42 protein-coding genes and 1 riboswitch are annotated in these 51,434 nt (G+C 36.9%); of the genes, 24 read left to right on the top strand and 18 right to left on the bottom strand.

Annotation, left to right across the window (positions count from 1 at the left end):
• The 7 genes from ACXAGJ_RS23680 to ACXAGJ_RS23650 all read right to left on the bottom strand — a co-directional run.
• On the bottom strand, nucleotides 1-493 hold a 493-nt coding region (locus ACXAGJ_RS23680; RefSeq protein ID WP_474843521.1), incomplete at its 3' end, for a PorP/SprF family type IX secretion system membrane protein.
• A 43-nt stretch (nucleotides 494-536) separates the two neighbouring features.
• The gene (locus tag ACXAGJ_RS23675) at nucleotides 537-5,081 is read right to left on the bottom strand and encodes a T9SS type B sorting domain-containing protein (RefSeq protein WP_474843519.1); all 4,545 of its coding nucleotides are present in this window, start codon (nucleotides 5,079-5,081) and stop codon (nucleotides 537-539) included.
• A gap of 737 nt (nucleotides 5,082-5,818) precedes the next feature.
• Nucleotides 5,819-6,490 (bottom strand): response regulator, encoded by a 672-nt coding sequence (locus tag ACXAGJ_RS23670; protein WP_073315289.1) that lies wholly within the window; start codon nucleotides 6,488-6,490, stop codon nucleotides 5,819-5,821.
• 106 nt (nucleotides 6,491-6,596) lie between these two features.
• A complete protein-coding gene (locus ACXAGJ_RS23665) occupies nucleotides 6,597-8,606 on the bottom strand; it encodes a tetratricopeptide repeat-containing sensor histidine kinase (RefSeq protein ID WP_474843517.1) in 2,010 nt (669 codons plus the stop codon).
• Nucleotides 8,607-8,753: 147 nt separating this feature from the next.
• On the bottom strand, nucleotides 8,754-8,912 hold the full coding sequence (locus tag ACXAGJ_RS23660; RefSeq protein ID WP_474843516.1) for a hypothetical protein: 159 nt from the start codon (nucleotides 8,910-8,912) through the stop codon (nucleotides 8,754-8,756).
• A gap of 50 nt (nucleotides 8,913-8,962) precedes the next feature.
• On the bottom strand, nucleotides 8,963-9,121 hold the full coding sequence (locus ACXAGJ_RS23655) for a hypothetical protein (protein ID WP_474843515.1): 159 nt from the start codon (nucleotides 9,119-9,121) through the stop codon (nucleotides 8,963-8,965).
• Nucleotides 9,122-9,534: 413 nt separating this feature from the next.
• The gene (locus ACXAGJ_RS23650; protein WP_474843513.1) at nucleotides 9,535-10,272 is read right to left on the bottom strand and encodes a LytR/AlgR family response regulator transcription factor; all 738 of its coding nucleotides are present in this window, start codon (nucleotides 10,270-10,272) and stop codon (nucleotides 9,535-9,537) included.
• Between the two features lie 471 nt (nucleotides 10,273-10,743).
• Here ACXAGJ_RS23650 and ACXAGJ_RS23645 point away from each other — a divergent pair, with 471 nt between their 5' ends.
• Complete coding sequence (locus ACXAGJ_RS23645; RefSeq protein ID WP_474843512.1) at nucleotides 10,744-11,427, top strand: SIR2 family NAD-dependent protein deacylase; 684 nt, start codon at nucleotides 10,744-10,746, stop codon at nucleotides 11,425-11,427.
• 101 nt (nucleotides 11,428-11,528) lie between these two features.
• On the opposite strand, the gene ACXAGJ_RS23640 is transcribed toward ACXAGJ_RS23645, so the two are convergent.
• Nucleotides 11,529-12,050 (bottom strand): heme-binding domain-containing protein, encoded by a 522-nt coding sequence (locus tag ACXAGJ_RS23640; RefSeq protein WP_474843510.1) that lies wholly within the window; start codon nucleotides 12,048-12,050, stop codon nucleotides 11,529-11,531.
• 168 nt (nucleotides 12,051-12,218) lie between these two features.
• Between ACXAGJ_RS23640 and ACXAGJ_RS23635 the strand changes: the two genes are divergently transcribed.
• Both ACXAGJ_RS23635 and purB read left to right on the top strand, forming a co-directional pair.
• Entirely contained in the window at nucleotides 12,219-12,773 is a 555-nt protein-coding gene (locus tag ACXAGJ_RS23635; protein ID WP_474843509.1) for an adenylosuccinate lyase, read from the top strand.
• A 93-nt stretch (nucleotides 12,774-12,866) separates the two neighbouring features.
• A complete protein-coding gene (gene purB, locus ACXAGJ_RS23630) occupies nucleotides 12,867-14,210 on the top strand; it encodes an adenylosuccinate lyase (protein WP_474843507.1) in 1,344 nt (447 codons plus the stop codon).
• A gap of 305 nt (nucleotides 14,211-14,515) precedes the next feature.
• Here the strand turns inward: purB and ACXAGJ_RS23625 are convergent, their stop codons facing one another.
• The 4 genes from ACXAGJ_RS23625 to ACXAGJ_RS23610 form a co-directional block, all read right to left on the bottom strand.
• On the bottom strand, nucleotides 14,516-15,052 hold the full coding sequence (locus tag ACXAGJ_RS23625) for a DUF4252 domain-containing protein (protein ID WP_474843505.1): 537 nt from the start codon (nucleotides 15,050-15,052) through the stop codon (nucleotides 14,516-14,518).
• Between the two features lie 134 nt (nucleotides 15,053-15,186).
• The gene (locus ACXAGJ_RS23620; RefSeq protein ID WP_073315296.1) at nucleotides 15,187-15,723 is read right to left on the bottom strand and encodes a DUF4252 domain-containing protein; all 537 of its coding nucleotides are present in this window, start codon (nucleotides 15,721-15,723) and stop codon (nucleotides 15,187-15,189) included.
• Nucleotides 15,724-15,783: 60 nt separating this feature from the next.
• Nucleotides 15,784-16,257 carry a hypothetical protein gene (locus ACXAGJ_RS23615; protein WP_073315297.1) on the bottom strand — a complete coding sequence of 158 codons (474 nt, stop codon included), beginning with the start codon at nucleotides 16,255-16,257 and terminating at the stop codon, nucleotides 15,784-15,786.
• The gene (locus ACXAGJ_RS23610; protein WP_073315298.1) at nucleotides 16,244-16,753 is read right to left on the bottom strand and encodes an RNA polymerase sigma factor; all 510 of its coding nucleotides are present in this window, start codon (nucleotides 16,751-16,753) and stop codon (nucleotides 16,244-16,246) included. Before ACXAGJ_RS23610 ends, ACXAGJ_RS23615 begins: the two co-directional genes overlap by 14 nt.
• A 148-nt stretch (nucleotides 16,754-16,901) precedes the next feature.
• Between ACXAGJ_RS23610 and ACXAGJ_RS23605 the strand changes: the two genes are divergently transcribed.
• Together ACXAGJ_RS23605 and ACXAGJ_RS23600 are read left to right on the top strand one after the other, a co-directional pair.
• Nucleotides 16,902-18,290, top strand: coding sequence for a S41 family peptidase (locus ACXAGJ_RS23605; RefSeq protein ID WP_474843502.1), 1,389 nt, complete (start codon nucleotides 16,902-16,904; stop codon nucleotides 18,288-18,290).
• A 93-nt stretch (nucleotides 18,291-18,383) separates the two neighbouring features.
• Nucleotides 18,384-19,910 (top strand): S41 family peptidase, encoded by a 1,527-nt coding sequence (locus ACXAGJ_RS23600; RefSeq protein WP_474843500.1) that lies wholly within the window; start codon nucleotides 18,384-18,386, stop codon nucleotides 19,908-19,910.
• Between the two features lie 82 nt (nucleotides 19,911-19,992).
• On the opposite strand, the gene ACXAGJ_RS23595 is transcribed toward ACXAGJ_RS23600, so the two are convergent.
• Nucleotides 19,993-21,960, bottom strand: coding sequence for a TonB-dependent receptor plug domain-containing protein (locus ACXAGJ_RS23595; RefSeq protein ID WP_474843498.1), 1,968 nt, complete (start codon nucleotides 21,958-21,960; stop codon nucleotides 19,993-19,995).
• Between the two features lie 80 nt (nucleotides 21,961-22,040).
• Nucleotides 22,041-22,300: riboswitch (cobalamin riboswitch) on the bottom strand.
• Between the two features lie 81 nt (nucleotides 22,301-22,381).
• On the opposite strand from ACXAGJ_RS23595, the gene ACXAGJ_RS23590 reads away from it, so the two are divergent.
• Genes ACXAGJ_RS23590 through cobC form a run of 4 tightly spaced genes read left to right on the top strand, consistent with a single transcriptional unit; the run spans nucleotide 22,382 to nucleotide 25,206 of the window.
• Nucleotides 22,382-22,894 (top strand): bifunctional adenosylcobinamide kinase/adenosylcobinamide-phosphate guanylyltransferase, encoded by a 513-nt coding sequence (locus ACXAGJ_RS23590; protein ID WP_474843496.1) that lies wholly within the window; start codon nucleotides 22,382-22,384, stop codon nucleotides 22,892-22,894.
• A gap of 9 nt (nucleotides 22,895-22,903) precedes the next feature.
• On the top strand, nucleotides 22,904-23,938 hold the full coding sequence (gene cobT / locus ACXAGJ_RS23585) for a nicotinate-nucleotide--dimethylbenzimidazole phosphoribosyltransferase (protein WP_474843494.1): 1,035 nt from the start codon (nucleotides 22,904-22,906) through the stop codon (nucleotides 23,936-23,938).
• A gap of 3 nt (nucleotides 23,939-23,941) precedes the next feature.
• Entirely contained in the window at nucleotides 23,942-24,706 is a 765-nt protein-coding gene (locus ACXAGJ_RS23580; RefSeq protein WP_474843492.1) for an adenosylcobinamide-GDP ribazoletransferase, read from the top strand.
• On the top strand, nucleotides 24,688-25,206 hold the full coding sequence (gene cobC, locus ACXAGJ_RS23575; protein WP_473280613.1) for an alpha-ribazole phosphatase: 519 nt from the start codon (nucleotides 24,688-24,690) through the stop codon (nucleotides 25,204-25,206). The genes ACXAGJ_RS23580 and cobC overlap by 19 nt, the downstream gene beginning before the upstream one ends.
• Here the strand turns inward: cobC and ACXAGJ_RS23570 are convergent.
• On the bottom strand, nucleotides 25,203-25,946 hold the full coding sequence (locus ACXAGJ_RS23570; RefSeq protein ID WP_474843490.1) for a Dph6-related ATP pyrophosphatase: 744 nt from the start codon (nucleotides 25,944-25,946) through the stop codon (nucleotides 25,203-25,205). The two genes, cobC and ACXAGJ_RS23570, sit on opposite strands and share 4 nt — an antisense overlap.
• Here ACXAGJ_RS23570 and ACXAGJ_RS23565 point away from each other — a divergent pair.
• The 11 genes from ACXAGJ_RS23565 to ACXAGJ_RS23515 all read left to right on the top strand — a co-directional run bounded on the left by ACXAGJ_RS23565 (nucleotide 25,945) and on the right by ACXAGJ_RS23515 (nucleotide 37,223).
• The gene (locus tag ACXAGJ_RS23565) at nucleotides 25,945-27,084 is read left to right on the top strand and encodes an ABC transporter substrate-binding protein (RefSeq protein ID WP_474843488.1); all 1,140 of its coding nucleotides are present in this window, start codon (nucleotides 25,945-25,947) and stop codon (nucleotides 27,082-27,084) included. The genes ACXAGJ_RS23570 and ACXAGJ_RS23565 overlap by 2 nt on opposite strands.
• The gene (locus tag ACXAGJ_RS23560) at nucleotides 27,085-28,116 is read left to right on the top strand and encodes a FecCD family ABC transporter permease (RefSeq protein WP_474843486.1); all 1,032 of its coding nucleotides are present in this window, start codon (nucleotides 27,085-27,087) and stop codon (nucleotides 28,114-28,116) included.
• A 66-nt stretch (nucleotides 28,117-28,182) separates the two neighbouring features.
• On the top strand, nucleotides 28,183-28,758 hold the full coding sequence (locus ACXAGJ_RS23555; RefSeq protein ID WP_474843484.1) for a DUF1572 family protein: 576 nt from the start codon (nucleotides 28,183-28,185) through the stop codon (nucleotides 28,756-28,758).
• Nucleotides 28,759-28,888: 130 nt separating this feature from the next.
• Nucleotides 28,889-30,007, top strand: a complete 1,119-nt coding sequence (dnaN, locus tag ACXAGJ_RS23550) for a DNA polymerase III subunit beta (protein WP_073315309.1) — start codon at nucleotides 28,889-28,891, stop codon at nucleotides 30,005-30,007.
• Between the two features lie 127 nt (nucleotides 30,008-30,134).
• Entirely contained in the window at nucleotides 30,135-30,575 is a 441-nt protein-coding gene (locus ACXAGJ_RS23545; protein ID WP_474843482.1) for a VOC family protein, read from the top strand.
• A 25-nt stretch (nucleotides 30,576-30,600) separates the two neighbouring features.
• Nucleotides 30,601-30,999 (top strand): hypothetical protein, encoded by a 399-nt coding sequence (locus ACXAGJ_RS23540; protein ID WP_474843480.1) that lies wholly within the window; start codon nucleotides 30,601-30,603, stop codon nucleotides 30,997-30,999.
• Between the two features lie 106 nt (nucleotides 31,000-31,105).
• The gene (locus ACXAGJ_RS23535) at nucleotides 31,106-32,107 is read left to right on the top strand and encodes an NAD-dependent epimerase/dehydratase family protein (protein ID WP_474843478.1); all 1,002 of its coding nucleotides are present in this window, start codon (nucleotides 31,106-31,108) and stop codon (nucleotides 32,105-32,107) included.
• Nucleotides 32,108-32,119: 12 nt separating this feature from the next.
• Nucleotides 32,120-32,968 (top strand): alpha/beta hydrolase family protein, encoded by an 849-nt coding sequence (locus ACXAGJ_RS23530; protein WP_474843476.1) that lies wholly within the window; start codon nucleotides 32,120-32,122, stop codon nucleotides 32,966-32,968.
• A 30-nt stretch (nucleotides 32,969-32,998) separates the two neighbouring features.
• Nucleotides 32,999-33,934 carry a threonine ammonia-lyase gene (locus tag ACXAGJ_RS23525; protein WP_474843475.1) on the top strand — a complete coding sequence of 312 codons (936 nt, stop codon included), beginning with the start codon at nucleotides 32,999-33,001 and terminating at the stop codon, nucleotides 33,932-33,934.
• Between the two features lie 176 nt (nucleotides 33,935-34,110).
• Nucleotides 34,111-34,470 (top strand): BlaI/MecI/CopY family transcriptional regulator, encoded by a 360-nt coding sequence (locus ACXAGJ_RS23520; protein WP_073315315.1) that lies wholly within the window; start codon nucleotides 34,111-34,113, stop codon nucleotides 34,468-34,470.
• Nucleotides 34,470-37,223, top strand: a complete 2,754-nt coding sequence (locus ACXAGJ_RS23515) for a M56 family metallopeptidase (protein ID WP_474843474.1) — start codon at nucleotides 34,470-34,472, stop codon at nucleotides 37,221-37,223. The genes ACXAGJ_RS23520 and ACXAGJ_RS23515 overlap by 1 nt, the downstream gene beginning before the upstream one ends.
• 92 nt (nucleotides 37,224-37,315) lie before the next feature.
• On the opposite strand, the gene ACXAGJ_RS23510 is transcribed toward ACXAGJ_RS23515, so the two are convergent.
• Together ACXAGJ_RS23510 and gltB are read right to left on the bottom strand one after the other, a co-directional pair.
• The gene (locus tag ACXAGJ_RS23510) at nucleotides 37,316-38,779 is read right to left on the bottom strand and encodes a glutamate synthase subunit beta (RefSeq protein WP_474843473.1); all 1,464 of its coding nucleotides are present in this window, start codon (nucleotides 38,777-38,779) and stop codon (nucleotides 37,316-37,318) included.
• Between the two features lie 12 nt (nucleotides 38,780-38,791).
• Nucleotides 38,792-43,291: a glutamate synthase large subunit gene (gltB, locus tag ACXAGJ_RS23505; protein ID WP_474843472.1), complete on the bottom strand. Its 4,500-nt coding sequence runs from the start codon at nucleotides 43,289-43,291 to the stop codon at nucleotides 38,792-38,794.
• A gap of 448 nt (nucleotides 43,292-43,739) precedes the next feature.
• On the opposite strand from gltB, the gene ACXAGJ_RS23500 reads away from it, so the two are divergent.
• Nucleotides 43,740-44,078: a P-II family nitrogen regulator gene (locus ACXAGJ_RS23500; RefSeq protein ID WP_474843471.1), complete on the top strand. Its 339-nt coding sequence runs from the start codon at nucleotides 43,740-43,742 to the stop codon at nucleotides 44,076-44,078.
• Between the two features lie 47 nt (nucleotides 44,079-44,125).
• Entirely contained in the window at nucleotides 44,126-45,400 is a 1,275-nt protein-coding gene (locus ACXAGJ_RS23495) for an ammonium transporter (RefSeq protein WP_474843470.1), read from the top strand.
• A gap of 76 nt (nucleotides 45,401-45,476) precedes the next feature.
• Here ACXAGJ_RS23495 and ACXAGJ_RS23490 read toward each other — a convergent pair whose 3' ends face one another.
• Entirely contained in the window at nucleotides 45,477-45,815 is a 339-nt protein-coding gene (locus ACXAGJ_RS23490) for a DUF4870 domain-containing protein (RefSeq protein WP_073315322.1), read from the bottom strand.
• A 622-nt stretch (nucleotides 45,816-46,437) separates the two neighbouring features.
• Nucleotides 46,438-48,879, bottom strand: a complete 2,442-nt coding sequence (locus tag ACXAGJ_RS23485; RefSeq protein WP_474843469.1) for a trypsin-like peptidase domain-containing protein — start codon at nucleotides 48,877-48,879, stop codon at nucleotides 46,438-46,440.
• 288 nt (nucleotides 48,880-49,167) lie between these two features.
• Between ACXAGJ_RS23485 and mnmE the strand changes: the two genes are divergently transcribed.
• Both mnmE and ACXAGJ_RS23475 read left to right on the top strand, forming a co-directional pair.
• Entirely contained in the window at nucleotides 49,168-50,559 is a 1,392-nt protein-coding gene (gene mnmE, locus ACXAGJ_RS23480; RefSeq protein WP_474843468.1) for a tRNA uridine-5-carboxymethylaminomethyl(34) synthesis GTPase MnmE, read from the top strand.
• Nucleotides 50,560-50,822: 263 nt separating this feature from the next.
• A complete protein-coding gene (locus ACXAGJ_RS23475) occupies nucleotides 50,823-51,323 on the top strand; it encodes a hypothetical protein (protein WP_474843466.1) in 501 nt (166 codons plus the stop codon).
• Nucleotides 51,324-51,434 lie beyond the last annotated feature (111 nt).

Here is a 51,434-nt window from a genome sequence, read left to right as displayed (position 1 = left end):
TGTGATAATACACTCCAATTCCTACCTGAGGACTAAATTTATTATCAATATTGTTCTCAAACAAGGCATCATTTTGATTGAACTGAGTCAATTCCTGAAAATCAACATTCAACAAATGAGCACCTCCTTTCAATCCAAAACTCAGCTTTCCATACTCAGAAGTAGGAATCGTATATGAAAAATCAACTCCTATAAAGGTCTCATCGGTAGGACCGATCTCATCGTTGACAATAGAGAGTCCCAATCCCAAACGCTCTGAATCTCCAATAGGAGTATTCAAGGTTAAAGTCTGAGTACGAGGAGCTCCATCCAATCCAACCCACTGGCTGCGGTGAAGACCCATAACACTCAAAACGCCTCGACTACCAGCATAGGCCGGATTTACACTAATCGTATTGTACATATACTGGGTATACTGTGCATCCTGCTGCCCTTGAACTTGTTCAACAAAAATTGTCAAAAGGAGTACAGCTAAAGTTAGTATTTTTTTCATACACATATTCTATTTTTCGATTATAGGGCTATGATTTTATTGCTTATCTATTAATATATAAATATCCTGCTCTGCTTTTTTGTTCTCCAGTTTCCAGAACATATTCTAACACATAAAAATAGGTTCCCACTGGTAACTGATCGTTTTCTTTAACCGTTATTCCTGAAGAAGCCATACCTCTAAAGAAATTATCATTTCTACCGTAATTATCCGATTCAAACACTTTTCCTCCCCAACGATTAAAGATTTCTACTCTGTTTTGTAAACCTTGAATCCCTTGGATAATAAATACGTCATTAAGTCCGTCCCCATTGGGCGACATTCCTGTAAATACCGTAATGCCATCCTCACCTTCAGGAACCGTATTATCATTTGGTTGTAAATAATCCGGAGTACCATTTCCATCAGTATCTACGGCATCTTCAGGGTCTCCATCTCCATTCAGATCTGGATCTTCATCTTGGGTTAACAAACCATCTCCATCGTCATCATTATCCAAATAATCAGGAGTATTATCACAATTGTTATCGATCTCACAATCGGTATCCATGAGCTCTCCCGTATTCGGATTTCCATCTCCATCTGCATTTACTCCTTCAAACTGTGTAAATACCCCATCTCCATCATCATCTACATCTATAAAATCGGGAACGCCATCTCCGTCTGTATCTTCATTTAGCGGATTATTATCATTATCGTAATCCTCAAAAACAGTATAGATTCCATCCCCATCATCATCGATATCCAAATAATCGTAAATACCATCCAAATCTGTATCCTGAGTTTCTCCGGTATCTGGATTACCATCTCCATCTGGATTAGGATTCTCATCAATAGTTGCCACGTTATCTCCATCATCATCGATATCTTGGAAATCATCAGTGGTATCATTATCTGTATCCTGAAGTGTATAATTTACCAATCCCGAATCCGGATCATCCTGCACCACATCTGGAACACCATCGTTTCCAAATGGCCCCTCTAACCTTCCGTCTCCATCCATATCAATTTGTCCATGACCAGCTTCAGCTACATCATTTACACCATCCCCATCAGCATCAATATCCACTCGGTCTACCAAACCATCATTATCCGTATCCAAAGCGGGATCTCCATTTTGCTCTTCAACATCCGTAATTCCGTCATTGTCGTCATCCATATCTACCGCATCAGGCACGTCATCCCCATCACTATCAATAATGATACGAAGTAGGTTTGTGATTTCTGTACAAACCACCCCATTAAGTGTACTGGTATCTATTCTTCTAAACCATGAATCTGCTGTTAATACAAGACTGTCGTATATTGCACTTGTTGCACCAGGAATATCAGTAAAAGGACCAGTAGCACTAACTGTACTTACTTGCCATTGATAAGTTAATACACCATCTGCAATCGTGGAGGTTGTCTCGGTAAATGCAGCAGGATCACCTCCAGCAATAACACTTTGATCTGCTGCTATTACACCTGCAACGATGGTATTAATTTGAACTTCTATGACATTGGTTTCTACACTACACGCCACAGTGTTAAGTGTGGATGTATCTACTCTTTGAAACCAGGTATCTTCAGTCAAGGCAGGGCTATCATAAGTAGCTCCAGTAGCTCCAGCAATATCTGTAAAAGACCCGGTTGGTCCTGTTGTACTACTTTGCCATTGATACGTAACACCCCCATCTGCTACAGCACCACCAGTCTCCGTAAATGCAAGCGGATCTCCACCTACGCAAAAGGTTTGATCAGCAGTTATAGTACCAGCTGTAATGTTATTGATCGTAACTGCAACTACATTGGTTTCTACTATACAAGGTATTCCATTTAAAGTATTAGTATCTACTCGTCTAAACCAAGTATCTTGTGTCAATGCAGGACTATCATAAGTATTGTTTGTTGCTCCTGCTATGTCAGTAAAACCAGTGGTGGCATTGGTTGTACTGCTCTGCCACTGAAAGGTTAAGGTTCCATCCGCTACGGTAACTGCAGTTTCGGTAAAAGCAACTGGATCATCTCCTTCGCATAGTGTTTGATCTCCTGCGATCGTCCCTATCGTAAAATTATTTACCGTAACAGCAATTACATTGGTAATAGCCGTACAACTTACTGTATTCAAAAGTGAGGTATCCACCCTTCGGAACCAGGTATCTTGAGTCAACACCGGACTATCATACACTGGATTGATGGCTCCGGCAATATTGGCAAATGGCCCTGTAGCACCTGTGGTACTGCTTTGCCAATGGTAGCTAATACCACCATCAGCTATAGTACCTGTAGTTTCTGTAAATGCTACTGGATCTTCACCTTCACAAAGAGTCTGATCGGCTGCAATAACACCAGCTGTAATATTATTCACAGTAACTGCTATTACATTGGTTTCTACAGCACAAGAAACACCATTTAACGTATTTGTATCTATTCGTTTGAACCAGGTATCCTGAGTTAAGACAGGACTATCGAATGTGTTACCATTGGCCCCTGCGATATTTGTAAAACCAGTGGTAGCATTTGTAGTACTACTCTGCCATTGGTAACTTATTGCTCCAAAATCAATGCTCGCCGCTGTAGTTTCAGTAAAAGCCACAGGATCATCTCCTTCGCAAATGGTCTGATCAGCCGCAATTACTCCTGCGTTAATCTGACAATTATCTCTAAAGGAAAGGTCACTTGTTAACACTACAGGTGTTGGTGCTGCATCATTATCAAAATCTCCATATACGGTTTGTAAATCTGCAATTGTTCCTATGGTCACAGCATCATTTACATCCCAAACGACACTATTATCTACCGTGTCGAAAAGATCATCAATCCCATCACCATCGGCATCAGCAAAGACAACAATACTATTGTCTGTATCTCCATTTTCAACAATATCCAGAACCGTATCATTATCACTATCAGTATCCCAATAATCTGGTGTGGTATCTGCGGGATCATCAGAGTTTACAGGAGTGAGTCCAGGCCCTGCCAAATACGCATTATTGATTCCATTATTGGTCACAAACTCTGCAGGTGTAGTTGCTACTGGCGCAATATAGCCTCCGGTACTTTGTGCTTCAACGTTATCCGGAATTCCATCATTATCAGAATCCAAATCAAAATGATTCGGTATTCCATCTCCGTCATTATCAAACGTAGGATCTAAGGTGTCACAAATGCCATTTAAATCAGCGTCTAAACAAACCGGTGGAGTTACTGTCCCATTATCATCAAAATCTTCATAGTTAGGAATTGTATCTGCATCAGCATCTGCAGATGGATCAACTCCCAAGCTATTTTCGGTTATATCCAAAATTCCATCATTATCATCATCTCTATCCACACTATCTCCTACTCCGTCACCATCTACATCGTTTAAAAACAGATCACAAGCATCCACTATTCCATCGCTATCACTATCCGGACCATCTTCCCTAAAATCTAAAGTCGTATTGGTATCACTATCTGCAGGAGCGGCATAAGGTAGTGCTGCCGTCACTACTCCACTGGCATTCACAATAGTAGTTGCACTAGCAGGATCTACTCCAAATACTCCGGTATCTCCCCCATCTGCTGTAGCACTATCATAAGCTTCATTAGCATCGCTACAACCATCATTATCGCTATCCAAATTCACAAAGTCATCACTACCATCGGCTAGTGTATCTATTGGGTTGTTAATCCCTGTACCAAAATTAGCGTCAGAAGGTATTCCGTTGGTGGCTGTATTATTTGCATTATCGTCATTGTCATCATGAGTTCCATTATTATCGGCATCTACTCCACCTGCTTCTACCACATCGTATATCCCATCATTGTCACTGTCCAAATCTAAACGATTCACAATATTATCACCATCAAAATCACATTCAGCAGAAAACGTAATTAAACTAATATCTGCAGTATTTGGATTGATAGGATTATCTACAAAAGACCATTCAATTTGTGTCATCCCAGTGGGACTTGTAGCAGTAATCCTAAGACTTCCACTACCACCAAATTCTGGCGGTACCGGATTATTTGTGTTATCTAAGGTTCTTGTACCCGCCACATAAGTCATTAATCCATTTGAAGATACCAATTCTTCGGTATGTTGTGCTCCAGTAAATTGGTAATTGGATCGTTCTACACTTCGAAATTGAAATATGATTTCGAAAATCGGGCGATCAAAGGTCAATACAAAATCTACATCGTTGCCTGCTGTATTTTGATTATCAGCCCGAATGGATATACTTTCTACTGTAGTATTGGGCATAGGTGTATGCTCTGCACCATTAAACACTCCAATCGGTGGAGATCCAATAGCCAAGTCGATAAGGTCTCCTCCATCTTCAGTAATAGTTAAGGTTGCAGAAGTATTCAAAGATGGTAAGTCTATACCTGTAATGGTTTCTACAGGTCCTGTCATCCCAGAGATTACCGAACTATCGTAAGTAGCATATTGAGCTGGACACTCGGCAGTATCCAAAATCCCATCGTTATCGTCATCTCGGTCTACAGTATCCAATACCGTATCCCCATCGGTATCTGTTGCCTGACCATAACTCATTGTAACCCCCCAAAGTATTGCGACTACCAATACTAGTCGATTTTTAGTCATGTAAATTTCCCCCATAAATTTAAATTCCTTTTGACAATGTGCTCTATTTAATTATTGTTTCCCTATTCAATAAAACTACTTTATCACTCCAAAGATCTTTGAACTTCGTAAAGCGGTCTTTTATCCTTTTGAGTAATGACCAAGAATAACAACAATACTGTTGTACTATCCAGTCCTTACTATGTTTGATATTTAATACTTACTCATTTTAATCACAGTGATTCCAGGAATACCAGGAAAACTCTGCTACGTATACAACATATCTTTGGGGAGCAATACATTGCACTTATTCTTCTTTACCTAAAAAATTTTATCGGAAACTTACATGAAACATAGAAAAGGACTACAACGACATAAACTGGGTATGCACTATCTGTAATGAGTGGGGGAGAAAATCAAGTTGTAGTTGCAAGCGTATTTTTTTCTATAAGCGTTTAATTGAGTTTGATAAAATGTGTGTTTTAGGTTTTAATTATGGAGGTAAAAGTATAGATAATTACGAAATTCGCAAAAAAAGTTCTACTTAAAATACGGTTTTAACGTAGCGAACCCAATAAATCCAGTTTTTTCTTACATACACAAGTACGAAATAAGCTATAAAATCAGGTTAATATCCATGAAAGGATTATAGGTTATTCTCATAACTATACCAATTACCTTCGGAATATAACCATTGAAAAACAACACACATTAGCAAATAAAAAAGGCTATCCATAAATGATAGCCTTTTTCTTATATTTTGAGAGATCAGATTATATAAATCCTCTTTTTCTTGCTTCTTCCAACAACTTTTGATCATCGGCCTTGGCAATAGAAAACATCTCTTTGATTTGATTTTTTCTTTTCTCTATAGCGCTTAAGGATAAGCTTACATAATTAGGTAAATTTTTGGTTTTTACCCCACGAGATAAGTGATATAATATTTTTAAGTTCTTTTCATCCAAAGAGAACTTGTTGGTCATCATTTTTCTGAAATGATCATTCACAGTGGCACTGTAATACGCTTTTCCTTTTACAATATTATTAAAGGCTAATAGTAACTCGCTAGAAGTAAGATCACTCTTAATTAAGAATCCCGCAGGATTAATATTCTTTAAGATATTATGAATCCTATGATCCTCTCGATGCATCGTTAATATGATAATCTTGGCTTTTGGTAATAACTCCTTGGCATGCTTAGCTAGATCTTCTCCAGAAGTGATACGTCCATCTTCTGAGGGGGGTAACTTAATATCCACAAAAAGCATATCATAAGCGGTACCCTCTGCAGACTTGACGATCCTATCGTAGGCATCATCGCAATTGGATGCGATGTCAATCTTGATTTGATACTCTTTTTGATTTTCTCCTAACAAGGTATTCTTATACCCTTCGATGATCATAGGGTGATCATCAATCATAAGAACTTTTAGCTTTTTTTTCATTTCAAAAATTTATGTTTATTAGTCTTCAAAACGAAGGTTATCCTAATTTAACTACAAAAGAAATTAAATAGTATAACGGTTCATAAAGAATTGTTGTTCGACATTTTTAAACTGGAACACTAACTGACACTGTTGTTCCTGCATTGGTATTGCTTAAAAACTGAACTACTCCACTCATTTGACTGACCCTTGAGGTGATATTCTTTAGACCAATTCCTTTTTTGACCTTGGCACTCTTGAATCCTATTCCATCATCCAAGATAGTAAGATTTATTTTATCTTCTATATAATCGAAATTAATTTTTATACTTTCTGCTTGTGCATGTTTAAAAATATTCTGCAAAGATTCCTGTAAAATCCTGAATAAGTTGACCTTTTTCTGATCATCGATATGCTCCCAATCGATGTTTTCGTCATTATTAAATTCGAAATTAATTTCATTCACATCGCAGAGATCGCTGATTAAACTCTCTACCGCATCGATATATGCTACATCTGATGGTAAAGACTCTGTACCCAAATCGTGAGAAATCAAACGGATTTCTTTTTCTATAGATTTGAGTTCTTCTATATATTTGTTTCTGGCCTCGGTAAAACCATCATTAGCACGTTGGTTGATCCCATCCAGACTAAGTCGTACTCCAAACAATCGCCCCAGTACCCCGTCATGCAATTCTTCGGACATACGTTGTTGTTCGAGCTGTCGACCCTCTTCTAGTTTGATCTGCTGATTGAGTAGCAATCGATAAATCTCCTGATTGGCTTCTTGTTGGGTTTGCGCAAAAAGTAATTCTTTATTGCTTTGTTGTTGTCTAAATATGATATATCCCAATAAGAATAAGGCGGTTAATCCTAAGATAGCAATGATTAGGATTTCGTTTTCCTTACTAATCTTCAAATTTTTAGCTTCAATTTGTTCTGTTTCAAATTGAATACGAGCAAATTTATCACGAAATAATCTTTCTTCTTTAATTAGACTATCATTAAGTTTAATATAATCATGAGCATAATTTAATCCTTCTTGACTTTCACTTACGTTAGAAAGAATTTCATAAGCTTTTAGCAATTCCTCATTTTTTTGAAGTTTAGAAGCTAACGTAACACATTTCTCTCCATAAACCCTTGATACACTATCCTTCCCAATTGATTTATAATATTCTGCCAAGTGTAACGTATTTGTAGATGTCCCATATTCATCATTTATACTATCCCTTATATTCAGTGCCTTAAAAAAAAGATTTGGAACCAAAGTTGTATCCTGTGACAGAAAATTTACATATGCTAAATTATCAATTAGTCTTGCATGTCGTTTAGGTCTTTTAGCTAAAAAGGCCTGGTGTTTCAAAGCTTTATTATAATATTCTTTTGCCTTATCGTAATTCTTTTGTGATTTATATACTGTCCCGATATTATTGTAGGCCGTTAACTTTTCCTGAACTTCCCTATCTGTTCCCTTTGCAAAATCTATAGTTTTATAATAATAATCTATTGCTTCATCATATTTTTCAAAGTATTTAGCAATTGTACCTAAATTCGTATAACACAGTGGTAAGTATTTTTCATTTTCAGATAATTCAAACTTTTTAATTGCGTCAATTGTAACAGATTCACTTTCTCCATAGTCTTTCACTCTTCTAAGTATTTGAGCAATATCAATTAAAACCTTTCCATGATCAAATGCTATTTCTTTTGAATTATATTTTACAGGATTTAGTAAAGAATAAATTTTGTCTGCTTCATAAAAATTCTTGAAAGCAATCTCTAAATCTGATATTCTATAATATAATCCTACAAGAAAATGGGATTTGGCCATATTCACCGAATCTCCAATCGAACTAGATATTTTTAAAGCTCTTTCATTAAGCCTTTTATATTCCTCAAGATCACTTAAACCGTAATAAACGAAAGAAATCTCATGAATTTTCTCTGCCTTAAATGGACTATTTTCGAGGGTAGAACAAAATGCATAAGCCTTATCTAAATTTTCTCGACGTTCCTTCAGTGAGTTATCTCTATTTTTGGCATTTTCTATATACGACACTATCAAATCAGACTTCAATCTTTGTTTATCATCTAAAGATTTATCAGACTCGTTACATCCAATTAAACAGATCATTAGGAATAGTAATATGACAAAAAAACTCTTAAACATTTTTAATTCATTTTTTTTTCAATTTATAAAAATCAAGTTCAAGAAAAAAGTAAAAATAGAAAAAGAGCCTAAATAAAATTAGGCTCTGGAATAAAATAATATTTATGTATTTTAATTAGCTGGTTGGGTTCTACCTTCCTCTTCTTCTGATCCATAAATATCCAACTCTGTTTCATCGAAACCAATCTCCTCATTAACGTTGTCTGTTTCACATGCTAAAAATAAAGTTGTCAGAAATAATATAGCGAATAATGTTTTTATAGTTTTCATAATATGTAGTATATAAGTTTGTTAAAATGTTTTCTTTATTGGTTATTAGATTATCCTTGTGGATCAGTAGCTCCTTCTTCCTCTTCATTCATACTAAATACATTTTCCATATCTTCAATCCCTACCTCTTCACTTGCTGAATCAGCCTCACATGCGATAAAAAATGTACTTAAAAATAATATTGCGAATAAAGTCTTTATAGTTTTCATAGTTGTTGTCTTTTTATAGTTTAATACTTGTATTTTAAAACGAAAGTTGTTTAAGCTTTCGGGGGGTGATTTTAAAAAAAATCATTTTTATTCTGGGGCTCACCGTGCACGTGAAAAATAGTTTATGATTAATAGTAATTAAATTGTAACTACTTGATAACCTTGATTGTACACTACAAATGTAGGCCAAAATCCCACGCGCGCCCAGAATAAATAGGTACGTTTAGTAGATGGACAGAAGTTAGAAGTGGATGGACCGATTATACGGGTAGATGAACAGATTTTAAAAAATTAGAAAATATATACGTATTTTCTTACAAATGTTAACAAGTTTCAGCAAAAGCTGTTTTAACAAAAAAAACCGATAGAAGTAGTTATCTATCGGTTAATGTTATAATAAAGCTATGTTAATATCAAACCTGCACCAAGCTATTCTTTGCCAAATTATCTTTGATCTCTTCTACCGTATTTTTGTAGGATTTTGAAAATGGAATCATATCATTTGTATTCTTTATCGCACATTTTGCTTTCCCAAAATGGATACGAGAAACATAACGTGTATTAATGATATAACTGTTGTGAATTCTTACAAAATGATCCGGTAATAATTCTTGAAAATGTTTTAGAGTTTTAAATGCTTCTACCTTGTTTCCATTACTCATAATAAAGTCGGTTGTATTGTTATCCGCCTTCAAATACAACACCTCTTCTACGTCTACAAATCGATAATCCCCATACGATTTGAAACATAAAGTGGTATCTGTGTGATGGTCGAAATCTTTTTCGAAACGCATCAAGGTTTTGGTAATCTGGCTTTTGCTTAATGGTTTTAAGATATAATCCAATATACGATTGCGTATTCCCTCTATGGCATAGTCAGACGTTTTGGTAACTACAATAAACTCTGGCATACTAGACATATACTTAGACAATTCTGTGGTTAAAGCATATTTTGTCTTCTCGCAGTTATCGCCAGGAACCTCTGGTTCTAGAAAGACTAAACGCGGTCTTCTTTCCAAAATTAGATCCAATGCTTCCTGTTCATTTTTTGCAATTCCGGTGCAAATATAATCCGGTTTTTCTTCTAGGGCGATCTGGATGGTGTCCACGACGTTTTGATCATTATCAATGATTACATAGGGATATTTCATAGGGTATGAGATTAGTAAATTGGCGTTGGTAAATAAGCACTGCATTATTCTACTTACAAGATAGGATTTTTCGAATTTTTTATGATACGGTTTTACCGTAATATTAATACGGAAACCATTTGAAATCAATTAGTTACAAATTGTATTTTGTCGGGTTATATTAGCTTTTTATCGATGAAAAATAACCGGTATTCAAACGGAAAAAATTGGGTTTAAGTATGTTATTTTCAAAAAAGACGCAAAAATAAGGGTTGAGGCACCAAAAATCATAGACGAAGGGTATGATTTTATAGTTTTTTAACACAAGTATTACCCTTCCCATCGTTTTTCTGATACAAAATGCAGCCCGTTTTTTACAATTTTAAGTACTCAAATAGCCCATTAAATTGTCTTAAAAAATGATCTTAGTTTTCCGGGGTTTCTAAAACATTTTAAATAGCTTTATCCTATCTATACAGATACCTATTATATATGAAGAAAAAAATAGTAGTACTTACAGGTGCAGGAATTAGTGCCGAAAGCGGTATTAGCACCTTTAGAGATGCCAATGGTCTTTGGGAAGGGCACGATATTATGGAAGTCGCCTCCCCTATCGGCTGGCGTAATAATCCCGAATTGGTACTCGACTTTTATAACAAAAGACGGCAGCAACTACTTACTGTAGCTCCCAATGCGGGCCATGAAGCTCTGGTTACTCTGGAAGAAACCCATGATGTTACCATCATTACTCAAAATGTAGACAATCTGCATGAGCAAGCCGGGAGTTCACAAGTCATCCATTTGCATGGGGAACTATTAAAAGTAAGAAGTCAGTTTGATGAAAACCTAGTATTGGATTGGAAAGAAGACCTAAACCTCGGTGATCTATGCGAACATCAATCCCAACTACGGCCACACATCGTGTGGTTTGGCGAAGATGTGCCGATGATGGATAAGGCCATTACTATCACCGAAAGAGCCGATGTATTGCTAATTATCGGGACCTCGATGCAGGTGTACCCTGCTGCTGGCTTATTGCAATATGCTCCCTACCAAGCTCCTGTGTATTTTATCGATCCTAATCCAGCGGTATCCCCTTCAGAGAAACTTACGGTAATTGCAGAAAAAGCCTCTACAGGAGTGCCTAAGATCGTTGATCAACTATTAAACCCATAGCAAAAACGTTATTGCTATAAAAAATAATGTCACTCGAAGCCTGCAAACATGCAGGCTAAGAATGACAGGCGCTTTCAAAATAAGCAAATTGTTGTATCTGTTTATTTAGTGGTTAGGGTGTTGGATGTTTCTACTTGTAATGAATCCATTTCCTTAACATTTGTAGTATCTTCTTCTGGGATTATTGGCTTTTCTCTACGTTGTTTCGCCCAACTGATTAACCGTTCGGCGTCAGTATTGGACAATTCACCATGAATCCAGGTATATGGCTTTAACGGCATTTCCTTTTTCTCAATCTCTTCGATAAACTCTTCCAGTTTATGATCTTGTTGGTTCTCGGTATAGGATTCCCATTCAGAGACATTGAAATGTTCTTTTCCTTCTTCGATTTGATATGCCATCCAATGCGAAACTGGGCTTACCTCCATATACCAGGGATAACGTGTCACATTGCTATGGCAATCATAACATTGACTTTCTAAAATCGTTTGAACTTCTGGGGTGACTGCTGCTTGTTCTTCAAAAGCCGTAATACTATCATAACTCGATTCATTTTTATCGGGTCTCAAAAACTGCGAAATCACAAGGGCTAGCAGTAGTAAGATAAAAAAGTTCTTGAGCATGATTGCTATATTTGATGGTCTTCGGTTACAGCAACAATAACGCTTTTAACAAGTAATTATTATTAGAGTGTATGTTTTTTGAAAGAACTATCTCCTATTCTTCTCCTTTTTCAATTCATTTTTTCCTATTTTTCTTGCTGCAATCCTTATCCTATAATATAGGTAATTATGATATCTCTAGAAGAACATATACAATCCATCAACCACTCTCGCGAACAACGAAACGATTTTGCGCATCTCATCCTGGACAATACAGAATTGTTACCAGAGTTGTTGCAAATCTGCGCCAGGGTAGATGAAGAGATTTCGTGCAGAGCCTCCTGGGGTTTGGAGTTTTTATGCAAAAAGAATTTGGCTGCCATTCTCCCCTATTTGGATCAACTGGTAGATTTGGTTCCAAAAGTCTACAAACATCCCGCTGTGCGACCTATGGCCAAAATATATGAGTACCTGATTCTAGCCTATTACAAAGCCAAAAAACCTGAGGTTAGACAGCATCTTACCCAAAAACATCGTGAAAAAATAACCGAAACTTGTTTTGATTGGATGATTACAGACCAAAAAGTGGCCCCACAAGCCTATTCTATGACCTCTCTTTATCTTTTGGGTACCGAGTTTGATTGGGTACACCCCGAACTAAAAATAACACTGGAAAACAATTATAATTCAGGAAGTGCTGCTTACAAAGCTCGATCGAGAATGATTCTAAAAAAACTCAGATAACTGACAAAGAAGTGTTTAAATTCTTTTTCTGTCATCAACCGTAAATCAAATCTTATATTTTATCTTTGCACCTTTCAAAAAAAACACAACATTATGTCTACATTTCCTTTGCAAGCTATCTCTCCTATCGATGGACGCTATGCATCAAAAACCAATGCCTTGAGTGCATTTTTTAGCGAAGAAGCATTAATCAAGTATCGCGTATTGGTAGAAATCGAATATTTCATTGCTTTATGCGAACTCCCATTACCTCAACTTAAAGATGTAGACACTACGCTGTTTGACAAATTACGAGAAATATACACCAACTTTTCTAGTGAAGATGCATTAGCCATAAAAGACATCGAAAAAGTAACCAATCACGATGTAAAAGCGGTAGAGTATTTTATCAAAGAGCAATTCGATGCCTTAGGCTTACAGGAGTATAAAGAATTTATTCATTTTGGATTAACCTCACAAGATGTGAACAACACGGCTATTCCTTTAAGTATTAAAGAAGCGATGAGCAATGTATATATTCCTCAATATTTTGAAGTGCTCGAAAAATTAAAATCTTTGGTGAATGAGTGGGCTGCCGTACCTATGTTGGCTCGTACTCACGGCCAACCTGCCTCTCCTACTCGTTTAGGGAAAGAGTTTCAGGTATACGTTACACGATTAGAAGCGCAGTTTGATCTCCTAAAAGATATCCCAAGTGCAGCAAAATTTGGTGGTGCTACAGGAAATTACAACGCGCATAAAGTTGCTTATCCCGATATCGACTGGAAAGCATTTGGAACCGACTTTGTGCAGGAGAAATTAGGATTACATCACTCTTTCCCTACCACACAAATTGAGCACTACGATCATATGGCCGCTTTATTTGACGGACTAAAACGAATCAATACTATCCTTTTGGATTTGGATCGCGATGTTTGGACTTATGTATCGATGGATTATTTTAAGCAAAAGATCAAAAAAGGAGAAGTAGGTTCTTCGGCTATGCCACACAAAGTTAATCCTATTGATTTTGAAAACAGTGAAGGAAATCTGGGTATTGCTAACGCCCTATTTGAGCACCTTGCTGCCAAACTACCGGTGAGTAGACTGCAACGTGATCTTACCGATAGTACGGTACTAAGAAACGTAGGGGTTCCTTTTGGACACACAATTATTGCTTTTCAGGCTACGCTAAAGGGATTGAATAAGCTACTGTTGAATGAAGAAAAGTTTGCTGAAGACCTGGAGAACAACTGGGCGGTTGTAGCTGAGGCTATCCAGACTATCTTACGTAGAGAAGGATATCCTAATCCATACGAAGCCTTAAAAGGACTAACCAGAACCAATGAAGCGATCAATCAAAACTCTATTGCTAGTTTTATTGATACTTTAGAGGTTTCTGACGCTATAAAATCTGAATTGAAACAGGTAACTCCTGCAAATTATACGGGGATATAGTCGCTTCGCTTCGGCTACGCTCAGCGACCCGACGCAATTATGATATTGTATTCGGGATTCACTAATTAAAAGTGCGTTTCGGCTGGAAACAATGTACACTTCGGCTACGCTCAGTGTACGTGCCAATGATTAATTATTATAATATGTAAGTACACTGAGCGGAGTCGAAGTGTACGATAGGATGAGTACCTATCATAAATAAATTAAGTACACTGAGCGGAGTCGAAGTGTACGAATAAAAAAAAGCTTTGTCGGTGATGACAAAGCTTTTCTTGTTTTTTGATGTGATGAATGGCAGTTGACCACTAATCGAAGTTCTCCGCTATCTTTTTGAATGCGCTTAGATCCATTTTATCCATGGACTTTGCTAATTTGGCAATATTTTCAGGCTTCATATTATCACCTAATACTCGCACAAGAGCCAATCCCTTTTCAGAATTGGTAGCAAATACGATCACTTCATCGATTTCTTCTTCATTACCCTGAAACTTAATGGTAGCTTTGGTCCCATTAGACCCCATACGCATTAAGGTTTCGTATTTTTCGCTGCTCAAGATCTTATTGATCTTCGCGCTTTCTTCTTCAAATCTTCCTTGTAACTCATCTGTAAGTTTTAATGCCAGGAAGTTTACCTTTTTGATACTTTCTAAAGTTTCTTTTTCATCTGCAGAAAGTTCTACCTCATCTTTATCTAATAGACTAGAAGGAATGTCTACCGCTATAAAATCCTGATCATTTTGATGATCCACAAAATATTGTTGTAATGATGTTTCGCTGCTACAGCTAGCAAATACCAAAAGTGTTGCGGCTGCAAGGCAAGCGATTCTGATTAATTGTATCATGATTTTCATTTTTTTGGTTCCGATTACTCGGAGTAGTTGATTGTTTTTGATTGATGATGATGTTGCCATAATGAGTGGTATCAAACCAATGATTCAACACCACTCAAAAGGACAACGGATATATAAAATAAGTCTTACTTATTCTTTTTTACGTTTTTAAGCTCTTCTCCACCAGGCACATTTAAGTGATCAGCTATTTTAGAAACTTGCTTCAAGTCAATATCTCCTGTGATGGTTAATACCACTGTATCAGGCCCGTCTCCACTCTCTTTTACTCCATCAAGGAACATAAATAATTCGCTTACATGATCTTCGTCTCGCCCTGGTTTAGAGTAGAATTTTACATTTTTACCATCAGAGTTTACTCGCATCAGTTCGTCTAGAGTAGATCCTTTAAGGTATTTAGAAACATCTGCTCTCATCTTTTTTCCGATTTCATCATTATCAGTAGCAAATACTTTGATATTCTTAATGTTTTCTACAAGGTTCATATATTCCTGTACCTCTGCATCGTTACTTTCTATATCAATTTTACTTAATAGCTTAAACATTTTACTGGTTACGATTACAGACGATACGTCTTTCATATTTTCGTATTTATCAAATGCCCCTTGCGCGTTTGTGATGTAGGGTGCTATGGCGAAAACTAAAACTATTACTAACTTTTTCATAATTACTAACATTTAATTCCGGTTGTGTGTTATTTGATCCGGAGTATGGATTTTTGTATTTTACTTTATTAATTTATTCGTGGTGTTTTCAAATTCATTGAGGTATACCAAATTTTGCTTGGCAGTCTCAAATTCGTTAAGGTACACCAGGTCCTTTTTACCCTCATTCATTAATTGCGAAACCATATTGAGGATCTTTTTGGTTTCTTGTAATGCTATTTCAGGATCTTCATAGGTTCCTAACTCCTCTGGTTGGGTTGGTGTCTTGGTAAAAAACAGCCCTGCAATAATTGCAACAGATGCTGCTACTCCCACCCACTTGTACCAATTGGTTTTCTGAACCGGAATATCAATATCCCTGGTAGCGGTTATATGGCTCTCTGCTGAAAAAAACTGAAACAAATCTTTGTATCTCTCCAAATGCGACGGCACAGTTTCTCCGGTAAAATAAACCTTTAATTCTTTTTCTTCAGAAATGGTCGTTTCGCCTTCAAAGTACTTTTCCAGTAGTTTTTCAATATTAGACAACTCCATAATTGTGTTTTTTTAATAATTCTTCTCTAATTTTTTTTCTTCCTCTAGATAATGCTACTCTCACTGCTGTTTCATTAATCCCTAGCATTTCTGCGATTTCTGCATTATCATATTGTTCTATATCTCTAAGCTGGATAATCATTCGCTGTTGTTCTGGCAAACCATTTAAGATTTTACCTACCCAATCCAAACTATCTTTTGCTTCAACTTGTCTTTGTAACGATGGTCGTTCATCTTTATAATTACTATGTACAATTTTTAGGTTGCCTGTTTCTTTGGCTTTTAACTTATCGTAACAGTAATTTTTGGTCATCGTCATCGCAAAAGCTTCTACATTTTTATATTCAGACATCTTACCTTTGTTCTTCCATAACTTCAGCAAAACCTCTTGCGTAGCATCCTCTGCCTCCTCATTACTCACCAGTAACCGCTTAGCTAAACGGAATAGTTTATCTTTAAAACCATTGGTAAGCGTTATAAATGCCTTTTCTTTCATTTTTTGATTGGTTGATGTAAAACTCCGAACTGTTGTATCAGTTTTGGTAGCTTTATACAAGGGAGACGACTATGCTTGTAATTTGTTACAATCTTTTTTAAATTTATACTAAAGTCCCTATTTTTAACGCTATATATAAAAATATGCTATGAAGTACTTCAAATATTTTGTGGGTATGTTCCTTCTCGGAAGTATCACCACTGGATGTTTCGACGACAATGATGATGTTGTCCCTGTGGCCAGTGTTGCAGAAATCAATGATTTTATATGGAAAGGAATGAATACTTTCTATCTATATAAGGACGATGTTCCGGATCTGGCCAATAATCGATTTTCTTCTGAAGAGGAGTACAATAACTTTTTAAACAGCTTTGCTTCTCCCGAAGCTATATTTGAAGCTTTGCAATCCAATATAGATGAGTTTAGTTTTTTGGTAGCCGATTATGTGGCTCTCGAACAGTCTTTTGATGGATTGACGATGAACAATGGGATGGAGTTCGGTCTAATACGATATCCTGATGGCTCGGGAAATGTCTTTGGATATGTTCGGTATGTACTACCTAATACCGATGCAGAATCAAAGGGTGTAGAACGCGGTAATATTTTTAATACGATTAATGACACCCAAATTACCCAGGATAATTTTAGAGCATTAATAAATCTGGATTCGTACACCATCGGTCTGGCAACATTCGACGGTACCAATGTTACACCAACCGGAGCATCAATCTCATTAACCAAGGTACCTTATGTAGAAAACCCTGTTTTTATCTCAAAAACCATTAATAATGGAGGGAATCTTGTAGGGTATTTGATGTATAATGCCTTTACTTCTGATTTTGATGATGAACTCAATGCAGCTATTGGGGATTTAAGATCGGCAGGAATCACAGATTTGGTATTAGATGTTCGTTACAATGGCGGTGGATCAGTAGAATCCGCTATTGATTTGAGCAGTATGATTACTGGTCAATTTAACGGTGAAATCTTTACTGTTGATCAATGGAATAGCGAACTACAAAATCAATTTGGCCAAATACGACGATTTAACCAAGAAATAAAAACTGGAGAAGCTATCAATAGTTTAAACCTATCAAGAGTATATATATTAACCACAGGGCGATCTGCCTCTGCCAGCGAATTGGTGATTAATGGTTTAGACCCATATATAGAGGTAATTCAAGTGGGGACCAACACCAGTGGAAAATTTCAGGCATCTCGTACCGTTTATGATTCTCCGGATTTTGGGAGACAAGATGCCAATTTGGGACACACCTATGCCATGCAACCCCTGGTACTTCGATCCATTAATTCTGTAGGGTTTACGGATTATTTTGATGGTTTTACACCAGAGATTGAGATCGCAGAAGATTTTACCAATTTAGGCGTTCTTGGTGATCCCGATGAACCACTTTTAAGAACTGCCCTAAACGCAATATCCGGCACAAGAATTGCTACAAAATCTCATACCGTTAAGCTCGAATTTATTGGAGACAGTAATATGTTTTCTCCTACATATGAGCGAATGTATGAATAATAATTCTGCAATAGTAACCTACTAATTAACAGTTGTTAGTATTGCGTTGTATTGGATAAAACCATATTTTTACAAAAATTTAACATTTAAGCTATGAATACAATCAAATTAAAATTATTACCCCTTTATGTATTTTCATTGCTATTGATCTTCTCATGTTCAAGTGATGATGGGGACCCTGAACCGGAACCAGTAGTGATAAATAACCCAGATCAAGATATCGACGAATTTATTTGGAGAGGGATGAACCTTTGGTACTTATATAAATCAAGTGTTAATGATTTAGCTAACGACAGGTTTTCTAATACCCAAGAACTATTTCAATTCTTAAATGGTTTTGGCTCTCCTGAGGAAACTTATGACGGCTTAAAGTCTAAAGTGACTGTTACTGTTAATGGAGAAGTTTTTAATGAGGATGCTTTTAGTTTCTTCCTTGATGACTACATTGAATGGGAACAATTTAATCAAGGGATCTCAACCACCAATGGAATGAATTTTCGATTGATACTTGCTTCTCAAGGATCTAATGATGTATTAGGTTATGTAAGATACGTAGCCCCTGGATCTGATGCGGATACGAAAGGTGTAAAGAGAGGAGATTTCTTTAACGCTGTTAACGGGACAAGACTAACTACAAATACAGATTTCGGTGCTGTTTTTGAACCTAGCACGTACTCTATAAATTTAGTAACTGTAGATAACGGAACTATTACTGAAACAGGACAAACCATTTCTCTTACGAAAGAAGTATTTACCGAAAATCCTATTTTAGTATCTAAAACAATAGACTACCAAGGGCAAAAAATTGGTTACTTAATGTATAACAGGTTTGTTTTTGATTTTGACGATGAATTAAATACTGCTTTCGGTCAATTCAAAACAGATGGAATCACAGATTTAATTTTAGATTTCAGATACAACCCTGGTGGTGCTGGATCTTCTGCTGCAGATTTAGGTAGTATGGTGACAGGACAATTTAATGGTGAAGTCTTTTTTAGAAGAGAGTACAATGCTGAAATACAAGCTGCTTTTGAGGCTGATGATCCTGAGTCTGTTATTACAAGATTTCCAAGCAAACTTTTAGCCGATGGAACTACGGATTTTAATTCTTTGAATCTCACAAGAGTATATATATTAACGACAGAAGATTCTGCTTCGGCTAGTGAATTAATGATAAATGCTTTGGATCCATATATTGATGTTATTCAGATTGGCGAAACTACCTCTGGTAAATTTCAAGGATCTATTACCTTATATGATTCTGATGATTTCTCTAGAAATGGAGCAAATTTGAACCCGGATCATACCATTGCTTTACAGCCATTAGTAGTAAAAGCAACTAACAGAGATGGTGTAAGTGATTTTGTAGCTGGTCTATTTGCAGATGTTCCTTTTTCTGAAAGCGTTCTAAATTTAGGAGTATTAGGTGAGTCGGACGAGCCATTCTTGAACGCTGCACTTGAATATATAGTTAATAATCAAGTACCTACCGTGAGAACAAAAAGTGGATTTATGGAAGAGGATCTTGACTGGTACCCTGAAATATTATCTCCAAATTATGGAGGTCTATTATTAGATCATAATGGTCTCCCAAAATCTATTCTAAATTTTCAAGAGTAAAAGATAAACGCTATCTCGTATAATACAAAAAACGCCATTCGTGATCAGAATGGCGTTTTTTTATTGTAGTTATTTTTATTCCTTAGAAATCCAAATTCAATCCAAATCTTGCATTTCTACCACGAGTACTAAATCCAAAAATTTCCTGATAGTCTTCGTTGGTGATATTTTCTATAGTTGCAAATAGACTTACGTGTTTAGACACTCTGTGGTTGATCGAAAAATCAACTAACACATACGAATCCAAAGTAATTGGTTCTGAAGCAAAAGTTGCCAGATTAAAGAAGCTATCGTCTCTCTCATCATTATACTGAAAATTGATCGCTGCGTTCGTATTTTCACTAAACTGATAACCCACATTCGCATTTACTTTAATCTCAGGGATTCTGATTTGCGAAAGATCTTCGTCTACATCGGTATAGGTAAAGTTACCTGCTAATGATAATTTATCTTCTAGTAATCTAGAACTAATCTCAAATTCTAAACCACTTGTGCTAAAGTCTGCATCAATATTTTGGTATTGAAATACAAAACCTCCTGTATCTACAAAGTCCACAAAATTTTCTTCATCACGCTTAAAATAAACCGCACTTATACGTAATTTCTTGTTTGAAGAAAACTCCAAACCAGCCTCTAGAGTGGTGTTCTCTTCCGGATCTAACTCCTGGTTACCAAAATTAGTCGAGTACAATTGGAACAAGGATGGAGTAATGTAAGCAGTAGAATATGACGCCAAAGCTTTGATATAACTCTCATCAAATTTATACGTGTACGAAGGGTTTAGGCTATACACCAAATGTGTTCCATATTCGCTGTGAATATTTAATCTTGCTCCTGCATTTACGTTTAATCCAAAATCAGATACGTACACTACATTTACATAAGGGTCAATAATATCAAAATCTGCTACCTCATCATTAATCGTTTGTTCAAATTCTTGCCCTCTTGCAGATGCGCTAAACCCGTTATAATCATTGTTAGATCCGTTAACCCCTACAACCGTATAAAACATATTGTTGAAGTTGTACTTGTTGTACAAGTCATAAGAATAGAATCTACTCTCGTTTTTGGTAGCAAAGGTATTGGCAAAAAAGTCACGATCTAGCAAAGAATAACTGTTGGTAAATACTATGCTTCCTTTATCATACTTATATTCTGCAGAAGCTCCTGCTCGTAACTGTCTACTAAAAGCATCATTATCTGCATCTGCTCCTGCTCCAGCATCAAACTCGTTATTGTATTGATCCAAGCTTCCAAAAAGATCAATTTTTAATTGTTCGTTTACCTCATACCCTACTCTAGCATTTACATTAAATTTGGAATACGCATCATCTTCAAAAGTAATGTCCGAAGTATCATCTGGTAATTTTTCTGCCGCAGATAAGCCTTCTGCAAAGTGATTACTAAAACTTGCTAAGTAAGTTACCTTACCTACAGTTCCATTAATAGAGGCTAGATTTACAAACTCATTAACATCATAATCCTGATCGTCTTGAGATTGATTGGTTCCTAAACTCGATTGGAAGTTTGCTGAAATCTTTTCTTTACTCCCGGTTTTGGTAATAATATTCACCACCGCCGTAGACGCTCCAGATCCGTATAATGTACTAGAAGCTCCTTTCAGGATCTCGATCTCTTTAATTTGATTTACGGATAATAATCGTAAGTCAAACTCACCAGTAATCGTAGAAGGATCGCTTACGGTAACTCCATCTACTCGAATTACTACTTGTCGATTACGCCCACCACGGATAAAATATCCAAGACTCTGACCAGGAGCACTGGTATTTCCATTAATCTCGATACCAGCAACACGGTTCAATACAGTTGCTACCGATTGTCCCTTGCTTTGCTCCAATTGTTCTGTAGTAATCTTCGTAATTACTTTACCACTTTGTTCTCTTTTTAATCCGAACTTAGAGTCAGAAATCACGACTTCCTCTAACTCGTTTACTTTTTGGTCTTCCTGACTTTCCTGACTTTCCTGACTTATCGCCACAGAAGAACCCAGCAGTAAAAATGCTGCCCCAAAAAACATTCTTGTGTTCATTGCTTAACTATCTTAATTTTAAAAAATTAAGGGAAAAAAGTATGTAGTTTACCCATACCCAAACCTTTATCCCGAAAGTTTGATACTGTTGAATATTGGCAGGTCTCCTGGCTTGCGTCTTGTTATTTACCTTCCCATCTTTACCTAAATAAAAGACAGTGGTTCTATTGTAGTAGCAATAACAAGCACCGATCTATATCATCAGCTTAGCTTACAGTTGCGGGAACAGCTCAGGATTCCTAAATTTAGTAGTGATTGCCAACATAAATTCTTCACCTGATTCCCTTTTAATCCTCAACACTTCGAAAAGTGCCTCAGAACCAAAATTCTGCGCGAATGTATTATATTTTATGGAATTTGTGATCAGTTTAACAAATAAATAATTTATAGAACTACCTTTGCTCTCTTTAAAACCAAAAAAATGTTGTACTACATTACAGGGGGAGAACGTTCTGGTAAGAGCAGTTATGCGCAAAATCTTGCACTACAATTATCCAGTACTCCCTATTACCTGGCCACATCAAGAATTTGGGATGGAGATCACCGCAAACGTATCGATCGGCACATTGCAGATCGTAATGAGCGTTGGACTTCTATAGAAGAAGAAAAAGAAATCTCCAAAGTGATTCCCAAAGGAAGTACTATTGTAATAGACTGTGTAACATTATGGCTTACCAATTACTTTATCGACACCAAAAACGATATTGAAGAATCATTGCGCTTAGCCAAAGAAGAGTTTAATAAATTACTGGATATCGATGCTACCATCATCATCATTTCTAACGAAATCGGAATGGGGGTTCATGCCGCTACCGAAGTAGGTAGAAAATTTACCGAATTGCAAGGTTGGATGAATCAGCATATTGCTAAACATGCTGATAAAGCCACCTTAATGGTATCCGGAATACCCGTAGAAATCAAAAGCACAAATTAATTCTGTTTTATGGAGTTTAACATACAACCACTCTCTGACGAAGATTTAAAAACCAACCTTCAATCCAAAATTGACAACAAAACAAAGCCTGTAGGTGCTTTGGGAGTGTTAGAACAAATAGCACTACAAGTGGGTATGATTCAAAATACAGAAAACCCCGTTTTAAAAGAGCCTGCAATAATAGTTTTTGCCGGGGATCATGGCATTGCCAAACAAGGAGAAGTCAATCCCTTTCCACAAGAAGTCACCGCCCAGATGGTCTATAACTTTCTAAACCAAGGAGCTGCCATCAATGTATTTTGCAATCAACATCAAATACAACTCACCATTGTAGATGCCGGAGTAAATCATGATTTTGAAAGTATTCCCGGTTTGATAGATGCCAAGATTGCATATGGGACAAAAAATTATCAGCACGAAGCTGCCATGACTGCGGATCAGTGTTCAAGAGCTATTCGTAAGGGAGCAGATATTGTAAAAGCTATTTTTGACAGCGGAAGTAATATCATCGGTTTTGGTGAAATGGGTATTGGTAACACCTCTGCAGCATCTTTGTTGATGTCCTATTTTACCAAAATTCCGGTTGCGGAGTGTGTTGGGAATGGTACAGGTAGTGGATCCGAAATTGTAGCCACAAAGCAACGCATCCTAAATGAGGTTTTCGAAAAACACTCGGTGACATCTCCAATGGAAGCATTAGCCACCTTCGGTGGTTTTGAAGTTGCGATGATTACCGGGGCTATGCTTAAAGCTGCCGAACTAAAAATGACAATTGTTGTAGATGGTTTTATTGTTACAGCAGCGTTGCTTGTAGCCCAAGCACTACATCCAGAAGTCATAGACTACTGTATATTTGCGCATAACTCCAATGAACAAGGACACCAAAAAATGCTGGAGTTTTTAGACCAAAAACCGTTACTTAATCTAGGAATGCGTCTGGGAGAAGGCACGGGTGTTGCAGTGGCTTATCCTATTATAGCATCATCCATAGCATTTTTAAATAGTATGGCTAGTTTTGAAAGTGCTGGAGTATCTAACGCATAAACTATGAAAAAAGAGATTCATATTTTCTTTACTGCTTTGATGTTCTTTACTCGTATTCCTTGTCCGAAATGGGTAAATCACGATCCTCAGTATCTACGACTAAGCGCCAAGTATTTTTCTTTGGTTGGTATTATCGTTGGTGGTATTGGAGCTGCTGTTTTTTATGGAACTTCTTTCCTTTTTTCTAAAGAAATAGCCTTATTACTCTCTATGTTTTCTACGATCTATGCAACAGGTGCTTTTCATGAAGATGGTTTTGCCGATGTATGTGATGGCTTTGGTGGAGGTTGGACCAAAGAAAAGATTCTTCTTATCATGAAGGATTCCCGTCTGGGAACTTATGGTACGATTGGAATCCTCCTGCTACTAGCCATAAAATTTGTAGCGCTATCAGAACTACCTACAGAATATATCCCTATTACTCTAATCGCAGGGCATAGTCTAAGTCGTTTTATTGCTTTAACCCTGTTGTATACACATCCCTATGTAAGAGAAAATGATGATAGCAAAGCAAAGCCAGCTGCAAAAAACATTAGCTCTACCATGGTTTTAGTAAGTGCTGTTTTTGGTATTTTACCTTTATTATTCTTTATGAATCCCTGGTTGTTTCTTACCTTAATCCCCATGTACATCTCCAAAATGTTTTTGGGAGGCAAGTTCAAAAAATGGATCGGAGGCCAAACCGGAGACTGTGCAGGAGCTGTACAACAACTAAGTGAAGTTATATTTTATCTTTCAGTAATCGCGATATGGAATTATATCTGGTAAGACATACCACCCCCAATATAGAAAAAGGCATCTGTTATGGGCAGAGCGATATTGGAGTTACCGATACTTTTCCTGAAGAAGTTAAAGAAATACATAAACAAATACCGCTAGGGGCTATTACTAAGGTATATAGTAGCCCTTTGCAACGTTGTAGACTACTAGCTAAAACATTTTCAAAAGAAATCATCCTAGACAAGAGGTTAAAAGAACTCAATTTTGGAGACTGGGAATTAAAATCCTGGGATGCTATCCCTTCAGAGCAGTTAACTCCTTGGATGAAAGATTTTGTTCATGTTCAAGTTCCTTTTGGAGAATCTTATACCATGCTTCAAACCCGGGTTTTGGATTTTTATCATTCGTTAGACTTCCAATCTGATGAGAAGATCGCGGTCATAAGCCATGCAGGGCCCATAAGAGCATTGTTAGCACATTTACAAAATATACCACTTAAAGATTCTTTTGATATTAAAATTGCCTATTCTGAGGTTTTTCGTATCTAAACCAGTGCTAGCATAGCAAAATTGTAATTTGTGGATTTTTCTTTACCAGTTACCTTAATATCCAATGGTTTACGAAACAAGGGAGCGTTGATAACCAACGTATGATACTCTCCATTTTCTCCACATGGGTCTACACCTATTTCTTCTAATTCTTTGAGTAATTGAGTATCTATCTTTCTTCCTAAAAAATCAGGACCTAATACCTGATTGCACGAAGTGATAATAGCCTCAATACCATTTTGGATCATTTCGGTTACCAATGGTGTTCTGGATTCTTGCCATAACGGTAAAATAGCAGATACTCCAGCTGCCTTAGATACTTTTTCCTCCCAGGCTCTATGGGATTCAATATCAATATCACCAAAAACAGAATACCCAAAGCCATAGGATTGTTGTAGTGATTTTAAATTTTTGATATACAATCGTTCATAATCTTCCCAGGTGCTTTCAAAAAAATGAATGGGAAGCCCTAAAGCTTCTCCTTGCGCTTCCAAGATTTCTTTGGGAATACCATGCGAACGAGAACGATCACCGTGTTCGTTTAACACATTGAGTAAAACAGTGGGTTTAAATCCACTGTTTACGGCTTTATGAAAGGCGTAACAACTATCTTTTCCCCCACTCCAAGAGCATAAAAATGTTTTTGTTTGCATGGTTGCCAATGAGATTACTATTTTCGAACCAAAATTAGTTAGAATTCCCTTTCTTTGATTTACTATTTTTACAAAAAACATCATCATGCGTCATCTTTTTTTACTACTTCTGTTATCTTTCTATGTATCAGGATGTAAACAAAACAAGAAACAAACAGAACCGCTAACTGTCATGTATTTGGCACCTCAAAATATTGAGTATGCCAAAGGGTTTTCGGTAACGCATCACAAAACCTATAAGGAAATTAAGGTGACTACTCCATGGCCGGATGCTAAAAACGAACTTACTTATATCTTACATCCAAAAGGAACTGAAAAACCATTCAAATCAAATGAAGCGATTTTTATTGAAGTTCCTTCAGAGAGAGTTGTGGTTACCTCTACCACAGATATTCCCATGTTGGAGTACCTGAATTTGGAGGAAAAACTGGTAGGTTTTCCACATACGGATTATGTCTCTTCAGAAAGAACACGGGCACTCATTGATTCTGGAAAAGTAAAAGAACTAGGAAAAGAGTACAATCTAAATACAGAAATGGTATTAGATCTTTCTCCCGATTTAATCATTGGGTTTTCGGCAACAGGAGATACTAAAGCCTACGATCTTATTCAAAAAACAGGAATTCCTGTGGTGATCAATGGTTCCTGGATGGAAGAACACCCTTTGGGAAGAGCAGAATGGATCAAATTTGTGGCTGCCTTCTTTGGTAAAGAAACTAATGCCGAAGAAATTTTTCAGAAAATAAAAGAAGATTATACACAATCTTCTACTCTGGCTAAAAATGTGGAATCATCTCCTACTGTAATCTCTGGTAGTATGTTCAAAGATGTATGGCATGTGCCTGGCGGTAATAGCTATATTGCGCAGTTTTTAAAGGATGCCGGTACAGATTATCTATGGAAAGACACTAAAAAAAATGGTAGTCTTGCGCTTAGTTTTGAAAGTGTTCTGGAAAAAGGACAAAATGCTGATTTGTGGATAGGTTCAGGTAACTCGACCTCTTTACAGGCATTGCAAGAAAAGAATCATCAATATGCCTTATTCGACGCATTTAAAAATAAAACCGTATATTCTTCGACATTAAAGATGGGCCCCAAAGGAGGTTTAATTTATTATGAATTAGGTCCCATGCGTCCAGATTTGATTTTAAAAGATATCATTCATATTGCGCATCCGGAACTGCTAACCGATTATGAACCTTATTTTTTTGAAAAACTGAACTAATTGACCCCAAACAAATCATATAAAAAAGTTTTTATTGGTATTAGCTTATTGCTCCTGATCTGTTTTATTGCTAATATCAGTCTGGGATCTGTGTTTATTCCCTGGTTAGACACATTAAGTAGTTTATTTGGTGGGAATGTCGAAAAAGAATCCTGGAGACATATCATTATCAACTACAGATTACCCAAAGCAATCACTGCAGTTATTGTAGGCAGCGGGTTAGGCATCTCTGGGTTATTGATGCAAACGCTTTTTAGAAACCCTTTGGCGGGTCCTTTTGTTCTGGGAATTAGTTCTGGAGCTACTCTTGGAGTAGCCATTTTAATTCTAAGTAGTTCGTTTGCCGGAGCTGCGGTATCTTTTTTTATTGTATCCAAATGGGGATTGGTTCTGGCTGCCAGTTTAGGAAGTGTTTTGGTCCTTTTTGCAGTAATGCTCGTTTCTATTCGCGTTCGAGATACCATGGCTATTTTGATCATTGGATTAATGTTTGGTAGTATTACCACTGCTGTGGTAAGCGTTCTATCCTACTTTGCGCCTGCTGATCAATTACAACAATATATTTTTTGGGGCTTCGGAAGTTTGGGGAACTTGACCTGGAATGACGTTTTGATCTTCTTCGGGATTTTTGCTGTTGGAATTCTCCTTACTATTTTCTCAATAAAACCATTAAATACTCTTTTACTTGGTGAGAATTATGCCCGTAGTCTGGGGCTAAATATTAAAACAAGTCGTTTCCTTATTATTCTTTCTACAGGTATTTTGGCCGGAGGAATTACCGCTTTTGCAGGTCCTATTGCTTTTATTGGTTTGGCTGTCCCACATCTCACCCGACAATTGTTTCACACCTCGGATCATAAAACGCTGATTCCTGCAGTACTACTAATAGGTAGTATTATCATGCTGGTTTGTGATAGTATTGCTCAATTACCATCGAGCGAATATACCTTACCTATTAATGCCATTACTTCCCTTATTGGTGCTCCGGTAGTGATTTGGTTATTGGTAAGAAAACGCAAAATGTTATTCTAGAAGTTTACTTTCTTTTATTTCCATTGATTTCCAAAATCAATTATCTTTAAGATCAAATCATTGGATATGAATGCTACAGAATATCTAGAAGGAATACACAAGCAATTTCAATACTACAAATCTTTAGGAGAAAAAACCATTGATCAATTACCCGCCGAACAACTCTTTTGGCAATACAATGAAAACAGTAATAGCATTGGTATTATTGTAAAACATCTCTGGGGAAATATGAGGTCTCGATGGACAGATTTTCTAACTACTGATGGTGAAAAAGAATGGAGGGCCAGAGATGCAGAATTTGAAAGTGACCTCACTACCAAAGAGCAAATTCTGGACAAATGGAACGAAGGTTGGGCATGTCTCTTTAATGCGCTGGATAGTATTACCGAGGATAATTTTGAACAACCTGTTTATATCAGAAATATCGAACACACCATTACCGAAGCGATTAACCGACAATTAGCACATTATTCGTATCACGTGGGTCAGATTGTTTTTCTCGGAAAAATGATTTCGGGTTCGCAGTGGCAAAGTCTTTCTATTCCTAAAGGAAAATCGTCTGAATACAATCAAAAAAGGTTCTCGGCACCAAAACACAAGGCGCACTATACCGACAAATTGATGAAAGATAACAAAGACTGAGAAATTGAATTCCTGAAATAGTCAATAACTCCTTTCGGTTTGTTAATAACTATGGTTTTCTGCATGACCTAATCCTTGGGGATTACAATTATATTTGCGTAAAACTGTACAAAACTAGTCACACATACAAATGAAATTTATAGTATCCAGTTCATATTTATTAAAACAACTTCAGGTATTAGGAGGAGTTATCAATAATAGTAACACCTTACCCATTTTAGATAACTTTTTATTCGAATTAGATGGTAACGCGTTAACGGTTTCGGCTTCTGACCTGGAAACCACAATGTCCGCAAAATTAGAAGTAGAATCTTCGGATCAAGGCACAGTGGCTGTTCCTGCAAAATTGTTGTTAGAAACCTTAAAAACATTTCCTGAGCAACCTTTGACCTTTGTAGTTGGAAACAATAATACTATTGAAATTAGCTCAAATCACGGTAAGTATGCTTTGGCGTATGCTGATGGAGAAGAATTTCCGAAAGCTGTAGAACTGGAAGATCCAAGTTCGACTACTATTCTAGGAGATATTCTGGCTACTGCTATTAGCAAAACAATTTTTGCTACAGGTAATGACGATTTGAGACCTGTTATGAGTGGAGTGTTCTTTCAATTTTCTACAGAAGGATTGACCTTTGTGGCTACCGATGCTCATAAATTGGTGAAATACACTAGAGAAGATGTGCAGGCTTCTCAATCTGCAGAATTTATCATGCCTAAAAAACCATTGAACTTGCTTAAAGGTATTTTGGCAGGAAGCGATAGTGAAGTAATGATCGAGTATAATGAATCTAATGCAAAATTCACTTTTGACGAAACACAATTAATTTGTCGTCTAATCGATGGGAAATACCCAAATTATGAGGCAGTAATCCCAAAAGAGAATCCGAATAAGCTTACCATTGCCAGAACGCAGTTTTTAAATTCGGTGAGACGTGTATCTATATTCTCGAATAAAACAACACATCAAATTCGTTTAAAAATCGCTGGTGCCGAGTTGAATATCTCTGCTGAAGATATCGATTACTCCAACAAAGCGGAAGAAAGACTTACTTGTGACTATCAGGGAGATGATATGCAAATAGGATTTAACTCTCGTTTTTTGAGCGAGATGCTTAATAATCTCAATGCCGATGATGTGCAACTTGAGATGTCATTACCGAACCGAGCTGGTATTCTTACTCCTGTAGATGGACTAGATGAAGGAGAATATGTGACCATGCTAGTGATGCCAGTAATGCTTAACAACTAGAACATAAAATCATTAAAAATACCATTGTACATCCAATCCTATAGCCAGGGTTGGATGTTTTGGTTTATAATTTTCTTTGGAATCCTTCTCTTTTTATAGTAAGTTTATCAAGTAAACCTAAGTAAAAATGGCTACGATAAATCCATATATTACGTTTAACGGAAATTGCGAAGAAGCTTTTCTGTTTTATAAATCCGTTTTCGGAGGTGATTTTCGCTACGTAGGAAGATTTAACGAAATGCCAAAGAATCCTGATTATGCTGTGGATGAAGCCGATTTGGAAAAGATCATGCACATTTCCCTTCCAATTAGTAAAGAAACTGTTCTAATGGGAAGTGATACCTCTGAAGCATTTGGAGGCCCTGTTAATCAAGGAAGTAATTTTTCGATTTCAATAACCGTAGACACCATAGAAGAAACCACAAGAATCTTTAATGCTCTTTCTGAAGGAGGAAACATTACAATGCCTTTGGAGAAGACTTTTTGGGGTTCTTTTTTCGGAACGTTTACTGACCAATACGGTATCCACTGGATGGTGGGCTGTGATGTAGAAAATAATACCCAATAACCCTAATATTATAAAAACACCTACTATGAAAATTAAAATAGTACTAATGGCACTCTTGGTAGGAGTAATTGCCACCGGATTTAGTCCGAAAGAAGATGTTGAAGGATACTCGTATGCTTTAGAAGTAAACTCACTTTCTGGAAAAGTAGAAAGTTTTGATGTCAAAATTGAGACTACTCCAGCGGGTCATACCGAGTCTAAAGAAGTTGTTTTAAGAGGTATGCAAACTCCTTTTAAAAAGACCTTGAGAAGTGGAAAGCACGTTATAAGAGTTATTACCAATAGTGATAAAAAAACTTTAGAAGCAACTTTAATAGGTTTGTTGCATGATCAAAAACAAAACTTTGCTTCATCGGTAAATGATAAAATTAAAACCTTGGAGTTGTTTGCTGGTCCAAATGGAAATTGTGGAGCCTCTCAATAAAGTATTGCCTCACATTTCATTGATCAGAAAATAATCTTAGTCATGGTCAATTAAAAATTCATATAGCATCTTCTTGAGATGCTATATTTGTATAGAGACAAATCATATGCGAAAAATTGGAGTTATAGGAGCTACTGGTATGCTGGGGCATCATGTTGCAAAACTAGTTCAGTCTGATCCAGACCTCGAACTCTTTGTAATCCATCGAAAAAACTCTAACCTCTCTACTATTTCAGATCTTACATTTCAGGCAAGAATAGCGGATCTCAACGACAAGGAAAGTTTAATTACGGCTTTCGAAGGATTAGATTATGTATTGAATTGTGGAGCATACTACCCTACTGTCCCGCGCCCTTTAAAAGAAGAGGTGAATATTGCTAAAAAGCAAATCAACAACTTTGTTGCTGCTATCAAAGAAAGTAGCATCAAGAAAGCACTGTATTTGGGTGGTGCTATCGCTATCCCCAAATCTAAAACCGGAATCGCTAACGAAGATGAAATCTACACCCAAAGTCCTAAAAACAAATCTGCTTATGTACAGGTAAAATGGATAATGGATAAAATTGCAAGAGAAGCTGGTGCAAATGGAGTACCCATTGTTATTGGTATCCCTTCAATGACTTTTGGCGAATATGATTATGGTCCCTCCACCGGGCGTATTATTACCAATACTGTAAACCAAACCTTACCAGGATATGTACAAGGAGATAGAAACGTAGTGTATGCGGGAGATGCAGCCCGAGGATTATTGTTGGCTTGTTTTAAAGGAAAAATAGGACATCGTTACCTTATTACCGGAGAAAATGTCTCTATGAAAACACTCATTGAGACCATTATCAGATTAGAAAACATTGATCAAATGCCAAAATCAGTATCACTGGGCCTGGCGAAACTAATTTCAAAAATTAAGATTACCAAATACAAACTCTTTGGAGGAGAACTGCCTCTTCTAGACGATACTGCTATAGCTGTGATGTCCGCAGGACAGTTCCTAAATGGGGACAAAGCCAAAGAAGAGCTCGGATACTCCCCACAAACTACCCTAAAACAAGCCATACGCCTTACTATTGACTGGTTTATATCACAAAATTACATCTTCAAACCCTAGCACATCATATCTATGAAACTCATTCCTGCCACTGATAGTTATCCACTCTCTGCCCAAATTTACAGATCAAATAAGGACGTTTCAAAAAACAAAGTCTTGATCATGAATTCTGCAACAGCGGTGGATAAGAAATTGTATCATCATTATTCGATATACATGTCAGAAAAAGGGTATGATGTAATTACCTATGATTATAGAGGAATTGCAGCTTCCAGACCCAAAAAACTAAGAGGGTTTACGACTTCGTTTTTAGAATGGGGGCAACACGATTTTTCTGGAGTAGTTGATTTTGCATTGCGAGAGTTCCCGGGTCAGCAACTTTTTGTTTTTGGTCATAGTATCGGAGGAACCATCATTGGTATGACAGAACATTGTAAAAAAATAAGTGGTATCATCAACATAGGAGCTCAAACTGCTTATTACAAGGATTGGGATAAAAAACAGCGACGAAAGATTTATTTTCTTTGGCATGGGGTGTTACCACTCATTACTAAAATAGTTGGTTATTTTCCGGGTAAGAAATTAGGAATGCTAGAAGATGTGCCCAAAGGTGTCATTGACCAATGGCACCAAAGACGTTTGCAAGAAGATATGAAAGAGCAGCTCGAAGCAAACGGAATCCAATTTTTCTATGATGCTTATCCCAATAAATTGCTAACTTTGGGAGTAGAAGATGATCCTATTGGCACCGAAACGGCTATCCGAAGAATTCATGATTCTTTTGTACAAGCCGATAAACAATTAAAGGTAATTCAACTAAAGGATGTACCTACCAATAAAATTGGTCATTTTGGTTTTTTCAGCAGGAAATTTAAAGATACCCTCTGGAAAGAAACACTGCATTGGTTTGATGCTATCTAGGAAAATAAATACGTAAATACTGCATTGTTAATGACGAAACAAGATCTAAAGGACTGTCATACCAGAATCACACCTTATATTCATAGAACTCCTGTTCTTACTTCTCGATTGCTTAACGAAATTTCTGGAACTTCTATTTTCTTTAAGTGTGAGAACTTTCAGCGTATGGGAGCTTTCAAAATGAGAGGCGCTGCCAATGCTATTCTTCAGCTTACCGAAGCACAACAATCCAAAGGAGTAGTTACCCATTCTTCTGGGAATTTTGCACAAGCTTTATCACTTGCAGCCAAAAGTTTGGGAGTAAAAGCTTACATCGTAATGCCTTCTACGGCCCCACAAGTCAAAAAAGATGCTGTAAAAGGATATGGAGGTGAAATCATAGAATGTCCTCCTACCCTGCAAGATCGAGAAAATACTTCGATGCAAATCCAAAAAGAAAAAGGAGCTACTTTTTTACACCCTTCTAATGACCTGGATGTTATTTTGGGACAAGGTACAGCTGCTCTAGAACTATTAGAAGATCAACAGGATTTGGAATATATCTTTACTCCCGTTGGTGGTGGTGGACTTATCGCAGGTACCGCTCTTGCAGCCCACTTTTTTGGAACTAATTGTAAAGTGATCGGTGGAGAACCTTTTGAGGTAGATGACGCCTATCGATCCCTACAAAGTGGTAAAATCGAAACAAACACCAGTACGAACACCATAGCAGATGGACTTAAAACCCAGCTGGGAGAGGTCAACTTTCCTATCATACAAAAGCATGTTTCTGAGATCATACGAGTAGAAGAACAAGAAATTATCCATGCCATGAAATTGATTTGGGAGCGTATGAAAATAATTATAGAACCTTCTTGTGCAGTCCCTTTTGCAGCTTTACTCAAAAATAAGGAGCGTTTCAGAAACAAGAAAGTGGGCATTGTACTATCTGGTGGTAATGTGGATTTAAATCATCTCCCTTTTTAGACAATAAGAAGTCTATCAGCCATTGCCTTAAGCTTTTATTTTTTTTTAACATTTCTCAGAACTCCCCTATTTTAAAAGGTTTACAGAACTATCTCCTAATTTTTTAGTAGAACTACTAATTAATTAGTTGCAAAACTAATCGATTAGTAGTATGTTTGTGCTATACAATTAGAATTATGCAGAAATTAGCCAAAAGAGAAGAGCAAATTATGCAAAGCCTTTGGAAACTGGAAAAGGCTTTCATCAAGGAAATTATAGCTGAGTTACCTAATCCCAAACCTCACTATAACACCACCGCGACCATTGTAAAAATTCTTGAAGAAAAAGGCTTTATTAGTCATGTTGCTTTCGGGAATAGCTTTCAGTATTACCCATTGATCAGCAAAGACGAATATCAAAAAGAAGTCGTGGGCGATGTAGTTAATAATTATTTTGACAACTCTCCTTTGGCATTGGTAAAATTCTTTGCCAAAGAAGAAAAAATCAACTCACAAGAATTAGAAGAAATCATACAACTGATCAAAAAGAAAAAATAATGGAAATCGATTATATCATTCATAGTTCTGCCTTGATAGGCCTATCCTATATTATCTATCGCTTTTTCTTATCCAAAGAGACTTTTTACGGATTAAACAGATGGGTTTTACTATCATTGATCATATTATCTTTTACGCTTCCATTAATAAGCGTACCTCAAAGTCTTTCGTTTAAAAAAGCAGTTGATCAGGAGGTTAGTGTATCGCTACCAACAGAATATGCTCAAAGTTCTACCGCTACTGTTCCTTCTACGTCAGAAATTAATATCCAAGAAACACAGATTATAACTGAAGATGGGACTTCATTGACAGCTTCGGAAATCTTTATTGACTGGAAATCGATTTTGGTCTACATCTACATCCTTGGCATGATGGTATTTGGAGTGCATTTCTTAATTCAATTAGGAGTTTTATTATACCGAATTTTAAGATATCCTACTATCGAAGTAGATGATTACAAAATCATCGAAACCAACAAAAAGCATGCTCCCTACTCTTTCTGGAATCGGATATTTATGAATCCCAGCCAATATCAACCCGACACCTATTTGCAAATCTTAAAACATGAGCAATTGCACATTAAGGGAAGACATAGTTTTGATATGTTGCTGGTGGAGTTATTAGTCACCCTGCAGTGGTTCAATCCTTTTGCCTGGTTATATCGCAAAGCTATTGATAACAATCTGGAATATCTTACCGATGACAGTATGTTGAATATCGGTGAAGATAAAGAGACCTATCAAATGAATCTTTTAAAAGTATCTACCCCAAATATGCCTACAGGTTTGGCAACAAGTTACAATCAATCATTTCTCAAAAAACGAATACTCATGATGAATTCAAAAAAATCAACTGCAAAATCAGGATGGAAATACCTAATCATTGTTCCATTACTGGCGTTAACCGTATTTTCTTTTAATCCGGTACAACCTAATGCTACCAGCATTACTCATGTCGATGAAAACGATATGCCTACAACAACAGAAACCAATATCACTGCTTTAGCAAAAAATGACTATACCAGAGGTGTATGGGATGCCGAAGTGGGTGGAGGTAAATTATGTGTAATGTATCGAAGTGCAGAACCACTAAAACGCAACTATTGGTCCATTACCCGTTGTTATGATCCTTCATACTTTGCTAATTTCCCAGCAGGAGATCGTCAGGAACTGAAAGTAACAGCAGATGCGGGAGCCCTTACATACATCGGTCAGTTTGACAATAAGCTAGGTGATGGTAGATATGTTTTCGAACCTAACGAAGGATTCAAAAAAACACTAACATCTTATGGGTTACAGGCTGAAAATCGAGATCTAATGCACTGTTTTCTTACAGGATTTGACAACAAGTATCTGGCCTATCTAAAGGCAGAGAATTTGAGCCTCGACCAGGATGATTTCGAAGATATCATTCACAAAGCGCTACCACTTGAAAAGTTAAAATCGTATCGTAAAGATTTGGCACAACTTGGATATAGTCAATATAGCATGGAAGAAATTGCAAAACTTAATCTTTTTGATGTAGATGCCAATTATATCAAATTCGTAAACAATCTCAATGGAAGTAAAGTATCACTAAAGAAAATAACCAAAGCCAAAATTCACAGTCTTACACCAGAGTTTGTAAAATCATATGCTTCTGCAGGTTATGGAAAAATGTCTCTGGACGATTATATGAAATTAAAAATTCATAACGTAACTCCGGACTTTATCACTTCTTTCAAAAAAGCTGGGTATGGAGATATTTCTGTAAAAGATGCCAGGAATCTTAAGATCCATAACGTGACTCCCAAATACGTTTCTTCCTTCAAAAATGCGGGATACAAAAACGTGTCTTTAAAAGAAGCTAAAGAAATGAAAATCCACAATGTGACTTTGGAGTACATCAATGACTTGAAAAAGCTTGGATATACTAATGTCACTTTGGGTGAAGCAAAAAAACTAAAGATTCATAATGTAACACCCGATCTTATCAAAGCATACAAGAAATCCGGTCAGAACAATCTAAGTTTACAGGAGGTAATTAAGTTAAAAATACACAATGTAACGCCCGGACAAGTAAAAGCGGCAAAAAACTATTCTTCTGATGGGGACTCTCAATCAAGTTCCACCAACAGTTACGGTAGTAGTCAAGATCTACAAAATACTCCAGGGGATTACATCAAACAGTTTAAAGCCTTAGGGTATAACGACATTACTGTGGATCAAGTAATATCACTTAAGATTCATAATGTAACCCCAGAGTTTATTAAAGGTTATCATAAAGCGGGATACAAAAACATTCCTTTGGATGACGTAGTAGGGTTAAAAATTCATAGAGTAACTCCCGAGTTTATAGAAACCTTCAAAAAGGCAGGGTATTCAAATATTTCTTTGGACAAAGCTATGGCGCTCAAAATCCATAATGTTTCTCCAGATTCTGCTTCAGAATATAAGAAAATTGGGTACAACAACTTATCTATGGATGACCTGATATCTTTTAAAATACATAATGTCACTCCAGAGTATATCAAAGAATTTAAACAATCTCGTTTTGGAGACTTACCCCTGGATGATATTATGTCTTTCAAAATTCATCGTATTACTCCAGAGTTTATTAAATCCTTTGAGGATATAGGATATAAAAACCTTTCTGCCGATCAAATTCAATCCTTAAAAATTCACAATGTAACTCCAGAATTTGTTCAATCCTTAAAGAAAGAAGATCCTAGTATTTCCCTGGATCAAGCGATAAGAATTAAAATCCACTTTTAGTCAAAACTTGTTCATCAATCAAAAAACGAAGGCCGCTAATCCCATTTTTTAGCGGCCTTTTGATTAACACGTATATTGAATAATAAATCATGTTATATTCTTGGAAGATCTCCATCCCCTTTGAGTGGTAGATTAGAAATCCCCATTAAGTATTTATCTACATGATGCGCGGCCTGTCTTCCTTCAGAAATTGCCCAAACGATCAAAGACTGTCCTCGTCTGCTATCTCCAGCTGCAAAAACTCCTTTTACATTGGTAGCATAGTCTTTTTCTGTGGCTTTTAGATTAGTACGAGCATCCAGATCTACTCCAAGTTGCTCTGCAACCGTAGGCTCAGACCCTGTAAATCCTAATGCCAATAATGCTAACTCACACTTCCATTCTTTTTCTGTTCCTAATACTTCTTTCAGTGTAAAACGTCCGTTTTGTTTTACCCATTCTACTTCGGTAGTTATCAGACCTTTTAGGTTTCCATTTTCATCTCCCAAAAACTCTTTGGTCGAGATACTCCAATGTCTATCTACACCTTCCTGATGCGAAGAACTAGTTCGCAATCGCATAGGCCAAAAAGGCCATGGCTGATCGGCGGGACGATCCGTTGTCCCTTTACCCATAATTTCAAAATTGGTCACTGAAGTGGCTCCATGGCGAACCGAAGTACCGATACAATCAGACCCCGTATCTCCTCCACCGATTACGATCACATCTTTACCAGTTGCTAATATTTCTTCGCCCAAGTCCTTTATCCCATCTACTCTCCTATTGTTTTGAGGAAGAAAGTCCATCGCCTGCACCACTCCTTTCAAGTCCGCTCCTTTGATTGGCAAATTACGTCGTACAGTAGCTCCGGTACATAATACCACAGCATCAAAATCTTCTTTGAGTTGCGAAGCCGAAATATCTTTACCGATTGCAGTATTGGTTTTAAACACAATTCCTTCTTCTTCAAGAACGGTAACTCGACGATCGATGATATGTTTTTCCATTTTAAAATCAGGAATTCCATAGCGTAGTAATCCGCCTACCTTTTCATCTCTTTCAAAAACAGTAACTAAGTGTCCTGCTCTATTTAATTGTTGTGCTGCTGCTAATCCTGCAGGACCAGACCCTACTACTGCAATTGTCTTTCCTGTTCTATCCTTTGGCGGATTTGCTTTTATCCATCCGTTTTTGAAAGCTTCTTCGGTAATGTTCTTTTCAATATTTTCGATCGTTACAGGATCTTCATTAATCCCCAAAACACAAGCTTCTTCGCAAGGTGCTGGGCATAACCTTCCTGTAAATTCTGGAAAATTATTTGTCGATTGCAGGATATTGGCTGCTTTCTCCCATTTACCTCGATATACGGCATCATTAAAATCCGGTATAAGATTACCCAATGGACATCCACTATGACAGAACGGGATACCGCAATCCATACATCTAGCTCCTTGGTCTTTAAGTTTACTTTCTGGCATGGCCACAGTAAACTCCTTATAGTTTTTAATACGATCTTCTACAGGTTGATACTGTTCAATCTCTCTTTCAAATTCTAAAAATCCAGTTGTCTTTCCCATGTCTACTATCGTTTATGCTTGTGCTAATTTTTCTTCTTCTAATCGTTTTAACGCCTGCTTATACTCTTCTGGGAATATTTTGATGAATTTTGGTAATTCACTCTCCCAATTTTCGAGTATACTTTGGGCTAATGGACTTAAAGTCGCGTTATAGTGGTTTTCGATCAATGTTCTTAACTCCTCCTTATCATTAGCTTCTACTACAGGATCAAGATTCAACGCTTCTTTGTTGCAATTCTTTTCGAATGTTTTCTTATCATCATAGATGTAAGCAATTCCTCCCGACATTCCTGCTCCAAAGTTTCTTCCAACTTCTCCTAGTATTACAGCAATCCCACCGGTCATATATTCACACCCATGATCTCCGATTCCTTCTACAACAGCTTTAGCTCCAGAGTTACGTACACAGAAACGCTCTCCCGCCTTTCCATTGATATACACCTCACCACCAGTTGCTCCATACAAAGTAACATTACCAGTGATGATATTTTCCTGAGGAACAATTGTAGCCTCATCAGGTACTTTGATGATCAGTTTTGCTCCTGATAATCCTTTTCCTAGATAATCATTAGTATTTCCATTCACCACCATGGTCAATCCTTTGGTAGCAAAAGCCCCAAAACTCTGTCCTGCAGAACCGGTAAAATTCAATTTCAACGTATTATCTGGTAGTCCTTGAGCACCGTAGATTTTAGAAATCTCGTTACTCAAGATTGCACCTACAGCACGATCAGTATTACTAATATCAAAATCTAAAGTTGTTTTCTCTTTACGGAACAAAGCAGGGTGTGCTTGCTCGATGATATCAAAATCTATAGACTTTCCTAACCCATGGTCTTGGATTTCTGTATTATATACCTCTACTCCTTCTGGTGCATCTACCTGGTGTAAAATTGGGCTAAGATCGATACCTGCAGCCTTATAATGTTCTACAGCTTTTTTATGATCTAATTTGCTTACCTGCCCTACCATCTCATCTACAGTTCTGAAACCAAGTTGTGCCATGATCTCTCTCAATTCCTGCGCAATGAAATACATATAGTTCACTACATGTTCGGGCTTCCCTTTAAACTTCTTGCGCAATTCTGGGTTTTGAGTAGCAATCCCTACTGGGCAGGTATTTAAGTGACACACACGCATCATAATACATCCTGATGCTACCAACGGAGCTGTTGCAAAACCAAATTCTTCTGCACCTAATAAACATGCAATAGCTACGTCACGTCCGGTTTTTAACTGACCATCACACTCTACGACTACTCGGCTTCTTAGATTATTTCCTACCAAGGTTTGTTGTGCTTCGGCAATTCCTAGTTCCCAAGGTAATCCGGCATGTTTTAAAGATGTGAGCGGTGATGCTCCTGTACCTCCGTCAAATCCTGAGATTAGAATCACATCCGCTTTTGCTTTGGCTACACCTGCTGCTACGGTACCTACACCCACTTCAGAAACAAGTTTTACATTAATTCTTGCTTCTCTATTGGCGGATTTCAGATCATATATTAACTGAGATAAATCTTCAATAGAATAGATATCGTGGTGCGGAGGTGGTGAGATCAGTCCAACATAAGGTGTAGAATTTCTCGTTTTGGCAATCTCTGGATTTACCTTTGGCCCTGGTAATTGTCCTCCTTCTCCTGGTTTTGCTCCCTGTGCCATTTTGATTTGGATTTCAGCAGCACTGGTAAGATAGTTTGACGAAACTCCAAATCGCCCAGAGGCTACCTGTTTGATCGCACTATTTTTCCAGTCACCTCCTACATTTTTGTAGAAACGCTCGGGATTTTCTCCTCCTTCTCCCGAATTACTTTTTCCTCCTATTCGATTCATGGCAATAGCCAAGTTTTCGTGAGCTTCCTTACTAATCGACCCATAAGACATGGCTCCCGTTTTGAAACGCTTTACAATTTCTGTCCAAGGCTCTACCTCATCAATCGGAATCGGATCAAAATTTGAAAATTCCAACAACCCTCTTATCGTCATTAGGTCCTTGGATTGTTTATTGATCAGCTCTGCATACTCTTTATATGTTTTTGGATCATTATCACGTACAGACTTCTGCAATTTTGCTACAGAAAGTGGATTAAACTGATGTTTTTCTCCATTACGTCTCCAACGATACTGTCCTCCTATTTCAAGATCTAAATTAGCTCCAATTTCACGTTCTACGTAGGCTCTCTTATGTCGTTTTGCAATTTCTTTTTCTATTTCATACAATCCAATTCCCTGGATTCTAGTAGCTGTATTTGGGAAATATTGATCCACCACCTTGGTATTGATCCCAATACACTCAAATAACTGAGAACTACGGTATGAATTCAAGGTAGAAATACCTATTTTGTTCATCACCTTAAGCACTCCTTTTCCTACTGCTTTATTGTAATTGTTAATTGCCTCTTCAAAACTGAGATCAGAAATATTACGCTCTTCGATTTGCTCTCCTATGATTTCATTCACCATGTATGGATTAATCGCGCTAGCACCATAACCAAATAGCAATGCAAAATGATGTACTTCTCTCGGTTCTGCAGACTCTATGATAATACTTACTTTAGAACGTTGCCCAAGTTTTTGCAAACCACTATTTACGTAAGAACACGCCAACAATGCAGGGATTGGAGCTCTATGTTTGCTTACATTTCTATCAGACAGTATAATGATATTGGTTCCTTCCTCGATAGCTTCTGAAACATTGTCTAGCAACTGATCCAAAGCATCTTCTAACCCATTTAGTCCTCTGTTTATGTTGTACAACATAGGAACTGAAGTTACCTTAAAGCCTTTATCGGTATACGTTTTGATCTTATCCAGATCCTCTTTGGATATTACTGGATTTTGAATTTTAAGCTTGTTACAATGCTTATCATTGATATCAAAAATATTATGATCAGCTCCAAGAGTAAGGCTGATATCACAAATCAGCTCTTCGCGAATACCATCCAAAGGAGGATTGGTTACCTGCGCAAATAGTTGCTTGAAATAATTATAAATCAATTGTGGCCTTTCAGAAAGAACCGCTATAGGAGTATCAGACCCCATAGATCCGATAGGTTCTTTACCCAACTGCCCCATTGGAGCAATAATCGTATCTATATCTTCTTGTGTATATCCAAATACTTCTTTACGCTTAGCAATCGTTTCTTCTCCTAAGAATAAAGGACAGTCATTATAAGGTATATCTTTTAAATGTACCAAATTGCTATCCAGCCATTCTCTATACGGGTGTTTGGCGGCGATTTCTTCTTTAACCTCTTCATCATTTACGATTCTACCCTCTTCCATATTTACCAGAAACATCTTTCCTGGTTCTAATCTTCCGTGGTATTCAATATTATCTGGTTTGATATCTACCACACCAGTTTCTGAGGACATGATCACATATCCATTCTTGGTTACCGTATATCGTGAAGGACGTAATCCGTTTCTATCCAGAACCGCTCCAATATAGTTTCCATCGGTAAATGGAATGGAAGCCGGACCATCCCAAGGCTCCATTGCACAAGAATTATACTCGTAAAATGCTTTTTTGGCTTCAGACATGTCGGGGTTCTTCTCCCAAGCCTCTGGCACCATCATCATCATCACCTCTGGTAATGATCTCCCTGTCATTAATAATAACTCCACAACCATATCCATAGAAGCAGAATCTGATTTACCAGGTAACACAACAGGCAATACCTTTTTGATATCTTCACCAAACCAATCACTCTGCAATAATTCTTCTCTGGATCGCATTCTGGTAACATTACCTCTTAATGTATTGATCTCTCCATTATGACACATGTATCTAAACGGTTGTGCCAAATCCCAGGTCGGAAATGTATTGGTCGAAAAACGTTGGTGCACCAAAGCCAATCTTGTTACTAGTTTTGGATCTAATAAGTCTATATAATATAGTTTAATATCCTCAGGCATTAATAATCCTTTAAATATTAATGTCTTTGTAGACAAACTTGGCAGATAGAAAAACTTACTCTCAGACAGTTTAGAACCATATATGGTATGTTCTGTAATTTTTCTGGCTGTGAATAATTTCAGATTGAAGTCGAAATAACTTTGATCCCCTTTTTCTTTACCTATAAATATTTGCTTTATAAAAGGTTCTGTACTAGCTGCGATCTCCCCCAGATGAATGGGATCTACAGGAACATCTCTCCATCCTAATAAGGTAAGTCCTTGATTCTTTATATTTTCCTCAAAAGTATCTATACAAAATTGTCTTTGGTTTTCTTTCTGAGGTAAAAAGACATTACTTACGGCATACTCCCCAGCCTCCGGTAAATCAAAATCACAATGTTCTACAAAAAAGTCATGAGGAATATCGATCAAAATTCCTGCACCATCTCCTGTCTTTCCATCGGCACTTACAGCTCCTCGATGTTCTAACTTTTCGAGAATTTCAAGTGCTTTATGAATGATGTCATTCGATTTTTTTCCTTCTAGGCTACATATAAATCCGGCACCACATGCGTCGTGTTCGAATTCGGGTAGATACATTCCTTGTTTCTTCATAATGTTTCCGACTTAAACGTGTTTCAAGTTCATGAAATTAACAAATCGTTAAGGAACGAAAAAGAAAACCCCTACAATCAACTTCACTTTTCTGGGCTCTCCAAAAAAAGGCCTTTTAGAATAAAATAATCACAAAATAAGGTCCTCAATTTGCGAATTTGATAATGCGGTTTTTTCAATAAAACCCCAATTATTTCAAGGGTTTTCGCAAAATTCTCACCTATTGATTATCAATAATCTTCAATGAAAACGTTTTCGTAAAATTTTTGATTTTTTAAAGTGCAGAATTATCATTTTTATTAACAAAAAATAAAGACCCCTAATTTTTTAGGGGGTATTTATTTTAAAATGACAAAAATTACGTGTTTACCCTATAAAATTTGGACGTAAAAAACAAATTACCATATTTTTGGATTGAATTTAACATTAATTTTAACTTTTATTCTATATGAAGAAAATAGAAGCAATCATTAGGAGATCAAAATACCGAGTGGTTAGAGAAGCACTACATGATAAAGGTGTATTGTTTTTCTCATATTGGGATGTAACCGGTGTAGGTCACGAACAAAAAGGAAGTGTGTACAGAGGTATTTCTTACAGTACTACAGATATACAAAGAAGGTATTTGTCAATAGTGGTAAACGATGATTTCGAAGAAGCAACCATCTCTGCAATCTTGGAAGCCGCTAAAACCGGAGAAGTCGGAGACGGAAAAATATTTGTGTCTGATGTACAAGATGCATACAGAATTCGTACTGGGGAAAAAGGTGGGGATACGCTAAAATAGGCCTTAGTACAACAAAAAATCAACTAAAAAATTAAAACAAATAGTTTATGAGCAATATACAACAACAAGATGTACAAAAGGCCGTCGAAGCTGCTGTTGAAGGGATTAATGGTGATATGGCAGCCTTATGGATTACGCTTTCTGCCATTCTAGTATTCTTCATGCAAGGAGGATTCACTTTGGTAGAAGTTGGTTTTACCCGAGGTAAAAACGCAGCAAACATCGTAATGAAAAATGTAATGGACCTTGCGATCGGGTCAATTATTTTCTGGGCAATTGGTTATGCTATAATGTATGGAGATGAAGTTATAGCCGGTGGTTTTTTTAGATGGAGTTCAAGCGATCAAGGATATGCCTTTTTCCATGCTGATGACTGGTACAACCTATTTTTTCAAACTGTATTTTGTGCTACAGCTGCTACAATTGTCTCTGGTGCAATTGCAGGACGTACAAAATTTTCAACGTATTTAATTTTCTCTTTTATATTAACCGCTATTATTTATCCTATTTCTGGTAGTTGGTACTGGCCATTTGATGATGATGCATGGTTAAACACCCTAGGATTTGTAGATTTTGCAGGTTCTTCTGTAGTACATGCTGTGGGTGGTGGTGCAGCTTTGATAGCTGCCAAACTTGTAGGACCCCGTATTGGTAAATATGAAAATGGCAAAGTAAATGTTATTCCGGGTCACAATATGCTTTTTGGTGCTCTTGGAGTTCTAATCCTTTGGTTAGGCTGGTTTGGATTTAACGGAGGCTCACAATTAGCTTGGGGAGGAAGTGATACAGTAGGTGCAGGTAGCGTTATTATCAACACAAATATAGCCGCTGCTATCGGAGCTATCGCTGCATTAGTATTCACTTGGATCAAATATGGTAAACCCGATGTTTCTATGACTCTTAATGGTGCCCTTGCTGGTTTGGTTGGAATTACAGCTGGTTGTGGAGCAGTAAGTCAATTTGGTGCTCTAATAATTGGTTTAATTTCTGGTATTGTTGTAGTACTTTCTATTGAATTTATTGATAAAAAGTTAAAAATAGACGATCCAGTAGGTGCTATTTCTGTACATGGAGTATGCGGTTTTCTAGGTACTGTATTGATAGGTTTTCTTGCAACAGATGGTGGACTTTTCTATGGAGGAGGAGTCAAATTATTAGGAGTGCAAACCCTGGGATCTCTATCTTATATCGGATGGGCTGTGCTTACTAGTTTTATTGTACTGTTTATCTTAAAGAAAACAATTGGTTTACGAGTTTCTGAAAAAGAAGAAATTGATGGTCTTGATATACACGAGCATGGTATCAATGCATATGGGGAGTAAATTCATATAGAGTAACCAAACACTAACCGTAAAGGTGTTTCTATATAAGAAAGGGCAGTTTAACACTGCCCTTTTGTTATTTAATGATTTGCATAGACAACGGATAAGATGGTGCCTCTCCATTGCTCGCTTTTATCGCATTAATGATCGGAAATACCAAATACAATACTGCTATTAACAGCAATCCTAATATCCCTAACCCAAATAAGAAAATAAGCGGAATACAAATAATCGCATAGATAAACATACTTATCTGGAAATTCATAATGGATTTTCCGTGCTCATCCATTGCCAAGACTCGTTCTCTTTGAGTTAACCATAAAATTAATGGTACCAAAAAACCACCGAATCCCGTAATAACATCTAACAATTGTGATAGGTGTGTGATCACTAATAATGATTTGTCTTGTCTCATGATTTTGTTTTTTTGATTGATTGATGAATAATTTTGCTAATATTATTAGCAATTATACTTATATGACGATTTTATTTGCAATTTGTTACATCTCAGATCAATTAAAAACATAAATTCATACCACAGGATCTCATAACATTAAAAAAGGCATAGGTTGGAATCAACCTATGCCTAAATAAAAATTTACTAAGCTATTGGACAGCGTCTCCTGCTTGGACCACACCCAACATCCGATGCACAATCAGCTAAAGGGTCGTCATAAGGATAAGTTTCCCTGGCACCTCCCTTTACATGGTTTGCCTCAAATTTAGTAATAACCATCTTGTTTAAGGAAAGACTGATTTTCTTGTTCTTTTTCATTTTTATAAGGTTTTAATTCTATATCCCCTGAACATTTAAAGACACTCAAGGTTTATGTCTTTATAAAAATGATCCATAACCTAGGATAAAACAGACCACCATATATTGATGTGTTATCTCATAAAAACGTTATCTTACCACTCAACCTTTAACAAAAGTTTTAGTTTTTTCGATGATGCGATCAGACCTTAAAAAGACCATATAAAAAAGAGCTATCTGTAACAGATAGCTCCTTAATCAATTTAATGCCCTACTTAATTGCCTAGTTTATAATTATTTTTTGGATTATCGATTCGTTGTTTACATCCAGTTTAATCATGTAGATACCATGACCCAGAGACAAACTTCGTGTTGAAATTCGGTTTTCACCTGGTTGTAAAGTAATTTGTGCTTGTTGTCTTCCTAGGATATCATACACAAAAGCCTTTGTTGTCCCTTTCGTAAAACCGTTCAAGTAAATAGAAAACACATCTTTTACCGGGTTTGGAGAAATACGAAGTCCGATCAAACTTCCTTCGTCTTCGGTACCTAAAATAGGAGTTACATTTTCTAAAGTAGTTACACGTTCTGTATTGGCAGACTGTCCGCAAGATCCTTCATAAATTCTCACATTAGAGAAAGTAGAGTTATTTCCAGATCCCCCATCGTTGTCATTAATAAATACTAATCGATCCATACTACCAGTGTAGAAATTACCTACAGGGATCACATAGTTAGTCGTTCCTCCCGAGTAATTATCATAGTTGGTCACTCCATAGTTTTGTGTACCATGTACTTTGAAATATCTTGTAGACGTTAAGCCATTGTCGTCTTCGAAACCAACTCCATGAATTTCTCCTTGTCCAGAACTACTGAATTGAAATTCGATAACTGTATTAGGAGTTACCGTGTAATTGAATGTGATAAACTTCCAGGTATTGTTAGTTAGTGTTAAAGACGCTCCTCCATTTCCTATTGAAGAATTACCAGCAGCATCCTGGTTAGAGAAAGAAGTAATACTAAAATCATTGAAGTCTAAAGCAGTACATGTTGGCGGTGGAGTTCCCGAACCGTTTTGAATGCTTACGTCGTCTATAGCAATATCACTTTGCCATCCGCTACCACCAGAACCAGTAACTACATTAAATCGTAATTGTACACTACTCTGTCCTGCATAAGCGGATAGATCTACATTGGCACTGTTCCAGTTTGATCCTTGTTCTCCTGACCTGCTAAACACGCTTGCCCAGCTTCCAGAATTATTAGTTCGCGCCTCTACAGTTAAACTATTAATGGCACTACCTAACATATGATATTGAAAAGTAAGTGTAGGCTCTGACAAGGAACCAAAGTTTAAACATGGAGAGTTAAGGATAGCTCGTTTGTTTGGATATCCCGTACCATTACCAGAAGCCTCAACATATAGATAAAAACTACCATCTGCTGCACTACCTGGTCCGGTACCGTTAGAGGGAGTTCCTCCAGAATTTCTGCTCCAGTTCAAATCATCACCGGAAGTTGCTTGAGACCATTGCCCCAGGTTAGACTCAAAACTTTCTGCAAACGGAAATGAACTAACATCCCCACTACAGTCTTCATTTGGGGGTGGAGGTGGTGTACTGCCAAGTCCCATCGCATCCCAAAATGCAGGAATGGTAGCTCTTTCTCCAGAGTTAGATCCTCCCGATCCAGAACAACCACCATAGGCGTGTACTCCTACGGCGTTACCTGTAGCTTCATCAATAATTGGACTCCCCGAATTTCCTCCGGTAGTATCTGCCCGATAACGCACAAAAGTGTTATTAACAGAAGAAAGTGGTCCAGAATGGGTTTGCTGCGTTTGATTGTCGATACCTGTATCGGTTCCGAAACCAGTAATTCTAATCGTGCTTCCGGGAGCCGACTGAACTACGTTGAATGATTTTCCTTGTGCCTGGATTGGTGTAAGTCCTGTTTGTGAATTAGCACTTGCTGTAAAAACAGCCCAGTCATTCGCCTGGCTTGGGCTATTAGGATATGGCGAAACAAAGTTTCCGATAGGATATTGGTCTTCTGGCCCAGGGTGAACAATCGTTCTATCTGGATTTGATTTTGGAACATTAAATTCAATAATTTGTGCTCTGCTCCCTACACAATGTCCCGCGGTTACCAGACGACCATTGGTGATAATCCATCCTGTACATCCAATAGGAACTATCCTACCAATAGCATCGTCTGTAGAGTCGATACGATCATCATTAGATCCACATTGAGACTTGGTGTTTGGATCATCAATTCCAATTCCCAGTTCTTTGATGCTAAGCCCAATCGACTTTTCTCCAGCAGCAACAGATAATCTCAAAGTAATTTTGTCTCCATTAAAGTAAGCACTGGTGTTTTTCCAATCTCCAATAGTGGCTGAAGTTAAGGTTTGAGAAGCTCCATCGAGTGCCGATGTAATCGTAAGCGTACTATTTTGTCCTAGATTTACATCTTTAAAAAATAATCGCAACCAAGTGGCACCTGGTTCGGCTATGGTCTTTGTTAAAATTTCTGTATTACTTTTTCCAATTGCATTTGTAGACCATAAAGACACGTTAACGTCCTGATATCTGGTCGGTAGAGGGTCAGTTTGTCCCCAATGGATAAGGGGCATTAACATAAATACTGTGCAAATCCATATTCCTAGTGTGGATAAGGAATACTTCTTCGTAGCGTGAGTTGAGTTTGTGTTGTGTAAATTCATACGAATAAGAATTATTTATTAATTGGTTAGACATTAAATTTAGTTGTTAGGTTTTATGGATGGTTAATCCACATGTCTTCCAATTACTATTCGTTATCACAACAATAACTACTCAATATTTTTATTACTTTTTGTCCCGAACACTGATTACAAAAGGCATACAATCAATACTATCATTTTCAGTGACCTACAAGATAGAAAAGAAAAACAACTCTTCAAAAAAAGTTTAACAATGCGTGTTTAAAGTGAGTAGATTAATGGCTATTTTTGCGCTTTCAGTACATTGCTATGATTTCACAAGATACTATAGTCGCACTCGCTACTCCTTCGGGAAGCGGTGCTATAGCCATAATTCGAGTTTCGGGAAAAGATGCGATATCGATTTGCTCTCCTTTGTTTAGATCCGTAAGTGGAAAAGAACTGAGCAAACAAAAAAGTCATACCATTCATTTAGGACATATTGTAGATCAGGAACGAGTTCTTGATGAGGTTTTGGTATCTATCTTTAAAGGAACGAATTCGTATACGGGCGAACCTACCATAGAAATTTCTTGTCACGGTTCTACGTATATCCAACAGGAAATCATTCAGCTATTACTTCGTAAAGGATGCCGTATGGCAGATGCGGGTGAATTTACGTTACGTGCGTTTATCAATGGAAAATTAGATTTATCACAAGCGGAAGCGGTGGCTGACCTGATCGCATCAGATTCTGAAGCCTCCCACCAAATCGCCATGCAACAAATGCGAGGAGGATTCTCTAATGAGATCAAAAAACTACGAGATGAGTTGCTCAATTTTGCTTCACTCATAGAATTAGAACTGGACTTTGCTGAAGAAGATGTAGAGTTTGCAGACCGCACACAATTTAAAGATTTGATCTCTAGAATTACAAAAGTATTGAAGCGCTTAATAGATTCTTTTGCGGTAGGTAATGTGATCAAAAATGGAATTCCTGTAGCCATCGTTGGAGAACCTAATGTTGGTAAGTCTACCCTGCTAAACGCGCTGCTTAATGAAGAAAGAGCCATTGTATCTGATATTGCAGGTACCACCAGAGATACTATCGAAGACGAAATCAATATTGGTGGTATTGGATTTCGATTTATCGATACCGCAGGAATACGAGATACCAAAGATGTGGTAGAAAGTATTGGTATACAAAAGACTTTTGAAAAGATTGATCAGGCCCAGGTAGTGATTTATCTGATCGATAGCTCACTACTCACTCCCGAGAGTTTGATAGAACTAAAAACAGAAATCGGTAAAATCAAAAACAAATATCCACAAAAACCTTTGGTTATTGTGGCCAACAAAGTAGACAAACTAAAACAAAATCAAATCGATCATTTGGTTACCGAAATTGAAAATATCCATTTGTTATCCGCAAAATCTGGTCTAGGCGTTGAAGATTTACAAAACAAACTTTTGGATTTTGTAAATACGGGTGCACTTCGCAACAACGAAACTATTGTGACCAACACCAGACATTATGATGCATTACTAAAAGCCTTGGAAGAGATCCAAAAAGTACAATACGGATTAGACTCTGGATTATCGGGTGATCTTATGGCGATTGATATTCGTCAGGCCTTATATCACTTTGGAGAAATCACAGGAGAAATATCTAGTGATGATTTACTAGGTAATATTTTTGCGAATTTCTGTATCGGGAAGTAAATTACTTTTCTTTTACTGACTTCTATCTTCAAACAACTACAATTGTCGTAGTAGTTTATCTATCACTTATCAAATTCTACCTAACTAATAGTACTTGTTGCTCATTCATAGCTCATGAGCTTCTGGTACCATTTTTTTGAGTTTTCAGGGTAACATTTAGGCGTTTACAAACACTTACAAGTAGTTACAAACAATTACAACAGTATATATCTGAAATATAGTTACCTTTAGTAACTATATACATACGTTACCCAATATTGTAAATGACTGAATTCACTCCACCGATATCTGAACGAAAAACTGAGGAACTAATCGAAATTGTTTACTCAGGAAAAGATCATTGGAATGAAGAAGCTATAAGACAATCTAAACAGGAACTTACTAAGCGTAATATTTCGCAAAAAGAACAAGAAAAGGTCATTGCGAAGTGGGAAAAAGAAACGGAGAAGTATTTAGTACAGGAAAAGAAAAGACTTGAAAAAAACAAAACTGAGAGTTATAAAATTTGGGAAATGATTGTGCTCTTCCTCTTCGGCCCTATACTTTTTTTCAGACCTTATATATTTAATTCACATACTCTATTTACTTTAAGAGGTGAGAACTACTTTTTAAAATTCAAACAAAGGATTATTATATTTTTATTTAGCTTCATCGCTTGGTATTTTTATACAAACTATTCTTTTGAACAATCTGAAAAAAAACGACTTGAAGAGATTGATAAAATTGACATATCTGACTGGAAAAAGAAACATGGATATGAATAAAAAAACATTGGGTAACAATAGTAACCGTTGCACAAGCCCATAAAACATCAAAAAGCAACCAATAATCTTGAGTATAAGTCCTGATTTTCTGGGAAGACAGATTAATATTAG

It is taken from the genome of Aquimarina sp. AWH4_224, from assembly GCF_056160245.1.
The sequence above is the reverse complement of the archived record's forward strand: the minus strand, read 5'-3'. Positions and strand labels throughout refer to the sequence as shown.

What these genes read in the sequence shown, in the direction of transcription:
- purB (WP_474843507.1), top strand. Translation starts at nt 12,867, where the DNA reads ATGTCTACATTTCCTTTGCAAGCTATCTCTCCTATCGATGGACGCTAT.
- ACXAGJ_RS23605 (WP_474843502.1), top strand. Translation starts at nt 16,902, where the DNA reads ATGAAGTACTTCAAATATTTTGTGGGTATGTTCCTTCTCGGAAGTATC.
- ACXAGJ_RS23625 (WP_474843505.1), bottom strand. Translation starts at nt 15,052, where the DNA reads ATGATACAATTAATCAGAATCGCTTGCCTTGCAGCCGCAACACTTTTG.
- mnmE (WP_474843468.1), top strand. Translation starts at nt 49,168, where the DNA reads ATGATTTCACAAGATACTATAGTCGCACTCGCTACTCCTTCGGGAAGC.
- ACXAGJ_RS23485 (WP_474843469.1), bottom strand. Translation starts at nt 48,879, where the DNA reads ATGAATTTACACAACACAAACTCAACTCACGCTACGAAGAAGTATTCC.
- ACXAGJ_RS23675 (WP_474843519.1), bottom strand. Translation starts at nt 5,081, where the DNA reads ATGGGGGAAATTTACATGACTAAAAATCGACTAGTATTGGTAGTCGCA.
- ACXAGJ_RS23530 (WP_474843476.1), top strand. Translation starts at nt 32,120, where the DNA reads ATGAAACTCATTCCTGCCACTGATAGTTATCCACTCTCTGCCCAAATT.
- ACXAGJ_RS23665 (WP_474843517.1), bottom strand. Translation starts at nt 8,606, where the DNA reads ATGATCTGTTTAATTGGATGTAACGAGTCTGATAAATCTTTAGATGAT.
- ACXAGJ_RS23640 (WP_474843510.1), bottom strand. Translation starts at nt 12,050, where the DNA reads ATGCTCAAGAACTTTTTTATCTTACTACTGCTAGCCCTTGTGATTTCG.
- ACXAGJ_RS23600 (WP_474843500.1), top strand. Translation starts at nt 18,384, where the DNA reads ATGAATACAATCAAATTAAAATTATTACCCCTTTATGTATTTTCATTG.
- ACXAGJ_RS23495 (WP_474843470.1), top strand. Translation starts at nt 44,126, where the DNA reads ATGAGCAATATACAACAACAAGATGTACAAAAGGCCGTCGAAGCTGCT.
- ACXAGJ_RS23620 (WP_073315296.1), bottom strand. Translation starts at nt 15,723, where the DNA reads ATGAAAAAGTTAGTAATAGTTTTAGTTTTCGCCATAGCACCCTACATC.
- ACXAGJ_RS23595 (WP_474843498.1), bottom strand. Translation starts at nt 21,960, where the DNA reads ATGAACACAAGAATGTTTTTTGGGGCAGCATTTTTACTGCTGGGTTCT.
- ACXAGJ_RS23655 (WP_474843515.1), bottom strand. Translation starts at nt 9,121, where the DNA reads ATGAAAACTATAAAGACTTTATTCGCAATATTATTTTTAAGTACATTT.
- ACXAGJ_RS23615 (WP_073315297.1), bottom strand. Translation starts at nt 16,257, where the DNA reads ATGGAGTTGTCTAATATTGAAAAACTACTGGAAAAGTACTTTGAAGGC.
- ACXAGJ_RS23580 (WP_474843492.1), top strand. Translation starts at nt 23,942, where the DNA reads ATGAAAAAAGAGATTCATATTTTCTTTACTGCTTTGATGTTCTTTACT.
- ACXAGJ_RS23515 (WP_474843474.1), top strand. Translation starts at nt 34,470, where the DNA reads ATGGAAATCGATTATATCATTCATAGTTCTGCCTTGATAGGCCTATCC.
- ACXAGJ_RS23645 (WP_474843512.1), top strand. Translation starts at nt 10,744, where the DNA reads ATGAAGAAAAAAATAGTAGTACTTACAGGTGCAGGAATTAGTGCCGAA.
- cobC (WP_473280613.1), top strand. Translation starts at nt 24,688, where the DNA reads ATGGAATTATATCTGGTAAGACATACCACCCCCAATATAGAAAAAGGC.
- ACXAGJ_RS23610 (WP_073315298.1), bottom strand. Translation starts at nt 16,753, where the DNA reads ATGAAAGAAAAGGCATTTATAACGCTTACCAATGGTTTTAAAGATAAA.
- ACXAGJ_RS23660 (WP_474843516.1), bottom strand. Translation starts at nt 8,912, where the DNA reads ATGAAAACTATAAAAACATTATTCGCTATATTATTTCTGACAACTTTA.
- ACXAGJ_RS23525 (WP_474843475.1), top strand. Translation starts at nt 32,999, where the DNA reads ATGACGAAACAAGATCTAAAGGACTGTCATACCAGAATCACACCTTAT.
- ACXAGJ_RS23520 (WP_073315315.1), top strand. Translation starts at nt 34,111, where the DNA reads ATGCAGAAATTAGCCAAAAGAGAAGAGCAAATTATGCAAAGCCTTTGG.
- ACXAGJ_RS23670 (WP_073315289.1), bottom strand. Translation starts at nt 6,490, where the DNA reads ATGAAAAAAAAGCTAAAAGTTCTTATGATTGATGATCACCCTATGATC.
- ACXAGJ_RS23475 (WP_474843466.1), top strand. Translation starts at nt 50,823, where the DNA reads ATGACTGAATTCACTCCACCGATATCTGAACGAAAAACTGAGGAACTA.
- ACXAGJ_RS23490 (WP_073315322.1), bottom strand. Translation starts at nt 45,815, where the DNA reads ATGAGACAAGACAAATCATTATTAGTGATCACACACCTATCACAATTG.
- ACXAGJ_RS23500 (WP_474843471.1), top strand. Translation starts at nt 43,740, where the DNA reads ATGAAGAAAATAGAAGCAATCATTAGGAGATCAAAATACCGAGTGGTT.
- ACXAGJ_RS23590 (WP_474843496.1), top strand. Translation starts at nt 22,382, where the DNA reads ATGTTGTACTACATTACAGGGGGAGAACGTTCTGGTAAGAGCAGTTAT.
- ACXAGJ_RS23650 (WP_474843513.1), bottom strand. Translation starts at nt 10,272, where the DNA reads ATGAAATATCCCTATGTAATCATTGATAATGATCAAAACGTCGTGGAC.
- ACXAGJ_RS23545 (WP_474843482.1), top strand. Translation starts at nt 30,135, where the DNA reads ATGGCTACGATAAATCCATATATTACGTTTAACGGAAATTGCGAAGAA.
- ACXAGJ_RS23535 (WP_474843478.1), top strand. Translation starts at nt 31,106, where the DNA reads ATGCGAAAAATTGGAGTTATAGGAGCTACTGGTATGCTGGGGCATCAT.
- cobT (WP_474843494.1), top strand. Translation starts at nt 22,904, where the DNA reads ATGGAGTTTAACATACAACCACTCTCTGACGAAGATTTAAAAACCAAC.
- ACXAGJ_RS23635 (WP_474843509.1), top strand. Translation starts at nt 12,219, where the DNA reads ATGATATCTCTAGAAGAACATATACAATCCATCAACCACTCTCGCGAA.
- ACXAGJ_RS23510 (WP_474843473.1), bottom strand. Translation starts at nt 38,779, where the DNA reads ATGGGAAAGACAACTGGATTTTTAGAATTTGAAAGAGAGATTGAACAG.
- dnaN (WP_073315309.1), top strand. Translation starts at nt 28,889, where the DNA reads ATGAAATTTATAGTATCCAGTTCATATTTATTAAAACAACTTCAGGTA.
- ACXAGJ_RS23570 (WP_474843490.1), bottom strand. Translation starts at nt 25,946, where the DNA reads ATGATGATGTTTTTTGTAAAAATAGTAAATCAAAGAAAGGGAATTCTA.
- gltB (WP_474843472.1), bottom strand. Translation starts at nt 43,291, where the DNA reads ATGAAGAAACAAGGAATGTATCTACCCGAATTCGAACACGACGCATGT.
- ACXAGJ_RS23540 (WP_474843480.1), top strand. Translation starts at nt 30,601, where the DNA reads ATGAAAATTAAAATAGTACTAATGGCACTCTTGGTAGGAGTAATTGCC.
- ACXAGJ_RS23555 (WP_474843484.1), top strand. Translation starts at nt 28,183, where the DNA reads ATGAATGCTACAGAATATCTAGAAGGAATACACAAGCAATTTCAATAC.
- ACXAGJ_RS23565 (WP_474843488.1), top strand. Translation starts at nt 25,945, where the DNA reads ATGCGTCATCTTTTTTTACTACTTCTGTTATCTTTCTATGTATCAGGA.